39 protein-coding genes (1 of these 39 running past the window's edge) are annotated in these 57671 nt (G+C 43.1%); 19 read left to right on the top strand and 20 right to left on the bottom strand.

The window, feature by feature from the left end; translation table 11 throughout:
- Positions 1-1690, top strand: partial view of a M14 family metallopeptidase gene (locus tag FQ608_RS02070; RefSeq protein WP_158856132.1) — the 3' portion only. It extends 872 nt beyond the left edge of the window; 1690 of the gene's 2562 nt are visible here — the last part of the coding sequence; the start codon falls outside the window, past its left edge; it ends in the stop codon at positions 1688-1690.
- Positions 1691-1876: 186 nt separating this feature from the next.
- On the opposite strand, the gene FQ608_RS02065 is transcribed toward FQ608_RS02070, so the two are convergent.
- The 4 genes from FQ608_RS02065 to FQ608_RS02050 form a co-directional block, all read right to left on the bottom strand.
- On the bottom strand, positions 1877-2449 hold the full coding sequence (locus FQ608_RS02065) for a RidA family protein (protein ID WP_158856131.1): 573 nt from the start codon (positions 2447-2449) through the stop codon (positions 1877-1879).
- 149 nt (positions 2450-2598) lie between these two features.
- Positions 2599-4212, bottom strand: coding sequence for an aminotransferase class V-fold PLP-dependent enzyme (locus tag FQ608_RS02060; protein ID WP_158856130.1), 1614 nt, complete (start codon positions 4210-4212; stop codon positions 2599-2601).
- A 5-nt stretch (positions 4213-4217) separates the two neighbouring features.
- Positions 4218-5477 carry an amidohydrolase/deacetylase family metallohydrolase gene (locus tag FQ608_RS02055; RefSeq protein WP_234364010.1) on the bottom strand — a complete coding sequence of 420 codons (1260 nt, stop codon included), beginning with the start codon at positions 5475-5477 and terminating at the stop codon, positions 4218-4220.
- Positions 5474-6772 (bottom strand): amidohydrolase/deacetylase family metallohydrolase, encoded by a 1299-nt coding sequence (locus FQ608_RS02050; RefSeq protein WP_158856129.1) that lies wholly within the window; start codon positions 6770-6772, stop codon positions 5474-5476. Before FQ608_RS02050 ends, FQ608_RS02055 begins: the two co-directional genes overlap by 4 nt.
- A gap of 273 nt (positions 6773-7045) precedes the next feature.
- Between FQ608_RS02050 and FQ608_RS02045 the strand changes: the two genes are divergently transcribed.
- The 4 genes from FQ608_RS02045 to FQ608_RS02030 all read left to right on the top strand — a co-directional run bounded on the left by FQ608_RS02045 (position 7046) and on the right by FQ608_RS02030 (position 16897).
- Positions 7046-8314: an Nramp family divalent metal transporter gene (locus tag FQ608_RS02045; protein WP_158856128.1), complete on the top strand. Its 1269-nt coding sequence runs from the start codon at positions 7046-7048 to the stop codon at positions 8312-8314.
- A 495-nt stretch (positions 8315-8809) separates the two neighbouring features.
- Complete coding sequence (locus FQ608_RS02040; protein ID WP_158856127.1) at positions 8810-11866, top strand: SusC/RagA family TonB-linked outer membrane protein; 3057 nt, start codon at positions 8810-8812, stop codon at positions 11864-11866.
- A 15-nt stretch (positions 11867-11881) separates the two neighbouring features.
- Positions 11882-13495 carry a SusD/RagB family nutrient-binding outer membrane lipoprotein gene (locus FQ608_RS02035; protein WP_158856126.1) on the top strand — a complete coding sequence of 538 codons (1614 nt, stop codon included), beginning with the start codon at positions 11882-11884 and terminating at the stop codon, positions 13493-13495.
- Positions 13496-13579: 84 nt separating this feature from the next.
- Positions 13580-16897, top strand: a complete 3318-nt coding sequence (locus tag FQ608_RS02030) for a VCBS repeat-containing protein (protein ID WP_158856125.1) — start codon at positions 13580-13582, stop codon at positions 16895-16897.
- 234 nt (positions 16898-17131) lie between these two features.
- On the opposite strand, the gene FQ608_RS02025 is transcribed toward FQ608_RS02030, so the two are convergent.
- From FQ608_RS02025 to FQ608_RS02005, 5 genes are all read right to left on the bottom strand, one after another.
- Complete coding sequence (locus tag FQ608_RS02025) at positions 17132-18733, bottom strand: SusD/RagB family nutrient-binding outer membrane lipoprotein (protein ID WP_158856124.1); 1602 nt, start codon at positions 18731-18733, stop codon at positions 17132-17134.
- Positions 18734-18735: 2 nt separating this feature from the next.
- Positions 18736-21795: a SusC/RagA family TonB-linked outer membrane protein gene (locus tag FQ608_RS02020; protein ID WP_158856123.1), complete on the bottom strand. Its 3060-nt coding sequence runs from the start codon at positions 21793-21795 to the stop codon at positions 18736-18738.
- Between the two features lie 457 nt (positions 21796-22252).
- Positions 22253-23341: a bile acid:sodium symporter family protein gene (locus FQ608_RS02015; RefSeq protein ID WP_394351617.1), complete on the bottom strand. Its 1089-nt coding sequence runs from the start codon at positions 23339-23341 to the stop codon at positions 22253-22255.
- Positions 23342-23359: 18 nt separating this feature from the next.
- Positions 23360-24454, bottom strand: a complete 1095-nt coding sequence (locus tag FQ608_RS02010) for a bile acid:sodium symporter family protein (RefSeq protein ID WP_199856288.1) — start codon at positions 24452-24454, stop codon at positions 23360-23362.
- Between the two features lie 42 nt (positions 24455-24496).
- Positions 24497-24958 carry a RidA family protein gene (locus FQ608_RS02005; RefSeq protein ID WP_158856122.1) on the bottom strand — a complete coding sequence of 154 codons (462 nt, stop codon included), beginning with the start codon at positions 24956-24958 and terminating at the stop codon, positions 24497-24499.
- A 291-nt stretch (positions 24959-25249) separates the two neighbouring features.
- Here FQ608_RS02005 and FQ608_RS02000 point away from each other — a divergent pair, with 291 nt between their 5' ends.
- Together FQ608_RS02000 and FQ608_RS01995 are read left to right on the top strand one after the other, a co-directional pair.
- Positions 25250-26179, top strand: a complete 930-nt coding sequence (locus tag FQ608_RS02000) for an SMP-30/gluconolactonase/LRE family protein (protein WP_199856287.1) — start codon at positions 25250-25252, stop codon at positions 26177-26179.
- 187 nt (positions 26180-26366) lie between these two features.
- On the top strand, positions 26367-27374 hold the full coding sequence (locus tag FQ608_RS01995) for a response regulator (protein ID WP_234364009.1): 1008 nt from the start codon (positions 26367-26369) through the stop codon (positions 27372-27374).
- A gap of 101 nt (positions 27375-27475) precedes the next feature.
- Here FQ608_RS01995 and FQ608_RS01990 read toward each other — a convergent pair whose 3' ends face one another.
- The 3 genes from FQ608_RS01990 to FQ608_RS01980 all read right to left on the bottom strand — a co-directional run bounded on the left by FQ608_RS01990 (position 27476) and on the right by FQ608_RS01980 (position 32360).
- A complete protein-coding gene (locus tag FQ608_RS01990) occupies positions 27476-30556 on the bottom strand; it encodes an efflux RND transporter permease subunit (RefSeq protein ID WP_158856121.1) in 3081 nt (1026 codons plus the stop codon).
- Positions 30556-31641, bottom strand: coding sequence for an efflux RND transporter periplasmic adaptor subunit (locus tag FQ608_RS01985; protein ID WP_158856120.1), 1086 nt, complete (start codon positions 31639-31641; stop codon positions 30556-30558). The genes FQ608_RS01990 and FQ608_RS01985 overlap by 1 nt, the downstream gene beginning before the upstream one ends.
- Before the next feature lie 212 nt (positions 31642-31853).
- The gene (locus FQ608_RS01980) at positions 31854-32360 is read right to left on the bottom strand and encodes a septal ring lytic transglycosylase RlpA family protein (protein WP_158856119.1); all 507 of its coding nucleotides are present in this window, start codon (positions 32358-32360) and stop codon (positions 31854-31856) included.
- 247 nt (positions 32361-32607) lie between these two features.
- Between FQ608_RS01980 and FQ608_RS01975 the strand changes: the two genes are divergently transcribed.
- Entirely contained in the window at positions 32608-33837 is a 1230-nt protein-coding gene (locus FQ608_RS01975) for a metallophosphoesterase family protein (RefSeq protein WP_158856118.1), read from the top strand.
- Positions 33834-36869 carry an AAA family ATPase gene (locus tag FQ608_RS01970; protein WP_158856117.1) on the top strand — a complete coding sequence of 1012 codons (3036 nt, stop codon included), beginning with the start codon at positions 33834-33836 and terminating at the stop codon, positions 36867-36869. The genes FQ608_RS01975 and FQ608_RS01970 overlap by 4 nt, the downstream gene beginning before the upstream one ends.
- Before the next feature lie 131 nt (positions 36870-37000).
- Here FQ608_RS01970 and FQ608_RS01965 read toward each other — a convergent pair whose 3' ends face one another.
- The 5 genes from FQ608_RS01965 to FQ608_RS01945 all read right to left on the bottom strand — a co-directional run bounded on the left by FQ608_RS01965 (position 37001) and on the right by FQ608_RS01945 (position 44187).
- A complete protein-coding gene (locus FQ608_RS01965) occupies positions 37001-37279 on the bottom strand; it encodes a patatin-like phospholipase family protein (RefSeq protein WP_158856116.1) in 279 nt (92 codons plus the stop codon).
- Between the two features lie 295 nt (positions 37280-37574).
- Positions 37575-39821, bottom strand: a complete 2247-nt coding sequence (gene katG / locus FQ608_RS01960; RefSeq protein ID WP_158856115.1) for a catalase/peroxidase HPI — start codon at positions 39819-39821, stop codon at positions 37575-37577.
- Between the two features lie 482 nt (positions 39822-40303).
- Positions 40304-41638, bottom strand: a complete 1335-nt coding sequence (locus FQ608_RS01955) for a dicarboxylate/amino acid:cation symporter (protein WP_158856114.1) — start codon at positions 41636-41638, stop codon at positions 40304-40306.
- A 23-nt stretch (positions 41639-41661) separates the two neighbouring features.
- Positions 41662-42738, bottom strand: a complete 1077-nt coding sequence (gene aroC, locus FQ608_RS01950; RefSeq protein ID WP_158856113.1) for a chorismate synthase — start codon at positions 42736-42738, stop codon at positions 41662-41664.
- 3 nt (positions 42739-42741) lie between these two features.
- Positions 42742-44187: a BatD family protein gene (locus FQ608_RS01945; RefSeq protein WP_158856112.1), complete on the bottom strand. Its 1446-nt coding sequence runs from the start codon at positions 44185-44187 to the stop codon at positions 42742-42744.
- 127 nt (positions 44188-44314) lie between these two features.
- On the opposite strand from FQ608_RS01945, the gene FQ608_RS01940 reads away from it, so the two are divergent.
- Positions 44315-44506, top strand: a complete 192-nt coding sequence (locus tag FQ608_RS01940) for a hypothetical protein (RefSeq protein WP_158856111.1) — start codon at positions 44315-44317, stop codon at positions 44504-44506.
- Between the two features lie 21 nt (positions 44507-44527).
- On the opposite strand, the gene queG is transcribed toward FQ608_RS01940, so the two are convergent.
- Both queG and ruvB read right to left on the bottom strand, forming a co-directional pair.
- Complete coding sequence (queG, locus tag FQ608_RS01935; protein ID WP_158856110.1) at positions 44528-45472, bottom strand: tRNA epoxyqueuosine(34) reductase QueG; 945 nt, start codon at positions 45470-45472, stop codon at positions 44528-44530.
- Positions 45473-45500: 28 nt separating this feature from the next.
- On the bottom strand, positions 45501-46535 hold the full coding sequence (gene ruvB, locus FQ608_RS01930; RefSeq protein ID WP_158856109.1) for a Holliday junction branch migration DNA helicase RuvB: 1035 nt from the start codon (positions 46533-46535) through the stop codon (positions 45501-45503).
- A gap of 181 nt (positions 46536-46716) precedes the next feature.
- Between ruvB and FQ608_RS01925 the strand changes: the two genes are divergently transcribed.
- The 7 genes from FQ608_RS01925 to FQ608_RS01895 all read left to right on the top strand — a co-directional run bounded on the left by FQ608_RS01925 (position 46717) and on the right by FQ608_RS01895 (position 55686).
- The gene (locus FQ608_RS01925; RefSeq protein ID WP_158856108.1) at positions 46717-47796 is read left to right on the top strand and encodes an FAD:protein FMN transferase; all 1080 of its coding nucleotides are present in this window, start codon (positions 46717-46719) and stop codon (positions 47794-47796) included.
- Between the two features lie 18 nt (positions 47797-47814).
- On the top strand, positions 47815-48543 hold the full coding sequence (locus tag FQ608_RS01920) for a ZIP family metal transporter (protein ID WP_158856107.1): 729 nt from the start codon (positions 47815-47817) through the stop codon (positions 48541-48543).
- A gap of 415 nt (positions 48544-48958) precedes the next feature.
- A complete protein-coding gene (locus tag FQ608_RS01915; RefSeq protein WP_158856106.1) occupies positions 48959-49222 on the top strand; it encodes a DUF4212 domain-containing protein in 264 nt (87 codons plus the stop codon).
- Between the two features lie 21 nt (positions 49223-49243).
- The gene (locus FQ608_RS01910; protein WP_158856105.1) at positions 49244-50929 is read left to right on the top strand and encodes a sodium:solute symporter family protein; all 1686 of its coding nucleotides are present in this window, start codon (positions 49244-49246) and stop codon (positions 50927-50929) included.
- Between the two features lie 150 nt (positions 50930-51079).
- On the top strand, positions 51080-52975 hold the full coding sequence (gene acs / locus FQ608_RS01905; protein WP_158856104.1) for an acetate--CoA ligase: 1896 nt from the start codon (positions 51080-51082) through the stop codon (positions 52973-52975).
- 84 nt (positions 52976-53059) lie between these two features.
- Positions 53060-55006, top strand: coding sequence for a DUF294 nucleotidyltransferase-like domain-containing protein (locus FQ608_RS01900; RefSeq protein WP_158856103.1), 1947 nt, complete (start codon positions 53060-53062; stop codon positions 55004-55006).
- 2 nt (positions 55007-55008) lie between these two features.
- A complete protein-coding gene (locus FQ608_RS01895) occupies positions 55009-55686 on the top strand; it encodes a 3'-5' exonuclease (protein WP_158856102.1) in 678 nt (225 codons plus the stop codon).
- A gap of 23 nt (positions 55687-55709) precedes the next feature.
- Here the strand turns inward: FQ608_RS01895 and FQ608_RS01890 are convergent, their stop codons facing one another.
- A complete protein-coding gene (locus tag FQ608_RS01890; RefSeq protein ID WP_158856101.1) occupies positions 55710-56948 on the bottom strand; it encodes a DUF4403 family protein in 1239 nt (412 codons plus the stop codon).
- On the opposite strand from FQ608_RS01890, the gene FQ608_RS01885 reads away from it, so the two are divergent.
- Positions 56947-57141, top strand: coding sequence for a hypothetical protein (locus FQ608_RS01885; protein WP_158856100.1), 195 nt, complete (start codon positions 56947-56949; stop codon positions 57139-57141). The genes FQ608_RS01890 and FQ608_RS01885 overlap by 2 nt on opposite strands.
- A 109-nt stretch (positions 57142-57250) precedes the next feature.
- On the top strand, positions 57251-57589 hold the full coding sequence (gene ytxJ, locus FQ608_RS01880) for a bacillithiol system redox-active protein YtxJ (RefSeq protein ID WP_158856099.1): 339 nt from the start codon (positions 57251-57253) through the stop codon (positions 57587-57589).
- Positions 57590-57671 lie beyond the last annotated feature (82 nt).

The raw sequence follows: 57671 nt of genomic DNA, 5'->3' as shown, positions 1-57671 counted from the left end.
TGAGATTGGATCACTTTACTACAGCCAAGAGAGTTTTGATGATTTTTATTACGGGAAAGGTTCAACTTATCCGGATGTTCAGGGTGCAGTGGGGATCCTTTTTGAGCAAGCATCTTCCCGAGGGCATTTGCAGGAGAATCAATATGGTAGTATTAGTTTTCCCTTTACGATTCGCAATCAGGTAAGGACGGCTCTTTCCTCTTTCGAAGCAGCCAAGGATATGCGTGTGGAGTTAAACCAATATATGGCTGACTTTTATATGGAATCTATTTCTGAATCCGATGAGGATACAAATAAAGCGTATATTTTTGGGACGAAAGATGATTATGCTAGGTCATATCATTTGGCTGATATGATCCTCCAGCATGATATCAAACTTTATAGCTTAAAAGAGGATGTCGTACTTAACGGCGTGCCGTTTGAGGCAGATAGATCATTCATTGTTCCTCTTAACCAGCCCCAATATCGGTTTATCAAATCGATGTTTGAGACGAGAACAACCTTTCAGGATAGCTTGTTTTACGACGTTTCAGCATGGAATCTACCTATGGCATTTAATATGGATTATTTGGCATTGAGTAGTCGTATACTAAACCTAGCGGATGTTATAGAAGTGCCTAAGGGGAGCCCTATGAACCAGGGGAAAGTAATTGGATCTTCGGGTGCGATCAGCTATGCCTTTGAATGGGCAGAATATTATGCTCCCAAAGCCCTTTATTTTCTTATGGACAAAGGATATCAACTGCGGGTGGCTCACGAGCCTTTTCAAAATGACCTAGGCGTAAACTTCGGAAGAGGATCTATCTTAGTCGATAAGGGAAATAGTGGTGCTTCGGATGAAGTTTTTTACATCGATTTACAGGAGGCAGCAAATGCCTCCAGTATCACTATACATGCCCTCACCACGGGATATACTACAGGTGTGAATCTTGGTTCTCCCAGTATCAGTTTGTTAAAGAAACCGACTATAGCGCTGATGGTGGACAAGGGGGTGGCTGGAAATGAAGCGGGCGAAATTTGGCATTTGTTCGACCAACGGATAGATGTTCCCATTACGCTTCTGCCAACAGATCGGTTTACCGGAGCAGGCTTGGAGCGGTATTCGGTGATTGTTTTTCCGAGTGGATCATATGCTGCCCTGGGAAAAGAAGGTGCGGATAAATTAAAAGCTTGGGTTCAAAATGGAGGGACGCTAATTGCAAGGGGTAATGCGATGTACTGGCTGGCCCAACAAGAGTTGGCTCCTTTTTCCTTTGTCAGTTCCGAACAGCAGGACTCGACAGTCACCCAAAGGGATTATTCCAACCTAATCAGAGACCGCGGCGCCAGGGTGACTGGAGGTGCGATTTTTAAAGGTAGGCTGGACATTACCCACCCCTTGGGGTACGGATATGCGGTTCCTGAGATCTTTGTTTTTAAAAGTGGCAACCAATTTTTAACACCATCCAAAAACCCTTACGCAAATCCCTTAGTCTACACCGATGATCCGTTGGCAAGTGGCTATATCCATCCGACCAACTTGGAAAAACTGCGAAGTACAGGGATTATTCAGGTAGCGGCACTGGGCAGTGGAAGAATTATCGGGTTCGTGGATAACCCAAATTTTAGGGCCTTTTGGTTTGGAACCAACAAGCTGTTTTTGAATGCGGTATTCTTTGGGCAGACAATCGATGCCAATTCTGCCAGATAGGGGTATCTTATTCCTATTTCGGGACTAATCGTAACGGTAAAGCAATTGAATCAGGTTCGCTTTAAAACCTACAATCTCAGTCCTGTAACCTGAATAAGATTGAAGGCATAAAAAAGAGCTGCAGAATAATTCCGCAGCTCTTCTTATGGCATCAATCTGTGGGACAGTTTATCCCCCCATTCGAAATCAATCCTCCACTTCTACCACCATATCTATTTCTACGGCTATATTGTTCGGTAAAGAACTCATTCCAATCGCTGCTCGCGCATGCTTTCCTTTTTCACCAAACACCTCTACCATCAGATCGGAGAATCCATTGATTACCTGGGAGTGCTGTTTGAAGGAAGGATGAGCGTTTACCATTCCCTGTGCTTGAATGATGTTTTTTACTTTGTTTAAGTCACCAATTTCAGCCTTTAGGGAAGAGAGAAGTGAAATGCCTGTAAAACGTGCGGCCTCATATCCAGCCTCAAGTTCCAAGTCTTCCCCTAGTCGGCCGATTACTTGAGTTCCATCCGGCTTGTCGGGACCGTGACCTGCCATATATATCAGATTACCCACCCGCTTCGCCTTTAAATAATTGGCAGTGGGAGGATTGGGAAGCACCAATTTGATTCCCAATTCTTCGATGCGTTTTTCGGCATCGATACCGTCATTGGTGGAAGTGGTGACTTGGGCTTCGGCAGTCTCGGTTTTTTTACTGGTGCAATTCAGCATCAATAGCAGTGACAAGCTTCCTAAAAACAGGAGTTTTTTCATGGATCTAACGTTTAGATTAGTGGTTGAATGTGTATAATTAATGGCAGCAAAGATGGAAATTATTTTTAAGTTTTTGGCTTAAGATAAGTCCCCGGCAAATAGCTCATCTCTAAAACAAGAGGAGCTTGCCTTTTACTTCGTTTTTTAAATTAAGTCGCTAGAGGTGGACCGTCGGGTATTAATATGGGTTTTCTATCGGGACTGTACGTTACCCGCTTTGCCGTAAAGGTGGCAGTTTGATATTCTCCCAAATGAATATTTCCCGTAAGGGTATCACCTTGAAGTTTTCCGCCAAACATGTACTGCACCTGCTTACCGGGTTCCCGATATGTGCTGTGAAGTTTTACCTCATTGCCTTCAATCGTACCTAGGATATCCTGACTTGTATAGTCACTTTCATGCCTCCCCATCAACCAGTTTTCATCCTGTTCCAAATACCATTTATGGGTAGATGTGCTGCTGAAAAACTGGATTTCCACCAACCAACGACCTGCCAAGCTTCCAGACGGCGCAGCCATTGGTTTCTTAGGTTGTCTCTTTTTACTTAGTACCTCCACCAAGCGGTCAGCTACGATGGGTACTTCGCCGGCAACCATCTGACTGGGAGTTATCGTGATTAGCGTATTGTTTTCCCCGTTGTCACGACCTCCAACAGCAATACGGGGTTTATTTCTGCCCAAGTATTCAGCCATTTCCGGTCCGGTAATATGTAGGGAGTTTGGGTCCCACATCACCTGTAGGGTTGGGGCACGGTTGTTTAATTCATCTGCTGCTGGCAGCTGGACATTGGCAGTCACACCTTTTACTTTTGTAACCTTTGCTGAAATTTGTTCTAACCAATTTTCCCAATTTTTCCACTCCTGTTCATGGTCTCTGGTAACCCAAGCTTCCACAGCGGCCAACATGCCCATCATTTCTTCTTTTCCCACTTTGTTGTCTCTTCCCGGTCCATGGTGGGGGGAGCTTGCTTGCCAAGCAGACATGAGGATGTCTTTTTGACCCAACAGAATACCTGCGCACTGAGGACCACAGATGGCCTTGCCTCCGGAATAAGCGACCATGGTTGCTCCTTTTTCCAGGTGTACATTTGGAATCGTAAGGTCTTCTGCCGCCGCATCTACCAAAACCGGAATATTTTTAGGTTTGGCAATTCCTGCGATCACCTCCAGCGAGAGAGGCTGTCCAGTTGCCGACTGCCTGCCTGTTGTGATATAAATCATGGCTGTTTTTGATGAAATGGCAGCTTCCAATTCCTCAGGTGTACTTACTTCCATAATGGTCACCCCGATGTTTCGTATAGAAGCATCGTAGACATTTCGGGAATAGCGGGGTATGATCACCTCATTTTTATGCACTAGGGATAGATCTGGAATTCGTAGCAAAATCTCGGGATTACCCCCACTGACACAGGCGGCGGTGGCGTGTTTCATCGCAGCGGCACACCCTGCTGTGATGATTCCCCATTCTGCTTTCGTGATATCCGCCAGACGCTGTCCGATACCATGTGCCATTTCATCATATTGGATAAAATTACCAGCAGCGGCTTTCATCGCTGTCAACACTTCCGGTCGTTCACGAGACCCGCCTATAATGGTGAAGGTACCCCGGCAGTTGATAATAGTGTCTACCCCAATAGATCCGTAAATGTCTTCATCCAAAGAGATGGGACCTACACTTTTGGCCTGAGCGGCATTTCCAATAGAAAGGAAGCTGCCACCTATGGGCAACATGGCCAAATTCTTAATTACATGTCTTCTATCCATTTTATTTAGTGGTTGTTATATGGGGAAGCTGACAGCCCATTTAAGTCATAGACGATTCGTCCTGCCCTGATGGTTAATTCAGCCTCCAAAAGTTGATTTCCTTGTATATGTTGTCCTGCCGAGTCTACAAACCCGAATTCTCCTTTACGTATTCTAAATATAGCAATATCTGCTTCAGTTCCCACGCTGAGGTGTCCCAGATCTTCCCGTTTTAGGGCTTGTGCCGTCTTCCAGGAGGCTTGGGTGAGTACTGCCTCAAGGGACATTCCCATGGCCATAAATTTAGACAAAACATTGGAAAAATTCTTCATGCCGGAGTTCATGCTGAACCGATGCAAATCTGTACCAAAAGTATCTGGCGTCAAACCTTGCTGAATGGCAGGGATAGCTTGATTAAACCAAAACCCCGCTCCTCCATGGCTCACATCGAAGAGAATACCCCGATCTTTGGCTGCTTTGACTTCTGGCAGTAGTTTTCCTTGGCTATCAATAATGGGCTCCCTGTCGCGGATATTTTCATAGGTATGGCTTAATATATCCCCCGGACGCATTCGTTTTAACTGGTCTGCGAGGGAATATTCCGGTAAATGGCACTCTACCAAAAGAGGTACGTTAGCCAAGCTACCAGCATTCAAGGCACGGTCAAAAGGAGTCCAATCCTTTCCCTCATAGTGGCCTATTTTTACGCCTACCAAATGCTGCGGGTGTTTAGCTATAGTCTGCGCAGTGATTTCCGGATTCATATCCGTGATATCCTCTTGGGCTGGATTACCTTGCATGCCTCCCCCGGCAATATTAAGAAATGCCAAAATCCGGGTTTGGGAAACATCGATTACCGTCTTTTTGAAGTCTTCAAAATTCCTCCACCCCGAGGTTCCAGCGTCTACTACTGTGGTGACTCCTGACCGAAATGTGAAGTCGTCCGGCGATACACTGGAACTTCCACCGGCAAAGGTTCTGGGCTTTTCACCCACATAAACATGGGTGTGGGGATCTATCAGTCCGGGGCTTATGATTAATCCCTGAACATCAATTACACGCTTCCCCTCTTTATGAAGGATTTTTTCGGCTATTTTAGAGACTTTTCCATCCCGTATGGCAATGTCCATGGGTTGGTTTATTCCATTTTTAGCATCTATTAGATGTCCGTTGACAAGGATGATGTCATGATCCTGAGCTATTAATGGCGTTCCCAACACTAATCCTAAAATCAGGAATAATAGAAAACGATGCACCATATGGAACTGCCCCTCCGATTTATTCATTTTTTGCTAATCTCTGTTTCCCAATGGGGGGCACTGATGCCGTTCAGGTCCCACATGATTCTCCCTGCCCTGATAGTTAGTTCGGCTTCCAGCTTTTGAGTCCCTTCAATCTTTGTGCGTCGGATATCCTGAAATCCGAAATTCCCCTCTCTCAAGCTGAAAACTGCAATATCCGCTTCCGTACCCACGCTCAAATGCCCCAAATCTTCGCGTGAAATAACCTGTGCAGGTTTCCAAGTAGACCGCAGAATCACGTCAGAAAGTGACATGCCCATATTCATAAATTTAGAAAGCAGGTTGGTCATGTCTTTAAAGGCACCATTCATGCTGTCTTTGTGCAAGTCAGAACTGATTACATCCGGCAGAAAACCCTGCTGCAGAGAAGGTATAGCTTGTCTAAAAGAGAATGCACCACCACCATGGCCAACATCAAAAATAATTCCCCGTTTTTGGGCTTCGAAAATAAAGGGGTTTACCTGTAGGTCTTCATTTACCACTGTTTCCCGGTTTGCAGGTCCATAGGAGTAGGTGTGGGTGAATATATCTCCCGGTCGCAGGTGCTTCATAAACAGGGCCTCGATGGAATTTGGGGGCTGATGTTCTCCAAAATCTACCATTACGGGAACATTGGCCAGATTGCCCGCTTCCACAGCAAGATCAACTTGGGTAAATCCTCCCCAATAGTGAGCTGATTTTATACCTACCAATAGTTCAGGAAATAGTCTGGTAATCATGTTGGCCGTCATAGTGGGGTTCATGTCTGACACATCCTGTTCCTCAAAGCGGCCATACATCCCGGTCCCTACAATATTTAGGAAGGCCAAAATTCGTGTTTGAGAGCGGTCAATAGTCTGCTGCTTAAACAACCTAAAATTTCGCCATCCGGCGGATCCGGCATCCACTACTGTAGTGACACCCGAACGAAAGGTAAATCCATCCGGGGGTAAGCTCGTATGTCCGTCAGCTATATAGGACTGGGGTTCGGTTCCGTGGAAGACATGTACATGCATGTCTATCAATCCAGGGGTAACGTACAATCCGCTGACATCAATGATTTGCTTGGCTTGGTTACTAGGAATATTGGCTGCGACCTGATGTATTTTCCTGTTGGATATGGCAATGTCCATGACGGCATCGATGCCATTTTTGGGATCAATGACATGTCCACCTTTAAGTAGAATATCAATTTCTTGGGCATAAAGAAATGAGGGAAGACTGCCAAAGAGAATAACTAAACCAATTAAAGTGAGTCGGATGACACCTTTTTTAAAAGAATGGAGGCTGGCTTTTCGCATGGGGAATTTGTAGTTGAAGATTTCTCGTTATTTGATAGATCATACCCTTTGGATAGGTACAATACTCGCTCAATTTATTTCATAAATGGGATGGATAGGGTGAAGGAATTATTTATTAAATATTACATAAAAATTTATTTTTGCAAAGCATTATTTTATAAGTTTAGGATTAAGAGTTACGATAGGGTTTAATTGTTGTCTGCCAGCCAATAATTCACTGAATCAATTACCGATAAACCAAAACCCATAGCCATAAAGGAGGCTTTTCTTATCATGGACAAACAGAAGAATTCATTTTTGCAAAGCATATGGGCATGGATGCTCAGCATAGGCCCCGGAATATTTTGTATTGGCTATACAGTTGGTACAGGTAGTGTGACATCAATGGCTAAGGCTGGGAGCCAATTTGGAATGCAGCTGCTTTGGGTATTGTTTTTAAGCTGTCTTTTCGCATGGGTCCTGATGGAAGCTTATGGGAGGTACGCCATAGTTACAGGACAAACCTCCATATATAGTTTTAAAACGAAGATTAGAGGAGGAAAGACCCTCGCCATTATTGTAGTGACAGGGATTGTAATCGCCCAGTGGAATTCGCTTACGGGCATACTTGGACTAAGTGCCAGTGCCCTTTATGAGGTAGCTGTACTTTTTGTCCCTTCCCTTCCTTCGGAAAGTTATTGGGCTGTTTTGGGCATCGCAATTACCCTGATAGTCACCATGTATGCGTTGTTGTGGGTGGGCCAATATTCCTTTTTTGAAAAAGTTTTGATCGTATTTGTCACCCTGATGGGCATCTCCTTCATTATTTCCATGTTTGTGGTTTTGCCGGACCCTATGGATATAGTAGGTGGTTTGAAGCCGACAATACCAGCTGTACCGGGTGGAAAACTTTTGGTGGCAGCATTTGTGGGTACAACCATGGCGGCCCCGACATTTGTCGTTAGACCTTTGTTGTTGAGAGGAAAGGGTTGGACGAAGGCCCATACAAAAGAACAATCCAACGATGCGCTTTTCTCGGCCGTTTTAATGTTTGTTATCAACCTTTCGATTATGGCAGCGGCAGCAGGATCTCTTTTTGTGGAGGGCAAAACTATAGAGCGGGTGCTGGATATGGTATATACCTTGGAACCCATTGCAGGGAAGTTTGCCGTGGCACTCTTTATGACAGGGGCACTGAGTGCAGGGCTTTCTTCCATTTTTCCAATATTGATGGTTGCACCTTTATTAATTGCCGATTATAAAGAAGGGGTTTTGGATACTACCTCGAAGCGGTTTAAAATCCTTACCGGAATAGCCTGTGTGTTTGGACTCACTGTGCCAATTTTGGGAGCCAACCCCATTTTGGCTCAGATTATGACCCAGGTGGCTGCTGTTTTTATTTTACCAGTCGTGATTGGATGTATTTTATACCTTATTAATAGGAGGGATTTGATGGGAGAACACAAGGCTGGGTTACTCCTGAACATCGGACTTTCGGCTGCTTTTGTTTTTTCAATTATTATCTCCTATACGGGATTTTTGGCATTGAAGGAATTACTTTGATTTAACTAGGTATTTTATTTAAATTTAAACCTAAATCAATATTTTCATATTAGCTGCAAAAATTCAATCGTAAAACGTTGTTTAATATATTTCAAATACAAAAAAATGTCGTATGAAACGAATTCATTTTTAAAAGTAAGCCGCTCAAAATTAACACCTCTTGAAAGAAAAGATAAATCGAAGAAATATTTAAATGGTTTATCCATTGTTTGGAATATAATTTATTCGTAATATTCGAGTAATAATAAATTTGCCTAGCCCGAAATAAACACCTATCAACCTATCCATCTCCATATTTTAGTACCTACAAACTAAACCTTCCGGTATAATCTACCGAAATAAATAATTTAGGCTATAATCAAAAAAAGAAAGGACAATTATGTGACGATATTTAGGAAAGAGATTTCGGTCGAAAAAAATTTAGCGTAATAAATAAACTATTAGTGGAAGTATAAAGTGCTGTCAACAATTATAATTTAATCAATAACTAAACTTATGAAAAAAAGTCTACTTGCTTTTCTTCTGTTGCTTTTTACTGGCGTTTTTGCCTTTGCACAGGAGAGGACAGTCACTGGTACAGTGACTGATTCGGACGCTGATGCCCCACTTCCTGGGGTAAGCGTATTGGTAAAAGGAACAAATACGGGTACAATTACGGACATTGATGGTCAGTACAGTATCTCTGTTCCATCCTCCGCAACCACGTTGGTTTTCTCCTATCTGGGATATGGACGACAGGAATTAGTAATCGGTAATTCAAACGTACTTAACGTTGCTTTAAATGCAGAAGAATCTGCCTTATCTGAAGTCGTCGTTACTGCATTTGGATTGGAAAGGGAAAAGAAATCATTGACTTACACGGTACAGGATGTTGGTACCCGTGAGTTGACTGAAGCCCGTGAATTGAACGTGATGAATTCTCTTTCCGGTAAAGTCGCCGGCTTATCCATAAATAGAGGAGGTTCCGGTGTTGGCTCTGCAACACGTGTAGTATTGCGTGGTAATAGGTCCATTAGTGGAGATTCCCAACCCCTGTATATAGTTGATGGTGTTCCGGCACGTGGAATCGAGAACCTGAACCCGGATGATATTGAAAGTATCAACGTGTTGAAAGGTCCAAATGCTGCGGCTTTGTACGGAAGCCGAGCAAACAATGGAGCGATTGTAGTGAATACGAAAAGAGGTAAGCAGGGATTTAATGTAAGCTTGAATACTTCTTATATGTTTGATCAGCCCATTCTGTTGACTAACTACCAAGATGTATACGGTCAGGGAAGCGGGGGAGTTTATTCTCCGGCATCTGAGTTTTCTTGGGGTCCCCGAATGGATGGTCAACAAGTAGCCCAATGGTCCATGGCCCCTGGAAAAGAGGGAACGACTTATCCATATTCTCCCCAGCCTAACAATATTCTGGATTTCTTCCAAACCGGACATAATATGGCTACAACATTATCCGTGAGTGGTGGTACAGAAAGAAGTCAAACCTATTTCTCCTATACCTATGCGGATGCTGCTGGTGTTGTGCCGGATAACGATTTAAAGCGACATAGTATCAACCTTCGTTTAACTAATAAATTAGCGGATAATTTGTCGTTGGATTCTAAGATAAATTATATCCGACAGGACATTTCCCAATCATTACCTCAGGATGAAAATTATGCCAATCCAGCGAGGCATATTTATAGATTACCAAGGAATATCCGGACAGAGGATATATCACAGTATGAATATGTGAATTCCGCTGGACTACTAAGACAGAATTATTTTAATCCAGGATCAAACGGTGGTGCCAACCCATATTGGTCAAACAATCGAAATCTTCGTACAAATACTTCTGATCGGATCATTGCATTCACCTCTTTAAGCTATGAGTTAGCTGAAGGGTTAAGTATCCTGGCAAGAGCAGCGATGGACCGTTCATTTGGCGGCAGCACCAACACGGAATACAATGATTCTTACATTATTGCCCAAAATGGACGTTTTTCAGTTGGTACATCAGAAGCAATGGAGATTAACACTGACTTTTTAATATCCTACGAAAAGACACTTAGTCAAGATTGGTTTTTTAATGTTAACGTTGGTGGTAACGCAAGGAAAGACCGAAATACTGGGTTAAGTTCTAATACAGGCAATCAGTTGGTAGTTCCTAATTTCTTTGCACTGGGTAATACGCAGCAGGTAGTTTCTAGTTATAATATTGGTAGCCCAAGGGATGTAAATTCATTATATGCATTTGGACAGTTTGCCTGGAAAAATGCTGTATTCTTGGATATTACAGCCAGAAATGATTGGAGTTCTACCCTACCAAGAGACAATTGGTCGTTCTTCTATCCATCTGTAGGATTGAACGCTGTAATCTCCGACTTGGTTGAAATGCCAACTTGGTTTACTTTTGCCAAACTTAGGGGTTCTTTTGCCGAAGTGGGTAACGACACAAGTCCTTTCCAATTGCAGCGTCAAGCGGCCTTTGCAGCTGGAGGACGGGCAGGATATTTATCCTTAAGTACAACTCTTCCAAATGCTAATCTTCTTCCAGAAACTACCCAATCCATAGAACTTGGTGCTGATATGAGATTTGTTGACAATAAGGTGGGATTGGATTTCACTTACTATAAAACAAATTCATTTAACCAGCTATTTACAGTAGGCCTTCCTGTAGGTTCTGGAGCTTCCCAGTTTTTCACAAACGGGGGAAATGTGCAGAATGAAGGTATCGAAGCGGTAATTACATTGACTCCAGTACGTAAAGCTGATTTTGAATGGACGATCACTTCGAATTTTGCAAGAAATATTTCTTTAGTTAAAGAAATTAATGACGAGCGCCCAAGTGTAGAAATCGGCTCTTCTTTCTTAACCCGCTTTCGAATTGAAGAAGGGTCCCAATTTGGAGAGGTTTATTCCAGGGGTTACCTCAGGGACGATCAAGGACGGGTAATCATTGGCGAAAACGGTATTCCAAGAACGACTCCTGGATTTACTGTCCGTGTTGCGAATTACAACCCAATTTGGTTGGGAGGTATTCAAAACTCATTTAACTACAAAAACTTCCGTGCGAACTTTACCATCGATTTCCGTCAGGGAGGAAGCATCACTTCCTTTACCAATGCCATCATTTATGCTGATGGGTTGACAGAAGAGACCTTGCCAGGACGGGAAGGGGGATTGATCTTCGGTCAAAACTTTATGGAACATGAAACTGCAGTTTTGGAAACAGGTGAACCTAATGATATTCAAATAACAGCGGAACAATTCTGGGTAAATATGGGTGGTAGAAATGCACCTATTGGTGAAGTGTTTACTGTTTCTGCGACTAACATACGAATGAGAGAAGCTGTTGTAGGATATACTATTCCTGCCAAAAAGCTGGAAGGTTTTCCAATCAACAGCGTAAGTATCAACTTCGTTGCCAGGAATTTGTTTTTCTTCCTTAACGAAGCAGGAAACCTTGATCCAGACGTGACAGTTGGTACAGGCTCCAATTCAGGAGGCAGAGAGTCTTTTGCTCCACCAACAGCAAGATCCTTCGGTTTTAATCTTAATCTTGGATTTTAAAAAATTGTAATGACTATGAAAATATTTAAAAATATTATTGGATTTTCTATCGCTGCCTTTGTCTTTGGAGGTTGTACAGAGAATTTTGAAGAGCTCAACACGAAGCCTGATGTGATCCTTGCGGATAACCTGGATATTGGTCTTTTGGGTCAGGCATTTGCCAATGGCCAGATGCGGGCGATGACTGGTGCACCAGGTGGTGGAGCAGGAAACTATCAGACAGGTCAAAATCTGTTTGCTGACATTTATGCGCAGTATTTCGCAAATACAGCCACCAATTTCGATTCAGATAGGCATATTCAAGTGGGTGGCTGGACAAACGGTAGTTGGAATTATTTCTACGGACAGGCGGCACCGATAATTAAGTTTGTTGAAGATTTTACTGCGACAAATAATTTACCGTTGGAAAATGCCTTTGCAAAAGTATTGAAGGTTCAGGCCTATCACAGGTACACGGATTATTATGGGCCGGTAATCTATTCAAATTTTGGAAATGGAGAAACCGTTGTCCCTTATGATACCCAAGAATCCATATACAAAAACTTCTTTCAAGAACTGGATGCGGCTGTAGCTGTACTTAAGGCAAATAGGGGTGGATCTGCTTTCACAGCTCATGATCAAGTATTTAGCGGAAGCGTGGATAAATGGTTGACTTATGCAAACTCTCTTCGGTTGAGACTTGCACTTCGCGTAAAGTATGTGGAGCCAGCTTTAGCGAAATCCGAAGCTGAAAAGGCTGTTGCTGATGGAGTGATGTTGACCAACGACGAGAGTGCGGCTATTAATACGACTATCAATTCACGGCATCCACTATGGACGATAACGGATTGGAATGAATTCCGTATGAGTGCTTTAATGGAGAGTTTATTGAAGGGATATGAAGACCCTCGGCTTGAAGTTTATTTCCGGACAACGGATGATTTTAGAACCGGTGATACAAGTGTGCCCTATAGGGGTCTTAGAAATGGTCTTCCCAGGGCAGATCTTGATCAAGGAGCTTTGAGTAGAGGCTTTTCCGATGTGGGTGAAAGGTGGTTGAATCTTGGAAGGGGAGGGTCTCCAGCTGGCCCTCCATTGAGAATGCTACCAGCTGCTGAGGTATATTTTAACAGAGCCGAAGGGGCTTTGGAAGGATGGGCAATGGGTGGTACTGCCAAAGATCTTTATGAAAAAGGAATCGAAATGTCAATGACAGAAGAAAGGATTGGTGCTTCTGCCGAACAAGTGCAGGCCTATATTTCGAGTACAAATACTCCCGCACCTGTAACTTATTCGAGAACCGAATGGAATTTGCCTGCCTCGTCAGATATACCTGTAGCTTTTTTGACTACTGGTACCAAAGAGAAGCAGTTGGAGCAAATTGCTACCCAAAAATGGCTCGCTCTCTATCCTGATGGTTGGGAGGCCTGGGCTGAATTACGAAGAAACAGATACCCGAAGTTTTATCCTCGGGTTGCTTCCGATAACGTTGATGTTCCTCGTGATGTAGTTATGCCTAGACTCATTTTTGTAGAAGGAGAATACAACAATAACAGAGCAGCTGTCGAAGCAGCAGAGGAATTTCCAGAACTTACTTCAAGAGGTGGTAATAAGAACTCCACCAAACTCTGGTGGGATGCCAAGCCTTAAACTGGCCTACTTCTAAAATAAATGCAAAGGAAAGTGCCATTTTTTAATGGCACTTTTTTTACTTTATAGCTTAATTGCCTTTCTATGATTTCCCAATATACAATGCGTCTTCTCTTTCTTTTTTTAATTCTCACAAGTCTGACAGCCTGCCAAAAGGAAGATCCCAATGCCTTATTTACTGAGATGTCCTCCAAACGTACGGGTGTTAATTTCAGGAACCTGGTTCGTGAGTCGGAAGAGTTTAACGTATTGACATACGGTTATTTCTATCAGGGGGGTGGAGTCGCTGTAGGGGATATCAACAACGACGGTCTTCCTGACCTGTATTTTACGGGTAATATGATGGCAAGTAAGCTGTATTTGAATAAAGGTAATTTAGAATTTGAAGACATCACCGAGTCCGCTGGAGCTGCTGCTGCGGGGCTTTGGAATACGGGCGTGACCATGGCCGATGTAAATGGTGACGGCTTATTGGACATCTATATCTGCAGATCCGCAGCCAACGACCCCGAACGACGGAGAAATGTCCTGTTAATCAATAACGGTGACCTAACCTTTACCGATAAAGCAAAGGAATTTGGACTGGATGATCCGGGGTATTCCACCCAGGCTACCTTTTTTGACTACGATAGAGATGGCGACTTAGATATGTTTTTGTTAAACCATTCTACCCAAGAATATGCCGGTTTTAGCCGAATCGACGGCAATTTTAAGCAACGGAAAGGAGAGTTTTTAGGGGACAAGCTATATCGCAATGATAACGGGAAATTTGTGGACGTTTCCGATGAAAGCGGCATCATTGGTAATGTTTTGGGCTTTGGGCTAGCCGTGACCGTCACCGACGTAAATCAGGACGGATGGCCGGATATCTATGTCAGTAATGATTATAATGAAGAAGACTACCTGTATATCAATCAACAGGATGGTACTTTTCAGGAATCGGTAAAACAATATATGGGTCATGTTTCCTTGTTCTCCATGGGTGCGGATGCTGCCGATCTGAATAATGATGGACTTCCTGATATCATCACCATGGACATGATGCCTGAATATACCTTCAACCAAAAGGCAATCTTGGGTCCTGAGAATTATGATAAATACAGGGAATTACTGGCTAAGGGATTTTATCCGCAGACTATGCGCAATATGCTGCACCTGAATCAGGGAAATGGTTATTTCAGTGAAATAGGACAGTATGCGGGTATTTCCCAGACAGACTGGAGTTGGTCGGTACTTGCAGCGGATTTCGACAACGACGGCTGGAAGGACCTTTTTGTAGCCAACGGTTATGCGCGCAATTACCTGGACATGGATTTTCTAAATTATATGGTCAGCGAGCGTATCCGCTCCACGCCGGGGAGTGCCGGAAAGGAAGACGCATTGATTGAACTGATTGAAAAGATGCCTCCCATCTATGTGGAAAATTACCTGTACCATAATAACGGTGACCTGACATTTACAAATAGGGCGAATGAATGGGGGATTAAAGGCATGACCGTTTCCAATGCAGCTGCTTATGCCGATTTGGATGGAGATGGGGATTTGGATCTAATTGTTTGCCATACCAATGATCCAGTTAGCATCTACCGAAATAATAGTGAGCGGCTTTTTGACCGTCATTTCCTCAAAGTTAAATTTAAGGGGGAGGGTATGAATACTTCCGGTATTGGTGCTCGGGTTCAGCTTTATGCAGGTGACCGTATATTTCATCAAGAATTGATGCCCGTGCGTGGATACCAATCAGCCGTGGACCATGAGCTGGTCTTTGGGCTCGGAGATCATTTTAAGTTGGATAGCCTGGAAGTCTGGTGGCCGGACGGGAGATTTCAGCAGCTATCCAATCCGGTAGTGGACACGCTACTGGTGTTGGACCAACGGGAATCAGTGATATACGACCAACACCCAATCGCACAATCGAACAGATTTAATCCAGTGCCTGATGCCTTGGGAATAGATTTTATGCACCAGGAAAGCACCTTTCTTGACTTTATACAAGATCGGTTAATGCCAAACACCATGTCTGCACTTGGCCCAAAAATCACATTGGGAGATATCAACGGGGATGGGCTGGAAGATATTTATATAGGTGGAGGCAAAGACCAGCCTGGACACCTTTATCAGCAGCTGTCCAATGGAACTTTTCAACTGATGTCACAGCCTGCCTTTGAAGCTGATAAATCACAAGTGGATACTGATGCGGCTTTTGTGGATGTGTCAGGTAATGGTTTCCTGGACCTTTATGTAGTAAGTGGTGGCAGTGATTTTCCTGCGGGAGATGAAGGCTATCAGGATAGACTCTATATGAATGATGGCAAGGGAAATTTCACCAAAAATGAGACAGCGTTGCCCGAAATGCGGGTTAGTGGAAGTGTCGTTCAGGTGGCAGATTTGGATAATGACGGATTTCCAGACCTCTTCGTAGGTGGCAGATATATTCCGGGTAGCTTTCCCAACGCAGCGAGGAGCTATCTCCTGATGAATCTGGGTGATGCTACATTTGCTGACATCACCGAGAATTTTTGTCCAACTCTTTTAAATCCCGGGTTACTGTCCGATGCCAAACTCGTGCACCTAAACGGAGATGATTGGGTTGATTTAGTAATCACGGGAGAATGGATGGCTCCCCAGGTCTACCTGAATCAGGAGGGAAAGTCTTTGGAGTTAAAAGCAAATGCGTTTCCCCAAGGATCATCAGGCTGGTGGAAACATATTACTGTAGCTGATTTGGACGGGGATAATAATTTGGATTTAGTGATGGGTAATCAGGGTGAAAACAACACCTTTAGGGCCAGACCTGACCAGCCCATGCGGCTTATTTCCAAAGATTTCGATGGGAATGGATCTATAGATCCGATATTCACCCACTATATGGCAGATACAAACGCGTTTGCGTATAGCCGGGATGAATTGGTGGGTCAGCTTCCGACATTTAGGGGGAAATTTTCGGATTACCGAACTTTTGCCAAGACACCTGTTGACCAGTTTTTCACTCCAGAGCAGATTGGGGGAGCGGATACGCTAACTACAAAGACACTGAAATCCGGTTATTTTAAAAACGACGGAAATGCCAACTTCAGCTTTAATCCCTTTCCCCAAGAAGCGCAGTATTCTCCTTTATATGCGACTGCGGTATATGATGTTAATGGGGACGGTCATCCTGATTTGCTCACTGGGGGAAACCTGACAAAAGCCAGGGTAAGCAGTGGGCAACAGGATGCAAATTATGGCTTTGTTTTCTTGGGGGATGGGAAAGGAAATTTTGCAGTTAAACCTTCTTTGTCTTCGGGCATCAAAATCCGGGGAGATGTTCGGGATATTCATCCCCTCACGGTCGGGGGAAAAACCTATGTGATATATTCACTGAATAATGATAGGCTACAAGTTTATGCACTTAACCCATAGTTTTCGTAACACGTTAAAAAATTAATAATTTTAAGGTTTTGGAGATTTTCTTTTTTGATTCGATCAGATCATTAGTCATAGAGTAGATGACCAAATCCATTACTCTATTTTGGCTTTTATTCCTTTGCTAGGTGAATGCTATTACAAGCGTCTTTAACGCAAAAAGCTGGAAAAAAAAACAGAGGTTTCGATTTGTTTCGAAACCTCTGTATAAAGCTTAATTTAACGGAAAAATTAATTTCCTCCGTCCCACCAGGTTCTTGTTAACCAATCATCTCCTCCCATCCGGGAAACAGCATTACTCAAAGATTCGGGGTTTACTCCACCTTCTCCAACTGGATAGGGCTGTCTTCGCGGAATTTGGCCGGAAGCGAAGTTTCCGGGGAAATTAACCGGAGTCAACTCAGGGTATCCCGTTCGCTTCCAATTATTCCAAGCCTCCACATAATTAGCGAATAGGCTATTTGTAGCCCATATTTGCTCATTGATCATTTTCAAAGAAGCTTCTGTAGTAGTTACATCCAAGGGGTTAGCGGTTGTGTAATTTGTTGCTTCACTGGAAGAAACGGTCCTACCACCAAATTTCCCTATAGAAGTAAAAGCTGCTTCAACTCCATTTTTGTAAAAGTTGGCTGCTGAACCTGTTGTAAAACCCCGTACAACGGCATCAGCTAACAACAGTTGTACCTCAGCATACGTAAAAGTGAATATTGGAGCATCTCTGTCTCTGTATATGGCTGTCGGTCTTGAGTAGGCACCAATTGCTGCTGCATCACCCCCGGAACCCGTTGGCCCAGGAAAATCAGGATGATTTGAAATATCAAATTGACCACCTGCAATGTCATAGCCGTTAGGCAAACCAATTTGAACTGCGGGATCACTGTTTCCTACAATCACGCCATTCCTATTGGCCGCTAAGCCAGCAGGTGGCACCTCCGCTACGATACTTAACCTCGGATCATTCGTACTTTTCAAATAGTCGATCATTTCCTTAGACCACCTTACTTCGTAAATATCGTCAACAACGTTCAAGGCATTGGCGTTAGAATTGGCGTATCCATTGGCCTGGTCAGAAGGCACCAACGCATCATCGTCCGGTGAGGAAAAAACGCCACCTGCTACGGCTTTTTGCACCCAGGCTTGCGCCGCCGAAGGGTCGACCTTAACAAGACGCAAGGCCATTTTCAGCATGACGGAGTATCCGTATTTTCTCCATTTCGATATATCACCACCGTACATCACATCATTCCTAATTGGGTCTCCAGCGGGATTTAATGCATTAATCGATGCCTCCAAATCATTCAGCATGGCTATATATGCCTCTGATTGGTTATCATATTTAGGCTGGGTAATTCCCTCTTCCGCTTGAAGGCCCTCTGAATAAGGAATATCCCCATAAACGTCAGACACAAAAGACAATGTGCTCACTTTGAAAATTCCACCAACAGCATTTAAGTTGTTAAGATCTTTCCTTCTGGCGAGACTTTGCATCTGATTGAGTCTGGACGCTACTGTATATCCATTATTCCAAACTCCCTGAATATAAGAGTTGGTACTACCGGAGATTACATATTTATCAGCGTTTGAATAATAATTGGCTCCGCCTGTGGACGTAGAAGCCAACGCCTGAATCCACATACTTTGGAATAAAATCGGTCCCGAATAACCTGTATGCATATCTCCATATCCGAAGGTGGCTATAGGCAAAATAAGATTTGGATCAAAAACCTCTGCACCGGGCCTGTTAGGATCTGTATTGAGCTCTTCAAATCTATCATCACAGGATGTGACCACAAATAAGCTGCTTAGTAGAAATAAGCTTATATATTTTTTCATAATTAGTGCAATTTGAAATTTAAATTAAAACCAATAGATTGAGTAGGTGGCAAGCTGGTACCTTCAATACCCAAGTAATTAATATTGGCGCCAAATGTTGTCTCAGGATCAATATTCTCTGCCTTTCTCATTAAGATCGCTAGATTTCTCCCTACAACTGATGCGGTCAATCCTTTGAATACAGGAACTGAATTAAACCAGGTTTCGGGGAAAGTGTACCCAAAAGTTAGCTGACGAAGCTTGATAAAATCACCATCCACTACACTTGTCTTAGTCACATTCTGCGCAAGTGCTTGATAATAATTTTGAGCCGGGGCCGTGATTTCATTTGTGGTCACACCGCCCTCTCTTCCAACAAGCGTATTTTGATGCAATCCTCTGAAGTGTGAATAGAACTCTGTAGCGGACAGCACTTTGTTTCCGAAGCTGTAATCAATCAGAAAAGAAAAGGAAATTCCCTTGTACATAAATTCGTTGTTCCAACCACCATAGTGCGTAGGAAGCACCGAACCCCAATTTTTAAGTTCGCCCCTTACCGGAAGGCCTGCATCATTCACGACTATATTTCCATTGGCATCGTATTCATAATCAAACGCCCTTATTTGAGGACCGGGAAGACCAGGAACATAGGCTGTAACTGCATTTCCCAAGGTAGCTCTGTTTTGTCCGAGATTGATCGGATTGTTATCCAGATTAGTACTCAACACTTCATTTTTCACGTTGGTGAAATTTAAAGAAGTTCTCCAGGTAAAGTCTGCGGTCTGAATAGGTGTTCCAGAAACCATCAGTTCTAATCCTGTATTGTTTGTAGATCCGGTTGCCACTACCGCGCTATTAAATCCAGTAGCTATACTGTAACTAGCATTCATGATTTCATTATTTGTCGTTTTCGAGAAATACGCCACATCAAAGGTCAGCCGATTGTTAAAGAAGACTAGGTCTAAACCCAATTCAATTTCATCTGTAGTAAATGGCTTCAAGAACAGGTTCGGTAAACCTAGCGGAGAAGAACCCGCTGACACTCCATTGAAGGAATTCGCAGAATTGTAATAGAACTGTGTTTGATAAGCCGCAAATGGCTCACCGCTCGTCACCGCATAGGATGCTCTAAGCTTTCCGAAATCCAAGGCAGGGATATTCAAAAACTTATCAAACAGGAACGCACCGGTAACCGATGGAGAAAATATACTGTTGTTATCCACAGGCAATGTACTGTACATATCGTACCTACCTGTAGTCGTTAAGGTAAGAAAATCCTTATATTCAAATCCCATGGAATAAAAGCCTGAATGTACTTCCCGCTCATTAAACCCATAGGATCGATTGAATATTTCCACGTTAAAAGGTGAATACAATCCAGGAATCACAAATCTTGAACCGCTTACGCCAACTTCTTCGTATCTATTATTTCTGAATGTTCCACCAACAAGTGCATCAAGTGAGATGTCATCGTTCAAACTTACATCGGCCCCGAAGAGTGCATCAACATTTAATTCTGATCTCGTCGATAAACCTCTGCCATTTAAGTTACCCTTTAGATCTGGCGAGTAGGCAATTCCAGTAGGCTCTACTACGAAAAAGTCATCATTGGAGACATCATTTCCAACCCGAAGCATGGCATAGACTTTTGGAGTAAAGCTATATGTCGCTGACAAAGCAGAAATGTTTCTTTTCCTGCCCCTATCATTAATCCCCTTGTTTGCCATAAAATAGGGGTTTGTTACGTATATGTCGTCGCTGAAAACAATTTCGTTTCCGCTTTCATCATAGCCAGGAGCGAAGATACTTGGGGCTACATTGGGTGCCAAGAACATAAAGTTATTGGGGTTTCTCGGACCATCACTCAAATTTGGAATATTCGTGCTTTGTTGGTCAATATAATTGATCATGGCCGACACATTGAGTTTATCTGTAATATTCTGATCAACATTTAAGTTGATACTTAACCGGTCATTCCCACTACTAGGCACGATTGAGTTAGATTTTAGGTTAGAAATGGATAATCTAAAAGCCCCGTCTTCGCCAAGTCCCTTAGAGACTGATACCGCATTAGTTATATTAGTTCCTGTCCTATAGAAATCCAGATAATTTTCACCTGAGGGAGTATAAGGATATTGATTCCCATCATATCCGATTACTGTACCGCCCATTCTCTCACCCCACGCAAATCTTCCTGTTGTGCGGGCTTCCGCTTCGTTCTGAGGTCTTTGACCACCTACACCTTGTCCATATTCGTTTTGGAAGTTATTAAAATCCATCGGCCGATCCGTCATGACATTGACATTGTAAGACAGCGACCAATCTCCGCCTTTTTTCGCACCTTTGGTGGTAACCAAAATAACGCCATTTGACGCTCTGGCACCATAAAGGGCAGACGCCGCTTGTCCTTTAAGAACAGTCATCGATTCAATATCATCAGGGCTAAGATTGCCTATACCATCCCCATTGTCCGATCCACCCCATTCGCCCGCTGAACCTCGCTGCGTATTATCCATGGGTACCCCATTAATTACGAAAAGCGGTGATCCTGAACCTGAAATACTGGGAAGACCCCGAAGCACAATATTGGCAGATCCCTGAGGTCCTCCGTTGGTACCTTTTACCACAAGGCCTGCAACTTGTCCTACCAAAGAGTTTGCTACGTTTGGTTCCCGAGCCTTGTCCATAACATCACTGCTGACCGTGGTAATAGCATACCCAAGTTTTCTCTTTTCTTTGGTCAAACCCAAAGCGGTTACCACCACTTCACCCAATTCACTTGCGTCTTCAGCGAGTGTCACGTCAAGTTGGCTGCGATTTCCTACCGTGAACTCCTGACTTGAAAATCCGATGAAGGAAAATACTAAAATGGTGTTATCATTGACACTGATGGAATACTTTCCGTCCATGTCCGTGGCTGTTCCTGTTTGATTTGTCCTATCCAAGACAGAAACACCTGGAATCGGCGTACCATCCACTTCAGACACGACAGTACCTGTCAGGATGCGAGTTTGGGCGTTGACTTGGATGCTCATAAAAAGCATGAAAATCAACCCACACGAGATTGATAAAATTTTTATCATAATTAGGATATTTAGTTTAGAAATAAAATACTTTGAAGGTTTGCCGGACTATCGACTTGAAATTTTTACTAAAATCGAACTTTGTGGATCATTTACATTTAAGGTTAATTTTTAAATATTTAATTTAGCGAAAATATCATATGGCAACTACCTATTCGCATAAAAAGGTCAATGACATTGAAAAGCTAAACTTAGATATTTCTGATTTCTTTATGAAAGGAATCTACTATTTTTTTAAAAAAACCTTAATTCTTTAGTGATATTATTAATAAAGTTAATAGATGAAATATAAAATTTAAGTGACGGCTTGTTGGAATTGCGTTATCAAGGCAATAATTTGGTAAAACAAGCAATTTTAACTTTAGAAAGGAATTGAAGTCTATCCATTATATAGGGTTGGGCTGAATCGTTTGAATGAGGCTGTATACTGGATTACGCAAACTATGGATTTACTCACTTACTCCTTAGGTTTTGGCGGATTTTTATGCCAGAAAGAAGCCAGAATGGATCCGGTAATATTCTGAAGTACGCTGAAAACTGCCGGTGCCAGTCCTACTGTAGCCAGTTTGCCCATCTCTTTTGCCAAACCTCCGGCCATACCTCCATTTTGCAGCCCAACCTCCAAAGCAATGGTTCGGCTATCGCGCTCATCAAGCCCAAAAACCCTCGCGGCCCAGTAGCCTAAATTGTAACCAAGAAGGTTGTGAAATAAGACGATAATTAACAGGAGTCCACCGATATCAAGTAAATTGTCCCGACCAGATGCAGTGATTAAAACGATGACTAAGGCAATCACAATCATGGAAGCCGTTGGCATCAATTTTTGCAGCCAATATGCTTTGTCCTGAAGGACACGGTTAAAAAGTAGGCCTGCTGCAATGGGAAAAATAACCAGCTTGAATATGCTCCACATCATATCCCATACATTGATTTCGATATAGGATCCAGCCAGCCAACCCATCAGCAAGGGTGTGGTCAGTGGAGCAAGCAGCGTAGATAATGCAGTGATTGTAATGGATAGCGCTAAATTTGCCCGGGCCAGAAAACTGATTACATTCGATGCCACTCCACTTGGTGAGCAACCTACCAAAATTATTCCAGCGGCAATTTCGGTGGGAAGCCCACTCCATTGGGCGATCAGCAGGCCAGATAGCGGCATAAAGGTAAGCTGGCATCCCAATCCAACCAATACACCCTTGGGCATTTTTACTACTCCGGAGAAATCTTGGATGGTCATGGAGCTTCCCATTCCGAACATGACAAACTGTAATAGAGGGATGATAAGTTGACTGAGCGGATAACCCCTAAATTCAGTGAATGGCTGGGGATAAAGAAGGGCCACAGTGGCAGCGACAAAGATCATTAACGTATAGAGGTATCCTTTCAATAAGGGGTGCAGAGAAAAACCTAGACCCAAAAGTGTCAAGAATGCCAACAAGGAAGCTCCCGCAATTGAATTGGCACCAACCCAAAATAAATATGTCGCCAATACCAGTCCCAGTGATGAAATTGCAACTAGCGAAATGGAAATTCTCCGGATATTCAAAGATAAGCTATATGAAGATTATTCGGGTATATCATCTTTGGGAGGTTTGCGGTGCCAGTAGGATGCCAGCACTGAGCCGGTGATATTCATCAACGGTCCAAATACGGCAGCTGCTAATCCCACAGTGGCTATTTTACCCATTTCTTTTGCCAGACCGGAGGCCAAACCACCATTTTGCATCCCAACTTCAAGCGCAATTGTCCTACAGTCTCCTTCCCTTAATCGGAAAAGCCTACTTATCCAATATCCCAAATTATATCCCATAAGATTGTGAATCAAAACGAGTATAATTAACAAACCTCCGATATCCAAGAGGCTGTCCCTGCCTGCTGCCGTGATGATGGTAATGATGATTCCAATCCCAATCATGGATACCAGCGGCATGGCATCATCGAGCCATTTGGCTTTGCCACTGAGAAAGCGATTAAACAACAAGCCTCCTCCTATTGGAAAAATGACCATTTTTACTATGCTCCACATCATATCCCAGACATCTATTTGGATAAAGGTACCAGCTAACAGCTTCATTAATAAAGGTGTAGTAAATGGTGCCAAGATGGTAGCCACTGCTGTGATGGTGATGGATAAAGCCAAATTCGCTTTTGCTAAATAGGCCATTACATTAGAAGCAAGGCCGGAAGGAGAGCAGCCGATAAGTATGATGCCGGCAGCTATCTCAGGAGCGAAGCCACTAAAGCTGGCTAGGGTAAAGCCCAATAAAGGCATTATGGTTATTTGAGCACCTAAGCCGATAAAAACACCTTTGGGCATTTTTGCAACCCCTACAAAATCATTGACCGACATCGATGTGCCCATGCCAAACATGATGATCTGAATCAAGGGAGTAATAAGGTTGCTGTATGCATATCCGTCATATTCGGTAAGATGGTGTGGATAAAACATGGCCGCTGTAACTCCTGCGAAAATCATCGCAGTGTATGTGTACCCTTTGAGTCGATGAAAACCCCTAAACCCGATGCCAAGAAGTATAAAAAACCCGATTAACAAGGGCCCCGAGGAGGGTGTATTTCCCATGAAGATCAGTGTAAGAGCAATTAATAGAATAACAAATGCTGCGACTATAAATCCTTGGAATAATTTTTCTTGCTTCAAGTGGCCGGAGGTTTAGGGGTCTATTATAAAGAATTTCTAACGTTAAATATAGGCAATACAGTCCATTTCTACCAAGGAATCGCCAGGTACGCCGCCATATGTGGCTACTGTGGTTCTTACTGGTGGCTTTTTGCCGAAGCGTCCGCGAAAGACTTCATTCATTCCCGCATAATCATTCAAGTCGTGCAAAAACACACTAACTTTTAAGACTTTTTCCATGGAAGATCCTGCTTTTACCAGTTCCTTTTCCAATTCTTTTAGGACGTGGTCTGTATGGGCTTTGATGTCGCCGTCAAAATGGGCTCCTTTTCCTGCAATAAAAACCATATTTCCCAATTTGGTAGCCCCAGAAAACAGGGGGACATCCTGCTCCTCTACTATATTAAAAACTTCTTTCTCCAGTGCGGCATCGGTGTTGGCGTTCGCTACCGCGCTAATTCCGGCAAATCCGGCGAGGGACGCAAATAGTTTTTTGAGGGTTGATCTTCTTTCTATTTTTTTCATGATAGGTGAATTATACAAGATTAATTAAAAACCATTGAATTTATGGTATTATTATTATTTCTGCAAATGCTTTTCCTTTAGCGATGACTTCTATTTATTGCAAACTCAAAATTATAGTTTAAACCCGGATTGAAAATTACCTTCCGGTCTTATTTTTCCACTTTTCTCCAAAATATCTTTCAAATGGCAGCAAATTTGGAATATTGGTTGTATTTTTAAGAAGTTGTGAAATTTTAATAAATCGCTTACTGATAACAAATGTGGTATAGGGCGCAAATTAATTCATCATCTATGAAAATTAAATACTTTATAGTGCCAATCTATCTGATGATTGCCTGTAACTCCCCAAGTAAGCAAAACCTGAATAATGAAATGGAAAATCGAGAACAGGAAGTTTTTTATCAAGCCAAACCCTTTACGACCGGAGGGGAGTTTACTTCCGGAATTGAGGGTCCGGCGGTGGACGATTTCGGTAACCTATATGTAGTCAATGTTTTTAGAGAAGGCACCATCGGAAAAGTTACCCCCAAAGGCGAAGTTTCCCTATTCATTGAGTTGCCCGTCGGGAGTACAGGAAATGGGATTCGATTTAACAGTAATGGGGAGATGTTGATTGCAGACTATACGGGACACAATGTACTGCAGGTAGACATGAATACCCTTGAAATCAACGTCTATGCGCATCACCCTGAACTGAATCAGCCTAATGATATTGCCATTATGGACAATGATATTGTATTTGCCTCTGATCCAAGCTGGAAAAACGGTACTGGAAATTTGTGGCGTGTCGATGTTTCCGGAGAATTTGTGCTGCTGGAGTCCAGCATGGGGACTACGAATGGAGTTGAAGTAAGTCCCGACAATAAAACCCTTTATGTCAATGAATCGGTACAACGGAATGTATGGGCTTATGACCTTTCCCCTAAAGGCGAAATAAGCAATAAACGCCTCCTTATTCAATTTGAGGATTTTGGGATGGATGGTATGCGGTGTGATACTGCCGGAAACCTTTATATTACCCGGCATGGAAAGGGAACAGTAGCAAAAATTTCTCCTGACGGTGAATTGCTTCAAGAGATAGTTATGTCTGGAAGCAAACCTTCCAATATCGCCTTTGGAGGCATAGATGGTAAAACCGCCTACGTAACTCTTCAGGACAATGGAAATATCGATTCGTTTCGGATAGAGTTTCCTGGAAGGGCTTTTAGGAAAAAGGGGTAGTAGGAGGGCACCAAACGTAAGTTGATGAAGCTATTGGTTTATCCCATGAACATCAACAATTTTCCGCATATGTATAATTTCTAAGTGTATTTGACTATATTTCTTAATTAATTAATTTAAAAATTTAAAATTAAGGAAAGGTTTTATGGAGTGTACTGTCCTTTTTTTATAAATAATGTGTAGTTGAATGAATAAGGCAATGGTTTCTTACCGAGTGTTGGTTGTGGAGGATAATGAGGGAGACCTTTTTTTAATTGAGGAGTATTTACGTGAGGGATTGGAGGATCCGGAGATTTATACGGCAACAAGCTTCCGACAGGCAAAAGATCAATTATCGATAAATAGAGGGTATGATCTAATCCTGTTGGACCTGACCTTACCGGATAAATATGGGAAAGAACTTATTCAGGAAATAGCTCAATTAGCCGAAGATACTTGTCTTATAGTGTTGACCGGATATAATAATGAAGCCTTTGGGATTGAGAGTTTGGCACACGGGGTAGCCGATTATTTGATTAAAGACGAAATTACACCAAGTATCCTACATAAAAGCATCGTCTATAGTCTAGGCCGTAAACAGGCCTCCGAGCGACTTATGGATTCTGAAAAGCGATACAAGGACCTTTTTCACCTTAGTCCCATTCCCATGTATTTGTATTGCTGCGACAGCTACAACTTTTTGGATGTGAATCAGGCGGCTATTAATCACTACGGCTATAGCAGGGAGGAATTTCTTTCTATGCGATTGCCGGATATCCGGCCCAGAGAAGATTACAAAACCTGGGAAGAACTCATAAAAAAGCTTGAGGAGGGGATGCCTTTTCCAGATTCTGTGGTTGTTAGGCACCTTAAAAAAAATGGGGATATAATAACGGTAGAAATTAAAGGGAACTATATCGATTTTTTGGGAAAAAAGGCCCAAGTAATATTGGCCCATGACATCACCAAACAGGTGAAATATATCGAAACGGTAGAAGATCAAAATACCCGCCTTCAAGAAATTGCATGGATGCAGTCTCATGTCGTACGGTCCCCCCTCTCCCGCCTAATGGGGCTGGTTCAATCCATGGATACTTTAGAAGAAGATCTAGGGAAGGACGCTCTTAACAAAATGATCTTAGACTCGGCATGCGAACTCGACCAAATCATCCATCAAATTGTACAGAAAGCGGAAAGAATAAACTTGGATAAATAAAATAATTTTTTTCTAGATATACTGTGCAATCTAATACTAATTTGTTCTTCAAAAAGAAACTACTTATCTTCTGGAAGACTATTTTATTCAGGTTTAGGTAGCTATCTCATGCTTTTGCTCGTTGCCAGTTTTTCTGTCAAAATTTGGTTTGAACGACCTCCCCGAACTGTAAACCAATAGGCCAACGGCACAAAAAACAGGGCAGTGAACGTCCCAATAGTCAAACCGCCAATCACGCTGTAAACGAGAGGTCTTTGCAAATCAGCCCCCAATCCCGCACTGAAGATCACAGGTAACAGGGCCAAAATCGTAGTCACCGAGGTCATTATTATTGGTTTCAACCGGATCTCACCAGCCTGATACAACGCTTTGTCCAATACCTGACGTGAACTTAAGCCTGAAATACGAGCGTATTGCCACCTGAGTCGGTTGATCGTGTCTATCTTCAGTATGGCATCGTTTACCATTATCCCGAGCATAACTACGAGACCGATGGCTGACATGACATTGAGTGATGTTCCGGTAAGCCAAAGCACCAAAAAAGATCCCCCAACCCCCAATGGCAGTGTTAAGATGACGATTAGTGGTTGAATAAAACTTTCGAACTGCGCTGCCAGAATAAAATATAGAAGAAGGACCGAGATCATAAGAATTCCAATCAATTGTCTGATGGTTTCCTGATCTTGGAAATACTGCCCTGTAAAATCTATGCTTAGATTACGTGATGATCCCCATTTCTGCAGTTCATTGTCGTGAATGGTCGGATTGCTTGCGGTCAGGAGTATGGACTGAAACACTCCACTGCGGTCGGCTGTTACGTATTTATAATGATTGTCATAGGCAGCCGTCACGAAGTTACTTAGCAAATATGGGGTTTGATCGACTCCATATACATAGTTGTTTCGCAGAAGTTGAAGGAAATCCGCCGGACTTTCCTTCAACTTAATGGGGGTGATCTCTCCAAAGCGCTTGATATCCGTGATTAGGTAGCTGCCAAAAAGCTTTTGGACTTGCTGCAAAAGTTGATCTACACTTACGCCATACAGTGCTAGCTTTTCTTGGTCGATCCGAAAAACCACTGAGGATTCTTTTTGTAGGCTTGGGCCTCTTTCCCATTCAGTCACGGGTAGTTCGCCCAACCATTGATCCATGCGCGGTTCATCTATGGGTCTTTTGCTAACCAAATCTTTCCAACGTACCTCATAATTAGGAAGATCCGAACTGAACAACTGATCGAAGGCATTTGGAGCGTCCTGAAGTTCGACCGTAGCCTGAGGAAATCGTTGTCTGAGGTACTTGGAGAGCCATTCTTCCTGACGGTCCTTCTGTTCCTGATCTGAAAACATTAGGTAAAGTGTTGCTTGCTGTATTGAGCTTTCTCCTTCAAACAATAAAAACTGACGAACACCAATGTCACTCTCGGCATGGTTGTAATTGCCGCCCATTTCATCCAATAAGGTCTGAATCCGGAGTTTATTTTCGGTAGCATGGATAGGTTCATTCCAGTCTACCTGAAGCATGACGTCAAATTTTTGAATAGGAGGCAAACCCGACACTGGTAAGATTTGACTTATTGACAATAATAATGGGATGAGTGCCAAAAGGACTAGTAGACTTATAGCCCGATTAGCAAATAGCTGTTTATATATTCCTTTGTAGCCCCTTAATAATAATAGAAAAAATCGGCTGTCCTCTTTTACCACCTCCCCTTCGCGATTGGCGAAGAATAGCTTATAGAGCAAAGGCAGCAAGATAAATGCAACTAGCAACGAAACTGACAAAATGGCTGCCACGGAAATTGCCTGATCATAGAATAAGGCACCGGAAATGCCACTTAAGAAAATCAAAGGTACAAATACGGCTAGGGTAGTCAAAACCGAGCTGATAAGGGCAGACATTACCTCATTTACCCCTGTGACACATGCTTCGAATATCCCAAGCCCTTCACGGCGTTTTCGGCTGATGTTGTCCAAGACTATGATGGAGTTATCTATCAGCATACCCAATCCTAGTGCAAGCCCGCTAAGTGAAATGACATTGATGGAAATATTAAAAAAATAAAATACGAGAAAACTGATGATTAGCGATGAGGGAAGACTAATACCGATAATGATCGGCATCCTAAAATTACCCATAAATAAAAACAGCACTCCAAATGCAAAGATTCCTCCAAAAAGCAAGCTGGTTTGGAGATTGCTTATCCCGGCATTGAGTAACATTGATTGGTCTTGGGTCAACTCAAAGTCTACCTGGGGATAGTCTCCTTTGAAGTTTTCCACGGCATCATATACCAAAGGCATTAATTCATTCATTTTTGCAGCCGCCTGTTTGTGTACAGTCACTACGAGACTTTCATTCCCGTTGTAGAGGTGATACCCCATTGGTTTTGCCAATTCGTACCCGACTTGAGCAACTTTGGAAAGGGTGATAGCCGAACCTCCATCCTTTCGGACAGGCAATGCCATGATATCTTCGGGAGTATCCAAGCGGGTGGCCATTCGCAAGTAATACCGGAATTGACCATCTTCCACACTGATGCCCGGAAGCTCACTGTTGCCGGCTTGGATGGCGTCAATGATGTTCTGCTCGGTCATTCCCAGTCCGGCTAAAGCTGCCCGGTCCGGAGCCACAGCAATTAGACGCTCCTGTTTGCCATTTATATCCACGAGTGCTACGCCTTCCAATTGTTCAAGGCGCTTTTTTAGGACGTTGTCAACCAATAGGGAAACCTGTGCGTAATCGGTTCCTTCCTTGGGGATCACCTGTACCCGTACTATGGGGATGTCGTTGGTATTGATCCGTATTACTTGGGGGCGGGGTAAATCTTCAGGCAAGCTGTTCGTTAGCCTGTCAATCTTTTCATTCACATCGATATAGGCCAGCTCCATTTTGGTCTGAAAATCAAATGTAAGGCGGATGTTACCGACTTCACTGCCGGCTTTGCTTTCCATGTTCTCAAGCCCATTTAGGGTAAGCAGGCCTTCACGTATAGGGCGTAGTACATTCTGCTCAATTGATTCAGGGGAGGCGTTGGCATAGTTCACCTTCACTACGATCTGAGGCACATCAATAGGCGGCAAAAGGGAAATGGGTAAGGTGCGGAAAACAATTACACTGAATACAATCAGCGCAAGAAATGTCATTCCTACTGCGATGGGTCTGGCTAGTAAAAATCGTACCATTACATCCCCTCGGTTTGGATCTGAATAGGCGCCTGATGGGCGAGCTGCACATTATTACTGACGATGACTTGGGAATCAGCCTGAATGCCGTCGAGCACCTCCATTTCCTTGCCATTATCCTTTCCTACCTCTACATAGTTCCATATGGCTTGGTTATTCTCCACCGTGAAGACCACCGGTCTTCCGCTTCGGTAGACTACAGCCGGCTTGGGTACTACCAGGCTGTTGCTCTGCGGGGCTCTGATGACGGCTCGGGCATTCATGCCGGATAGAAGATTTCCCTGACGTTGTAGTTGAATGGTAACCTGAACCAGACCATTTTCGTCCACTTTTGGATTGATGCTGCTGACCGTTCCGGTGAGTTGCTCTGGTCCGCCGGAGACTGGGTAGATTTCTGCCTTTTGATTCTTTTTGATATAATTGATATCGGATTCGAGTACCTTGACTTTCATTTCCAATTGGCCAGTGCTTAGAATTTCGCAAATCTCGTCACCACTATTGACCATGCTTCCCTTTTTTATTTTTAGGTCTGCCACTGTACCTGAGATTGGGGCTTTGATAATGGATTTTTCCAAGTTTAACTGTGCCTCCCGGAGACTAATTTCAGCCGTGAGTACCCCGCTGGACGCTTTGAGACGGTCATCCCATTCCTCAACTTGGTTTGCATCCGGATTTTCAATGGCATAGATGGACGGATATCCCAATTTTTGGTTTTCAAATTCCGCCATTCTGGAGCGAAGCTCGATTTCGGCTTTCTCTAACTCAAACTTACTATCGGTAATATCCAAGCGGGCAATTACTTCTCCCGCTTTTACCTGTTGCCCTTCGCTAACCAACAATTCCAGCAGGTATCCCTGCCGTTCGACAATCACCATCACCTGGTCTGAGGCTTCGATTTTGCCAGTGGCATTGATGAGATAATCAAACGATTTGTTTTCTGAATGGGAAACCAACACCATAGTCGGTTGTACTTCATCCCGGAAAGACTCCATGGGGATTTCTTCTCCTTTTTCCTTCTCACCCGCACACCCCAAAAAAACACATGCAAAAATAAGCGGCAAATAGAGTTGCTTAACTACTTTCATACATACTCAATTTAAAGATTAGGTTACCTGCTGATTTCGAATGTAAAAATCAGGAAAACACCAAGCGCTGTCGTTGGGGGTATAAGTAACTAAAAAATTAAATGTTGAGCAACCTTGAACCTATTTTTTTTGAAAAATTAACAAATATTTAATCCATACTACAGGTTTTTTCTTGAAATACGGTATATATCTAGTACTTTATTCTAATAAAATTAAAATTTTAATTGCAGTATGGCCTGTTCTTTTTTATTTGCCTGAAAGGAATCATAATACAGTCGAAGACGTAAATCAAAAGGCACTGTTTCATAATAATCACGAAGATTCGCAATGGCCTGATGGCTTAGAACTTCCAGAGTTACATCCACAATCCCATCGCCTACCATCGCTAACTGTTCTGCCGAACCCCGGGAAAGGTCAATAGCCCGCTTGGAACTTTTGGGCAGTCTGTCATTGACACGGACGATGACCTGGTATCCGTTGTTAAGATTTGTGACTTTTAATAATGTCCCAAAGGGTAGGTGCTTGTGGGCAGCGGTATAATTCCACATATCATAAACTTCCCCGCTTGCTGTTTTGCGCTTGTGAAATGCCTTGCCGTAAAAACTGGCAACACCCGATTGTATCACTAATAAAGAATCTGGAGCTGTGAAAGGTGACTGACCAAATGCCCATGAAAAAGGTAGAAAGCTAACAATCAGAATGATAAGTATTTTATTCATAATTGCACCTTTAAGCAACTTCTATGCCAATAAGAATAGAGATTTTTTTGCAAACGTATTGTGAATCAAGACCCTGTGAAAGGCGCTGCTCCTCCGCTGTTAGAATTGATCCAATAAAATAAGTCTTCTCAGCAAGCAGCAGTTGGTAAATAAACAAAATCCTTATGAAAGATAAAAATTAGGTTAGTCTTGCACTCCAAGATAGAAGGTTCTAATTTTAATCATTTAAGTGAACACAATTAATCTTATGGTTAAAATTCTACATACGGCAGATTGGCATCTTGGAAAAAGACTGCAGGAATTTCCTAGAATTGCAGAGCAAAAAGAAGTGTTGGAGGAAATGATTCAAATAGCTGACAGGGAGGAAGTAGATATAGTACTCTTGGCAGGGGACATTTTTGACAGCTTCAATCCCAGCCATGAAGCTGTAGAGTTGTTTTATAAAACGCTGCGTCGCCTTTCGAACAACGGAACCCGGCCGGTTGTAGCGATCGCCGGTAACCACGACAGTACCCAGTTTGTAGAGGCACCAGATCCCTTGGCTAGGGAATTTGGTATCATATTATACAGTAAGTTTGACACCCATGTCGTTTGTGGAGAGCTTAATGGAGGATGGGCCATTACCCAATCCGCACCCGGTTTTATCGAATTGACAGGACCGGGATTTTCATATCCCATCCGGATTATATTGGCTCCTTATGCCAACGAAGTTTTGCTGAAAACATATTTGGGACAAGTTGACAGAGAATCGACCTTTCGTGAGCTTGTGGCGGATAAATGGAAGCATATAGCTGATACCTTCTGCGATAACAAAGGTGTTAATCTCTTCATAGGCCATTTCTTTTTTGTCAAAGAAGGGGAAAAGCCGGAGCCGGAACCCGAAAGTGAAAGACCCATTCTACATGTGGGTGGTACTCAAGCTTTGTTTACCCACAACATCCCTTCTCAAATCCAATATGCCGCCCTTGGCCACTTACACCGATTCCATGCTGTCGGTCAGGAACCCTGTCCCGCCCTATACGCAAGTTCACCCTTGTCCTACTCATTTAGCGAGGCGGATCAACAAAAGCAGGTCGTCATCGTAGATGCTGAACCAGGCAAGCCAGTATCATATCGCCCAATAGGATTGACCAAAGGTAGACCGCTCTACCGGAAAACGTTTATGGAGCTGCAAACAGCTCTCGACTGGCTGGAAAGCAATCCATACTGTTTTGTTGAGTTGACCTATGTGACAGATTATTCTATCGATGCATCCACCAGGAGAGCCCTCATGAAAGCCCACGACGGTATAGTCAATCTAATTCCATTGATAAAAAGCGGTATCAATGAGCCGAATCTTGGTCTCAAGGTGGAGGATTTGGAGAAAGATATGGTGAGTCTTTTCCAGATGTACTACCAAAGTGAAAAGAAGCAGGAACCCAATGACAGCCTAATCAGCCTATTTAAGGAAGTTATCAGCCAAAACCAAGACACATGATACCAGTCAAACTGGAAATTCAAGGATTGTATTCATATAAGGATACGCAGGTAATCGATTTTGAGCAATTGACAGCAGCGGGTCTTTTTGGCATATTTGGTGCTGTGGGTAGCGGTAAATCCTCTATTCTGGAAGCTATTATGTTGGCACTATATGGGAGCACGGAGCGTCTGTCCGACCGGGGCGAAAAAAACAGCATGCTGAACTTGCAGCGCGATCATTTACTGATAAATTTTGAGTTTAAGGGGGGAAAAAACAATGTCCAGACCTATTTGGCCCGCTATTCCGCCAAAAGAAACAAGAAAAATTTTGATGATGTAAAGCCCGCTGAACATACATTTTACGAACTCATAGACGGCACTCCGGTTCCCTTGGATCAGCGTGGTGAGGCCATCGTTGGTATGAAAAAAGAGCACTTCAAACAAACGGTAATCATTCCACAGGGAAAGTTCAGGGACTTTATCGACCTAACCCCTGGCCCCAGGGCCGATATGATGAAGGAACTTTTTGGATTGGAACGTTTTGATCTTGCCCCTAAAACAGGTGTACTTTTAAAGGCAGTACGTGAGGATAAAATCAGACTGGAAACGCAGTTAAATGCCTTTTCGGACCTTAGTCCCGCAGCTTTGGAGCAAAAGATCGCTTCGTTGAAAGACCTAAAAATGTTAGTTGACGACGCCCGACATAATCTCGAAAAGACAGAAGCATCGTACAGAAGACAGGAAGGAATCCAAAAAAGTTATAAAAAGCTCCTCGAATACAAGCAGGAATGGCAAAAATTGGAGAAGCGGTTACCTGAAATAGAAGAAAAGAAAAATACGCTTCAGGAGGTTGTAATAGCCAAAACCTATCTACGGCCTTTATGGGAAAGTATTTTAGAGGAAAATAAGGAACTGGAAAAGTACCGGGTAAGTGCCATTGATTGTGCCCGCTTTCGGGAAAACTTCGAAAAGGATATTAAGGTGCTCGAAGAAGATGAAAAATCTCTCAGGGAAAAATCGGAAAATCGGCCTGAACGGGAGACCAAAATCAGGGATTTAACTAAAGTACTGGAAATCCAAAAATTGCAGAATGAGTTAGACCAAGCTGAAAAATCTCTGGAAACCTTACAACCAGAGCTGGAAACATTGTCTACAGCCCAACAATACCTTGATGTGAGGATCAAGGAGCTCGAAAATGAGACCGATAACCTCGTGGTCTCCGGAAGCATAGAATTGGCCGAAAGAAAGAGTGATGTAAAGGACTGGCTTCAATGGCAGAATCAGCTAAAGCAGATTGAAACAGATAAGCAAAAGTATGAATCTGCCATAAAAAATATTCAAGACACCATTCAAGGATTTTTACAAAAGTTACCAGATGACGAAATTGATTTTGATGCATGGAAGCATGCTCAAAAGGAGCTTATTCAGCATTTGGAAATCGCTCGGGAGCACTTAATGCAGCGTCAGGGATTGGGAGCACATGTTCATTTGCTAATTTCGGGAGAAGCCTGTCCACTTTGCGGGTCCGAGGATCATCCAGACCCGCTTGAACTTCAGGCAGAAGTAGATGAACTGGGGAAATGCACATCTCAAATCAAGGAGGCTAAGCTTCTAATGGAACAGATCAACTCTATTTCTGAAACTTTGGGTGAGCAAAAAATCAGGTTGGAGCATCAACAAAGCATGCTTGCAGATAAAGCGAAGGAGTCGCTTCGGGTTAAAGACAATTTGGAGGCCCTTCTAAGTAAGATGACTGGCTTGGGTATAAGTTCACTGGGAGCATTGGAAAGCCATATAGCAAGTAGTGAAAAGGCGGTACTGGAAAAGGAACGAATGCTCAACGAGATTAAAACTTTACGAAAAAAATCGGAACAAAATAAGGTTTCACATGAAAAGGCCCATAAAAAGCAACAGGAATTCAGTCAGCAAACCCTGAGCTTAAGTACCTCCATTACCACCAAAGTTGAAGAAATCAAAGATCCAGTTTTTTGTAAACCTTTCTACGATAAAGATCCGGAAGTGATTCAATCTACGGTTCAAAAGGTAAAACGTGACATCGAAGAGACGGCTTTCAAGCTCGATAGCAAGCGGAAAGTTTTGCAGGAAACACGGACGAAACAGGCAACCAACTTGGCAAATCTCGGCCATTTCACCGAGTTGAGAGATAAAACTGTGGAGAAAATCAAGGGGTTGGAGAGTGAATTCACTGTGTCGATGGAAAAGTACGGATTTAACGACAGAAACGTATTGGTAGACCTCTTTGGCAGTTCTTTGGACACGGAGGTATTGGACAGGGAAATTCGACAATTTGAAGATAGGTGCTTGTTGGTTAAAAATAATATAGAAGAATTGATTCTAGAGCCCGGAGTAAAGGAGTTCGACCTGAATGCTTTTGATCAAATGGCGTCAACACTCGATACAGAGAAACAATTACTCAATCAAAAGCAACAGGAATACACCCTATTGGAGCAACAAATCTTTGAGGATACCGAAAAGCTGAAGCAAAAGGCAGAGATTGAAAAGACTTTTGAAAAGCTAAGTCAACGGGAATCCAGTCTTAGAGAGCTGAATATCTTGTTTCAAGGAAGTGGGTTTGTCAAGTATGTGAGCGGAATCTATCTCAAAGAGCTTTGCAATACGGCCAATATGCGTTTTAGAAAACTGACAAAAAACAGCTTAAGTCTGGAGATTGATGATGCCAATACGTTCTGGGTAATCGATTATTTAAATGGGGGGAAGAAGCGTTTGCTGAAGACACTATCCGGAGGTCAGACCTTTCAGGCATCGCTCTGTCTGGCACTTGCTTTGGCAGAAAAGGTTAAAGCGCTCAATCAGGCTGACCAAAGCTTCTTTTTTCTTGATGAAGGCTTTGGAGCATTGGACAGAAACTCATTAAGAGTGGTCTTTGAGACCCTTAAATCCCTCCGGCAGGAGAACCGGATCGTAGGTATTATAAGCCATGTGGAGGAACTGCAGCAGGAAATCGAGGTGTATGCCAAAGTCGTTCTGGATTCTGAATTGGGAAGTCAAGTCAGTTATTCTTATAGGTAATGGAAGAGGATGCAAAAAGCAGTTGTACTTCTTGAAAGAAGTGAATTAAGAAGAACTTTATTGTATCCAAAGGTAACGTCAAGCGACGATTTATATAGAGTGATTTTCTAAAGTTCGTATCAAGAAATATTCTATTGATCTGCCTCGTACTTGTCCAAGGCTTTTTCAAAGGAAATGGTGAAGTCCATTAAAGAAAAAACATCAATTCTATCCAGATGACAGATCCATTCCTTAAATTCCGGCAAGTTCCCTTTGGCATAAATCCCTCTAATAAGTGCTCCCTTGGAGCAGCCGGCAATCGAGGCAATATGGTAATCACGAGCCTCAAGTGCTTCAATCACTCCAATATGAGCCAGTCCCCTCGCTCCTCTTGAGGACAAAGCCAAAGCTACCTGCTTATATGAGTCCATGGCGTATTTACAGGGTTGAAAAGCTTAGCAAATTAAATATTTTTACACCTTTGTGCCATTCATTCTGCAAAAGGTGACAAACCGGACGATCAATTGAAATGCTACTGACCTATCCTGTACGGCAACATGTAGGAAAAATCCTTAGCTTCTAAAGATAAGCGTATTAAATCAAAAGGCTAGAGTTGGTGGACATAAAGAAGTAAAAGTACTTAGGGAAAAAAACTGTTTAATAGTTTCAATAAAAAGGGGGCTGAAAATAGCCCCCTTTTTAAATATTAAATATGAATTTGAGAAATTATGCGAGATCAAATCGATCAAGGTTCATAACCTTACTCCATGCAGCTACGAAGTCATGTACGAACTTTTCCGCACCATCCGCGCAGGCATATACTTCAGAGACCGCTCTCAATTCGGAATTCGATCCAAAGATCAAATCTACCCGTGTCCCAGTCCATTTCACTTCGCCAGTAGAACGATTACGTCCCTCGAACACATTATCCTGATCCGAAACCGCCTTCCAGGTCGTACCCATATCGAGTAAGTTGACGAAGAAATCATTGGTCAGTACTTCCGGACGCTTGGTAAATACACCATGTCGGGAGTGTCCAAAATTGGTGTTTAATACCCGCATACCTCCAACAAGAACTGTCATCTCAGGTGCTGTTAGATTAAGCAATTGTGCTTTGTCCACCAACATTTCTTCAGCAGAAGCTCTGTGCTTAGGCTTGAAATAGTTTCGGAATGCATCCGCACCCGGCTCAAGAGCGGCGAACGAATCCACGTCAGTTTGCTCTTGGGTAGCATCGGTCCTTCCTGGAGTGAAAGGAACAGTCACTTCTACACCGCCTTTTTTAGCAGCTTGCTCTACACCAACACCACCTGCAAGTACAATGAGGTCAGCTAGGGAGACTTGCTTTCCAGTTGTTTGGGCGTTGTTGAATTCGTTTTTTATTGCCGTTAATGCATCCAACACATTTGCCAACAATCCAGGATGGTTAACTTCCCAATCTTTCTGTGGGGCAAGGGCAATGCGTGCTCCGTTTGCTCCACCACGCTTGTCAGACCCGCGGAAGGTAGAGGCAGATGCCCAAGCGGTAGAGACAAGTTGTGCTATAGATATTCCAGAAGCAGCAATTTTATCCTTTAGAGCACTTATATCCTGATCATCTATTTGAGCGTAGTTAGCAGCTGTAATTGGATCTTGCCAAATCAGCTCTTCCTGAGGTACCTCTGGTCCCAAATATCGTGATACTGGTCCCATGTCCCTGTGGGTAAGTTTGAACCACGCACGGGCAAATGCATCTGCAAACTCATCAGGGTTCTCCAGAAAATGTCTGGATACTTTCTCATAAGCTGGATCTGCCTTCAATGCAATATCTGTTGTCAACATAAACGGGGCATGACTTTTCGAAGGGTCATGGGCGTCTGGAATCGTACCTGCACCGCCATTATTTACGGGTTTCCACTGATGGGCTCCACCGGGACTTTTAGTCAATTCCCACTCAAATCCAAATAGGTTTTCAAAAAAATTGTTACCCCATTTGGTAGGTGTTGTCGTCCAAGTGCCTTCAAGACCACTTGTGATCGTATCCCCTGCATTTCCAGTGCCGTAGCTGTTTTTCCAGCCAAGGCCCATCTCTTCAATGCTTGCTCCTTCTGGTTCTACACCCACATATTCTTTTGGGTCGGCTGCTCCGTGGGTTTTACCGAAGGTATGTCCGCCTGCTATAAGTGCTACTGTTTCATAGTCATTCATCGCCATACGGCCAAATGTTTCCCGAATGTCGTGTGCTGCACCAATTGGATCTGGTTCGCCTTTTGGACCTTCTGGGTTTACATAGATAAGCCCCATATGGGATGCACCGAGGGGTTGCTCCAAAATGCGCTCCTCGCCACTATATCTTTTGTCATCCCCCATCCATTCGCCTTCAGATCCCCAATAGACATCCTCAGCAGGTTCCCACACATCGGCACGTCCGCCTCCAAAACCAAAGGTTTTAAAACCCATTGATTCCAAAGCTACATTTCCTGTAAGTATCAAAAGATCAGCCCAAGAAAGTTTTTTGCCATATTTCTGCTTTATGGGCCACAGTAACAAACGCGCTTTATCCAAGTTTGCGTTGTCCGGCCAGCTATTAAGTGGAGCAAAGCGCTGCGTACCGAATCCTCCTCCACCACGACCATCGGAAATCCGGTAGGTGCCGGCACTGTGCCAAGCCATGCGGACCATCAAAGGGCCGTAGTGTCCGAAATCTGCAGGCCACCAATCTTGAGACGTTGTCAACGTCTCTTCGATATCCCTTTTTACGGCCGCCAAGTCAAGACTTTTAAATTCCTCCGCATAGTTGAACGAACTATCCAATGGATTGGACAGGGTGGAGTGTTGCCGAAGAATATTCAACTTCAGTTGATTTGGCCACCAGTCACGGTTTCTTGTGCCGGAGCCAGCGGTTTTATGTAATGCACCTCCGGAGAAAGGACACTTGCTTTCACCTTTGTTTACGTCCGATATGATTGAATCTGAACCATTGTTATTTTCCATACTATTTTTTATTTATGTGTTCTTTGTTTCTAACTGCTAAATTACTAAAATTACTTCGTAACTAATTTTTTTTTCGATAGATAAAATCTATGGGTGTTGCTTTCTATCAAACTCCGAAAATCTGCCATTTGATGTCCCGTTATATAGAGAAATCTCGAATCGCACATAAAGGCCAACTTCAAAAATTACTTGTTTTCGATCGCTTATGACAATTGACTTTTATGGTTTGATACAATCATGAATTTTAGTTGTGAAATTAGACGATGACTTCAAGGCTGTTTTATTATGTATTCTGATCAAAAATTGCCCAAACCGGATGGATTTGATAAATATCAGTTTAAAGATAACAAAAAATACTACTAGCTCCCAATTGGGTGCTAGGAATTTTGTGAGACAAATTGATTACCAACGTATGAAAAAATGAACGAAAAAGCTTTATGCTGTATTATTGGAAGATACCTTTTTTGAAGATATTCCTAAATTCACTCTTCCACATTCGCTGTAAGGGGATTGGATTGACGGATCAGGCCATCAGGCAGTTCCCCTTCTGTAGAAGCCACTACTGTACAGACCATGGCATCTCCCGTGACATTGACTACAGTTCGGAACATGTCCAAAATCCGGTCAGGGGCCAAAATAAGAGCTATGCCCGCAGCAGGGACATCGATTGATTCTAGTACAATGATCAACATGATTATTCCTGCCCCAGGTACTCCGGCTGTACCAATAGAAGCCAAGGTGGCCGTCAGGACAATCATCAATTGCTGCGTCAAAGTAAGATCAAGTCCTAAGGCTTGGGCGATAAATACAGCAGCTACTCCTTGATAAAGACTAGTTCCGTCCATATTGATTGTAGCTCCTAAAGGAAGTACGAAGCTGCTTACTTCCTCGGAAACACCCAGTTCCTCCTCTACCTGCTTCATGGTCACAGGTAGGGTAGCGGAGCTGGAGCTGGTAGAAAACGCCAATAACTGGGCAGGGCGAAGTGCTTTGAAAAAATCCAGATATTTTACCTTTGTGAAAAGCTTTAATATCAATGGGTAAACTAATAAAATCATCATCAATAACCCAAAGACAACGACCAAACTATATTTTAATAAAGCCATCAAGAGAGATATTGCAGAATCCGGATTGTCTCCCGTGATTTCTACTATCAGCGAAGCCATAAGTGCGAATACACCATATGGGGCAATCAGCATGATGAATCCGACGATCTTGATGATCACATCGTTTAGCCCGTCAAAAAATGCGATGACAGGCTGTGCCTTGCTTTTTGGAATCTGGAGTAGAGCTATTCCCATAATAATGGCAAAAAACACCACCTGTAGCATGCTGCCGTTGTTGGTTGTGGCCAAAAAGATATTTTCAGGCACTATATCAACAAGCGGCTGTAGAGGACTTTGATCCCGTAGGGATTCAACTGCACTTGTCCTTGATTCCACATTACTGTCATAGAGAGCCATTAAGTTGTCCCTTGTATCCAACGGTAGGCTTTTTCCAGGCTTGAAAACATTTACAAGAATCAACCCGAAGGTTACAGAAATAACCGTAGTAATCATGTAAGCGGTGATCGTTTTACCACCAATTCGGCCTAGTTTGGTTACATCCCCCAAGTTGGAAACACCGACAATAAGAGAGGCCAATACCAGTGGGACAGCTATCATCTTCAGTGCATTGATAAAGATTGTCCCGATGGGCTTGATGTAGTCAATAATAAAATCCGGAGCGAAGCCAAATTTGACAACAACAAGCCCCAAAACGAGGCCCAAAACCAAACCAATGATGATTTGGGTGTGCAGGGGTAATTTTCTTTTCATGTGTCAGTGGTTGTTTGGTGGAATTATAATTTACTAAGTCGGTTGAGCAATAGAAAATCTGCCAGAACCAACGCACACATAGCCTCCACAATGGGTACGGCTCGGGGCACTACACAGGGATCGTGTCTCCCTTTTCCGGAAACCGTTGTTGATTCTCCAGCCTCATTGACGCTTTCCTGATCCTGCATGATGGTGGCAACTGGCTTGAAAGCTACCCTAAAATAAATATCTTCACCATTGGAAATACCTCCCTGAATACCTCCTGAATAGTTGGTCCTTGTACGGATGCGGTCTCCCTCCATATAGAAAGCATCGTTATGTTCCGATCCCCTCATACGTACGCCTTCAAAACCACTTCCATATTCGAATCCTTTCACGGCATTGATACTCAGCATTGCATGTCCGAGTGCGGCATGTAGCCTGTCAAACACAGGCTCTCCCAACCCTGGAGGAACGCCTTGGGCTACACAGGAGACAATTCCCCCTACAGTATCCCTGTCTTTTCGAACTTGATCGATGAATTCGATCATCTTTTCGGCTACCTCCGGATCCGGACATCGCACGATGTTTTTCTCCGACTCTGCAAAATCCAATTGGGAATAATGCTTTTCCAGCTTAATATCTCCAGCCTGGCTGACATACGCATTTACTTCAATACCAAACGCCTTAAGCATTAGCTTGGCTACAGCTCCCGCCGCCACTCGGGCAGCCGTTTCCCTGGCACTGCTTCTTCCTCCACCCCGGTAGTCTCTTACCCCATATTTCTCTTGGTAAGTATAGTCTGCATGGGAAGGCCGAAATTTATCAGCTATATGGGTGTAGTCTTTACTTTTCTGATCGGTGTTGAGGATAATGATGGAGATGGGTGTTCCGGTACTTACGCCCTCAAATACACCCGAAAGTATTTGGAATTCATCCTCTTCTTTACGCTGGGTAGTAATTTTGGATTGTCCCGGTTTTCTGCGTTGCAGCTCGAGTCGGATAAACGCTTCATCAATTAATACTCCTGCCGGACATCCGTCAATGATCACACCGAGACCCTTCCCATGGGATTCTCCAAAGGTGGTTATGTTAAATGCTCTTCCAAATGAATTACGCATGAATTATTGCTTCTTAATTATCAAAATACCTAATAAAATTACCGCTCCCAATAGAAGCAGGTTTATGATGGCCGAAAAGTAGTACTTATATTTTTGGTTTAAAAGGGTATTGTCGGCAACATCTATCAAATCGTAGATCCCTCCTAGCCGGGAGGATGAAATGGCCTGGTTTATTTTGTTTTCACCTGTGACATTTACCGTCAAGGTAGGCCGTAGGGTGTCATAGGCTGCCAACGTTGGATTAAAGTAGATCCATTCGAAGTGATCCTTCAAAGCTACTTCCTCGGATTGATTGAGGGTGATGAAATACCCAAACTCTTTCATGCCTGTTACCTTTCCCCGATTTTTATTGATCTGAATTTTTTCATTGGGGTCAAAGGAATTTAACTTTTGCGAATTTAACTTTCTCGGTGCCCGTATTGAGCTGATGTTTCCTTCGCCACTAATCCCAAAGGTATAGGTAAATCCCTCTCCTGTCGTGATATCCTGCCCGCTTAAGGACTCCTTTAACTGATAATTCCCCACACTTACTTCATTTCTAAGGGGATGTGGAGGAAGAGGGTTTACTGCAATACTTTTGGGTTGGGAATAAAAGGTTTTAAAATCTTGGAGCCGATTGTTGCCGAAGAAACTTGGATTTTTTGCCACCCGGTATTTAATCATTTCCCAGCCTACCGAAGGGAAATCAACACTTCCCTCATTGAAAGGAAAGAAAGTAGCCTGGTAAACTCTAAACCGTGTCCAAGCCTTGCCGTTGATTTCCACCTTTTCGGGCTGAATGCTAGTGATGTTAAAATTTTCCTCCCAGGCGTTGGAGGGCTTGATCTGATTGATGATTCTTTCCAGTTGTTTCCCTGCCTCGTGAAAGTTAAACAGTGCTTGGTTACTTTCGGAAAAATAAAATGCGAGACTGACATTAAACCCTTCTCCTACGAATACCTCATCCTTGTCGACAGTAAGTGAAAAGAAGGCTTCATCATCCACCTCAACAAATTCAGGCTCCTCCCGACTTCCACTGAACAAATCATCGAACGGATCTATTGCCCTGCTGCTGCGACCGCTATTGGCCCTAGCGTCAACCACATTGATCGCTTTGCCACTTGAGGTGACGGATTTGCCATTGACCGCAATGGTAAAATTACCAAGCGTAAATTGACCTTTTCGGTTTGGTTTGTAGTATTGAATGATGCTGTTGGTACTACTCATCTGTCCATTGATGATGTTCATGGACGAACTCTGCGAAACCCCCTGTTTTTGAAAGCCAGTAATTTCGGGTAACGGATCGTAGGAACGGATTTTTTCCTCCGACACGGTAATTTTGATGGTAAAGGTTTCATTTAAGGCGATTTCACCCGGTCCCAATTCGATGGTAACCTCTTGGGCATAACCGACTCCGAAAATTAAAGTCAATAAGGATATAAAAAGGATGAAAACTTTCGTTAAATACATATATGATACTTTCAATGACAATTCTACAAATAAACCCGTATATTTAAAACGTAACTAAAGTAAATATGTAACGTATAATGACTTTAAATTATTTAATCTTATCTTAACCCAACTAAATTGATAACCTATGATAGAGTATGTTAAGACCATTTTATTAAAGGTGAGTTTTGACAAAAAACTTTTCGAGAAAGAGTTGCGCAAAGGGCTAAATCTATTAGTCCCCTCTGAATTGGAGGAATTTAGAGTTTGGTGTTACCGGACCTTTTCCAAGGTATATGAGCCCGTGTTAAACAAATATTTCATCAAACTTGCCGGATAATTTTCAACCCCTACCCCCTTTCTACGAGGGGGTTTCTTTTTTCAGAAAGTTTATATTTCGCATAAGACCTTTGTATTTCGCCCGCTTGACGGCTGATTTTTGAAACACTTTACCAAAGGTTTCCTCTGTTAATTCTTCCCAATCTTTTCTCGAAAACCCGTGAATTTCAGGGTGCGGCTTAAAATCAGGTTCCTGATGGGGCACTGAAAACCTATTCCAAGGACAAACATCCTGACAGATATCACATCCAAAGATCCAGTTGTCAAACTTCCCTTTCACTGAAGTAGGTAGCTCGTCTTTAAGCTCAATTGTGTAATACGAAATACATTTGGAACCATCCACCACTCCCGGCGCAACAATGGCATCCGTGGGACAGGCATCCAAGCACTTGGTGCATGTGCCGCAGTAGTCTTTAGTAGCCTGGGAATCTGGGGAAAGTTGCAGATCGATAATTAATTCGGCCAGAAAGAAAAAACTCCCCTGAGTTCGGTTGATCAACAGGCTATTTTTACCAATCCAGCCTAATCCCGAGCGCTGGGCCCACTGCCTTTCCATAACTGGGGCACTGTCCACAAAAGCTCTTCCGCCAATATCTCCAATTTCCTCACGGAGGAGCTCAAGAAATTTTTTTAACTTATCCTTAATTACAAAATGATAGTCTTTACCATAGGCATATTTCGCCAGCTTTAAGGCCTCTGGGCTTTGGTCCAACGATTTTTCCGGGAAGTAATTGTAAGCTAAACTAACGACAGATTTAGCTCCCTCCACGAGATTTCTGGGATCCAATCGCTTGTCAAAATAGTTGGCCAAGTATCCCATTTGTCCCTGATAGTTTCGGTTGAGCCATGTTTCCAGCCGGGGGGCTTCCTCTTCTAAAAACACAGCCTCTGAGATACCGCAAAAATCAAAGCCTAGTTGGGAAGAGATCGCTTTTACGGTGGCCGCATGTTTTTCTGGTAACGTCATGTAAATTTATCAGTAGGAGTAGCGAAACTTAGTCAAAGAGGGAACCGGTGTTTCCTCCTGTTTCCGGCCGTATTTTTAGGTGAATATAGGCCATTTCAGTGGCCTCCCTTCCCCGGCTGGTACGCTTAAGGTAGCCCTCCTGGATTAGAAAAGGTTCATAAACCTCCTCAATTGTTTCTGCCTCTTCCCCACAGGCTGTAGCGATGGTGGAAAGGCCTACCGGACCTCCCCGGAATTTCTGAATAATGGTCATCAGGATTCTATTATCCATTTCGTCCAGTCCATTTTCATCCACGTCAAGGGCTGCCAATGCTATTTTGGAGATGTGTAAATTAATAGTACCGTCCCCTTTTATTTCGGCAAAGTCACGGGTACGACGCAGGAGCATATTGGCTATCCGCGGAGTTCCCCTGCTGCGACGGGCGATTTCATAAGCAGCCTCTTCATTTATGGGTGTCCCCAAAATTCCCGCAGAGCGGACGACAATGTCTGTGAGAAGCTTTGCATCGTAATATTCCAAACGGGCATTTATTCCAAATCTTGCCCGGAGCGGTGAGGTTAGCAGGCCCGAACGGGTGGTAGCTCCTATCAGGGTGAATGGGTGCAGGGAAATCTGTACCGAACGGGCATTGGGACCGGAATCCAACATGATATCAATCCGAAAATCCTCCATGGCAGAATAGAGGTATTCCTCCACGATCGGATTGAGCCGGTGGATTTCGTCGATGAATAAAACATCTCCGTCATCCAGATTGGTCAATAGTCCCGCAAGATCTGAAGGTTTGTCCAAGACAGGACCCGAGGTAATCTTAATGCTGGATCCGAGTTCATTGGCGATGATGTTGCTGAGCGTAGTCTTACCAAGGCCCGGAGGCCCATGTAGCAGCACGTGGTCCAGGGACTCGCCCCGCCTTTTTGCGGCAAGCACATAGATTTTGATATTTTCTACGATTTTGCGCTGACCGGTGAAATCATCAAAACTCAGCGGACGCAAAGCCTTTTCTATTTCTTTGTCCGAGGGAGTCAGGTTTTCGTCATCTCCGCGCAAATAATCTTCTCTCATAGTTGGATGGAATTGCTGCCTAACGGCAAAGATAACAAAATCATTTGACCAAGAAGTTGGGTTGGCAAAAGATAAAACCATTTAGCTTTTTGGGAGGATTAATGGCTAAACACAACCTCAAACAGCCACATTTAAAAAAATTACATTTAACTTTCGGAAAATTTGTTTGATTAGCTGGTATATGCAAAAAAATGCCCTTAAAAATATCATCTATAGCATCGTTCTGCTGCTGTTGGTGTTTTTAGTTTACCTTTATCGAAAAGATCAGCCCATTACTTCGGACAATCCTGATTCCGATGTATTTAAAATGGTGGTTTCCGGTCAGACTATGGGTACTTCCTATAGAATTGTTTATCTCGACCCCTCCGGTAGAGATTTCAAACAGCAAATTGACTCCTTGCTAGAGGTATTTAATCAATCCCTTTCCACTTATATTCCAGACTCAGAGATCAGCAGGTTTAACAAAGGTGATTCTTTGGTCTACGAATCCAAATTTTTCTTTCCGATTTTAGCAAAAAGTAAAGAGGTATACACGAATACGGATGGTGCCTTTGATCCGACTGTAGGGCCATTGGTAAATGTCTGGGGCTTTGGTCCGGGCGGTGCCTCTTTGGAAGATAGTGTGTCCATCCCAGATTTGCTCAGGCAAGTTGGCTTGGAAAAGGTGGAATTTGACAGCGTCCAAGTTCGAAAAAACACCCCGGGAATTTACCTGGATTTTAGTGCGATTGCGAAAGGATACGGGGTGGACGTAGTCGGCAGATTTCTGGAATCAAAGGAAATTGAACATTTTTTGGTTGAAATAGGGGGCGAGTTGATGGCGAAGGGGAGTAATGAAAATGGCGAACTCTGGCGGGTGGGTATCTCCAAACCTGATGAAGAGGGAGCCGCTAACGAGCTTTTCGGCATTATAGCACTAAACGCCAAGGGACTTGCTACATCGGGCAATTACCGGAATTTCTATATTGTTGACGGCAAAAAATATTCCCATACCATCAGTCCCTTTACGGGATATCCTGTAGTTCATGGCTTACTTGGCGCCACTGTCGTTGCGGATGATTGTATGACAGCAGATGCGTACGCTACCGCCATGATGGTAATGGGTACAGAAAAATCAATAGCCCTCCAAAAGGAAGTCGAAGGCTTGGAGATTTTTCTAATTTTCAGCGATGAAAACGGAATGATCAAATCCTATGTAAGTGAAGGGTTGAAACCCTACTTGTCCTATGCCGAACAGAACAAACCCAGTCTAGATCAATAATTAATGAATTAACCGACTATGTGGAATTTTCTTTTTCTCTTTTTAAGTGCCATGTCCGCTGGTTTGTTGGCTCTTTTAATTCCACGGTGGAATGAAAAGGAATTTAAGCTGGGGTTAATTTTTGCAGGGGCCTATTTGTTTTCGATTACCATTTTACATTTGTTGCCGGAACTTTTTGCCGACCACGATTCGGCCTATTATATGGGGTTATTCATCTTACTTGGCTTTTTGCTCCAACAAGTCCTGAATTTTATGTCTTCCGGTATAGAGCACGGTCACATCCACCAGCATTCAGGTGTCCAAAACAGTGTCTGGACGCTCATGATCGGCCTATTTCTGCATGCTTTTTTGGAAGGAACACTACTGTCAAAGCAACCCGAATTATTGAATCACCATCATGGAAGCGAAACCCTCTTGATCGGGATTATCCTCCATAAGATGCCTGAAACTTTTGCGCTGGTTGCGGTATTAATGACAAGGCTGGATAAGACGAAAACAGCCCTTTTGTTATTACTCTTTGCGCTTGCGTCTCCATTGGGCATGGTTTCCACTGACTGGTTGTATGGTCAGGAATTTATTGGGCAAGGGACGATAAATATGCTTTTTGGGTTAGTGGCCGGAGGATTTTTGCATATTTCTACGACAATCTTCTTCGAGAGTAGCCCACAGCACCGCTTTCAGCTGCACAAGCTGCTGATTATTCTTTTTGCCTCCGGCATGGCCATTTTATTGGAATATATCATTTGACATTTACTGCGTAGTCATAGCCTCAATCTGGATGCAGCTTGGATATTAAGTTTATAATTATTTAAGGACATCTTCAATTGTTTTTTTGAAAGCTAATAATTTGGTAAGCGGTAAAAATCCTCCTCTAAATTTTACGATATTTGACGGTCGGAAAAAGTTGCCATCAAGTGGTTGGTTGTAATAAAAGGAGTGTTTTCTAATTTACCGCACATTTATTTCAAAACATTTTGATTACTTTCATGCGCTCTATAAAATACGATTGGTTAATTGGCATATTTAACTTTATAGAGGAGCTTGACCTTGCCTCAACCCAAGGTGGACTAAAAGAATGATTTAATAGGATATTTATCGGTGCCAAGAACCGGATGTCCTTTGCTCAAATAAAAATTCGAAAATATTACCCAAAAGAATTCCCATGGAAAATCAAAAACAACGCATGAAGGACTATTGGCGAAGAAATATCAAAATTGTTTTGAGCCTGATAGCTGTCTGGTTTATTGTCTCTTTTGGCTTCGGTATCTTGTTGGTGGACCAACTGAATGTTTTCCGACTAGGCGGCTTCAAACTTGGTTTTTGGTTTGCCCAACAGGGATCCATATTCACCTTTGTTATCCTTATTTTTATCTACGTCGTTAAGATGAACCGACTGGACGAAGAATTTGATGTCAACGAAAAATAACCTCCAATTTACCCAAGTCATATGGAAATTTTAACCTGGACCTACATACTGGTAGGTTTGTCCTTTGCTTTATATATTGGTATTGCCATTTACACGCGCGCGTCCTCAACCAAGGAATTTTACACTGCAGGTGGTGGTGTTTCCCCCTTGGCCAACGGCATGGCCACCGCCGCGGATTGGATGTCTGCCGCTTCCTTTATTTCCATGGCAGGCATAATTGCTTTCAGCGGTTATGACGGGTCCGTTTACCTGATGGGGTGGACGGGTGGATACGTCCTATTGGCACTTCTTCTCGCCCCATACCTCCGTAAATTTGGGAAATTCACTGTCCCGGATTTTGTGGGAGACCGCTACTATTCCAACAAGGCCAAGGTAGTTGCCGTTTTTTGTGCTCTTTTTATCTCCTTTACCTACGTGGCCGGCCAGATGCGTGGAGTTGGGATTGTATTTTCCAGGTATCTGGAAGTTGATATCAATACTGGAGTGATTATCGGGATGGCTATTGTATTTTTCTATGCCGTATTGGGCGGGATGAAAGGTATTACCTATACCCAAGTTGCGCAGTATTGTGTGTTGATTTTTGCCTTTATGGTGCCAGCCATCTTCGTTTCAATGCAACTTACCGGAAACGTTATACCCCAGCTTGGCTTGGGGGGTACCGTGGAGGGCGGGGAATACCTGCTCGATAAACTGGACGGGGTATTGGGTGATTTAGGTTTTGAGGAATACACGTCGGGAAGAAAACCCATTGCGGACATCTTCGCCATTACCTTAGCACTGATGGTGGGAACTGCGGGACTTCCCCATGTTATTGTCCGGTTTTTCACTGTTCCAAGGGTTAAAGACGCCCGGCTTTCGGCAGGATATGCCTTGGTTTTTATTGCGATTCTATATACTACCGCGCCAGCGGTGGCCGCTTTCGGTATTTACAATGCGATAGACACTGTGGCTGGAAAATCTGTGGATCAGCTGCCGGAGTGGATATCCAACTGGCAAAAGACCAATTTGATAACGGTAGAAGATAAAAATAGAGATGGCATAGTGGATTATACGCCATATTCTGATACAAATGAATTAAATATCGATAAAGATATCATGGTGCTGGCAGCTCCGGAGATCGCTAAACTACCCAACTGGGTTGTTGGTCTAGTTGCTGCAGGGGGCATGGCTGCGGCACTTTCTACTGCGGCCGGATTGCTTCTGGTGATTTCCACATCGGTATCCAGAGATTTGTTCCGAACATTCGTGCCTTCCATGACAGAAAAGACGGAGTTGATTATTGCGAGGGTATCAGCTGCGGGTTCGGTGATGATTGCCGGTTATTTTGGAGTCAACCCCCCTGGCTTTGTGGCCGAGGTGGTTGCGTTTGCCTTTGGGTTGGCTGCTGCCTCTTTCTTTCCAGTCATTATTATGGGGATCTTTTCTACCCGCATGAACAAGGAAGGAGCTATTGCAGGCATGATTTCCGGGTTGATAGCGACTTTAGGGTATATTATCTTCTTTAAATTTATCAGTCCTGAGTTGAATACAGCGGATAATTGGTGGTTTGGGATTTCACCCGAGGGATTTGGGTCTATTGGAATGGCCATAAACTTTATTGTTTGTTATGTGGTTTCCAAAGCTACACCTCCCCCTCCGCAAAACGTGCAAGATATGATTCAGGAAATCCGGATACCACGCGGAGCTGGATCGGCCCATGACCATTAGCGTGGAAGTCTGCTATAAAAAAGTTAACTTTGAAAGTATATAATTAGATTTTCCGACGACTGAACCATGAAAATGGATGATATGGATAGGAAATCCAAAATAGAATACGGTTTTATTTGAAAATTGTTTTAACCTAAAATTGATCAAACGATGAGTGATAGAATTCATACCCTAAGTGGTTATTTTCATGAATACCAAAAAAGCGTAACTCAACCTGAAGAATTTTGGGCGAGGATAGCGGATTCATTTCATTGGAAAAAGCGCTGGGATAAAATTTTGGAATGGGATTTTGAAGGGCCGAACGTAAAATGGTTTCAAAATGCCAAACTCAACATCACCGAAAATATACTTGAAAGACACCTTTTTACTATTGGAGATAGACCTGCGATCATCTGGGAGCCCAATGATCCGGAAGAAGAAGGAAGAACCCTTACTTATTCAGACCTTTATAGGGAAGTATGTAAGTTCTCAAATGTACTCATCGAGCAGGGGGTTAAGAAGGGCGATAAGGTCATCATATATATGCCGATGGTACCGGAAGCTGCTATTGCTATGCTGGGATGCGCTAGGGTGGGTGCAGTACACTCTGTGGTTTTCGCCGGATTTTCCAGCAACGCCCTTTCGGACAGAATAGACGATTGCGGTGCGAAGCTGATCATCACCTCGGATGGTAATTTTAGGGGAAACAAAACAATCCCAGTTAAGGCAGTTGTTGACGAGGCCGTGGCAAGAACCAGTACCGTGGAATCGGTAATCGTATACCAGCGAACCAAACAGGAAGTGGTAATGAAAGAAGGGCTGGACCACTGGTGGCACGAGCTTATGGATGGTAAGGCTGAAACTCACCTTGCTGAAGAGATGGATGCCGAGGACATGCTCTTTATTCTGTATACCTCCGGGTCAACAGGGCAACCTAAGGGAGTGGTGCATACCTGTGGTGGCTATATGGTTTATACTAAATACAGTTTCGAAAATGTATTTCAATATTCTCCAGGTGACGTATATTGGTGTACGGCGGACATTGGTTGGATTACAGGACACTCGTATATAGTATATGGCCCCTTGCTAGCCGGAGCCACTTCAATTATGTTTGAAGGGGTGCCTACCTATCCACATCCGGGAAGATTCTGGGAGATAGTGGACAAATATAAAGTCAACCAATTTTACACTGCACCCACTGCTATCCGGGCCCTTCAGGCCTTTGGTACAGAGCCCATTGCTCCGTATTCTTTGGAATCACTAAAAGTACTTGGATCGGTAGGTGAGCCCATCAATGAGGAGGCTTGGCATTGGTATCATACGCATATCGGAAAAACCCGCTGTCCTATAGTCGATACTTGGTGGCAAACGGAAACTGGCGGCATAATGGTTTCTCCTTTAGCTGGCATTACACCGACAAAACCCGCATATGCCACTTTGCCGCTTCCCGGAATTCACCTTGCCATTATGGATACTGAAGGTAAAGAGCTGAGCGGAAATTCCGTCGAAGGAAATCTATGTGTCAAATTTCCCTGGCCAGGCATGCTCAGAACCACTTATGGAGACCATGATCGATGTAAACAAACCTACTTTGCCGCCTATAAGGGAATGTATTTTACCGGAGATGGCGTAAAGCGGGATCACGACGGGTACTATCGAATATTAGGCAGGGTTGACGATGTCATCAATGTATCCGGGCATAGAATGGGTACCGCGGAAGTGGAGAACGCAATCAACGAACACCCGCTGGTAATCGAGTCTGCCGTAGTGGGTTACCCACACGAAGTCAAAGGACAAGGTATATATGCCTATGTAATCTGCGACATGAAGAATCGGACAGAAGCAAACCTGATTGGCGAAATAAAGGATACGGTGACTAAGATCATCGGACCAATAGCTAAGCCGGACAAAATCCAGATCGTACCCGGATTGCCAAAAACCCGGTCTGGAAAAATCATGCGGCGTATCCTACGTAAAATTGCAGATGGATCCATGGACAGTTTGGGAGATACATCCACCCTTTTAGATCCGGATGTAGTTGACAAAATTATCGAAGGAAAGGTATAATTCTAGTATTTACCAAGTAACTTAGGAAGGCATTTACCTCAACTTTGAGGATTATGTCTTCCTGCATTTAATTTGCGCATCATCATGGCCAATGTCATTGTCAACCGCGTTAAAGAATTTTTAAAAAAATACCCCCCGTTCAATTTTTTGACGGACGATTTATTGGAATTGGTCGCCCGGGAAGTGGAGCTGATATATTATGAAAAGGGAGAATATTTGTTTGAAAAGGGTGAGCCTGCCAAGAAGCACTTTTTCGTGGTCAGGGAAGGAGCTATTCACTTAACCGAGGAATTAGCGGGTATTTCCCATACACGTGAGCACTGTGATGAAGGGGATGTATTTGGCGTACTTGCGTTGTTAGGTAAACGACCTTATATTCTGACAGCGCAGGCTGTAGAGGACAGTTTGCTTTACGCGATTCCTGTTCACGTCTTCGACGACATCATGCAAAAAAACAGTCGTGTAAGCATGTATTTCGCCGCGGGCTTTGCCTCCGGCCAAGTAGTGGTCCGTACGGATCTTTCCCAATCCCAAGAGGCTCGGAAATTATTCAACTCTCCTGCACAGGACAATGGTCTAATGATTTTTTCCGGACAGTCCCTTGTGAATTATTCCTATCCGGTGGTATCCTGTCAGCTTGGTGATACCGTGGCCATGGCTGTAAAAAAGATGAGCTCCCGTGGTGTGGGTTCGATAATTGTCTTGGATGGGGATGCCTTCCCGAAAGGCATCATTACCGATAAAGACCTAAGAAACCGGCTAATAGCAAAGGGAAAGCCTTACGAAACCAAGGTTGAAGAGATCATGAGCCATCCGGTGCGTACGACGCATACAAAGGCTGATTTTGCCCATATTTACCTGACCATGATCAAGCACCGACTTCATCACCTGTTGATTACAGAAGATGGAACTGATCAGAGTGAATTGGTAGGTATCATTTCAGATCATGACATTTTACTGTCGCAGGGAAATAGCCCCGCAGTAATCATCAATGCCCTACAAGGTACTTCTGATATTAAGGAAATCGCAAAATTGAGGGATCAATCCGAACGCTTGCTCGGCTATTATCTGGAAAATGAAATATCCATTGACTTTGTAGCGGGAATTATCACCGAAATAAACGATATCATTGTGCAGCGAGCCATTCAACTGGCCAAAAACAAGCACGATACTTCATTCAAAGAGGCATCCAAGGTAAAGTTCTGCTTTGTAGGTCTAGGTTCTGAAGGACGTGGGGAGCAGTTACTACGGACGGATCTGGACAACGCCATTATTTATGAGGATGTACCTGAGTCATTAAGTGATCAGGCCGCCAGTTATTTTCATCTCATTGCCAGAGATGTTATGGATATACTTTTCGCCTGCGGGTTTCAGGCCTGTCCTGGCGAAATGATGGCCAATAATCCCCAGTGGTGCCAGCCTATCTCCATTTGGAAAAGGTATTTCAGCGACTGGATCCGACAGCCGGACCAAGAATCCCTGATGATGGCAACCATCTTTTTTGATTATAGACCGGTTGCAGGTTTTCATCCTTTGGCGAATTCACTTACCGAGCATATTTATTCGGAAATAGAAAAGGAAAAAATATTCTTGAATTTTTTTGCCAAAAACGCATTACTTAACCCGCCTCCTTTAGGGTTTTTTAGAAATTTCATTGTCGAAAAATCCGGAGAGCAAAGGGATAAGTTCGATATCAAACTAAGGGCGATGATGCCGCTGGCCGACGCTGCCCGGTTACTTATGTTAAGCCACCGCGTTTTCGGTATTAACAATACTTTTAAGAGGTTTGAAAAATTGGCAGAACTGGAACCAACTAATCAGGAGTTGTACCTAGATGCGGGGAAGGCCTATGAAATTTTCATGCGCATCCGAGCATTGGAGGGCCTTAAAAACCAAACGTCGGGACGCTATATTCAGCCGGAAAGCTTGGGTAAGCTACAACGGCAATTGCTAAAAAATGCTTTTTTCCCCATAGATGAGTTGCAGAAAATCATCCGGGTTAGATTTCAATTGGATTATTTTGCTAGTTAGATATGAGATGGTGGAAACGCTTTACGAGCCCAGTAGTGCCGGTCAAGGATTTTGTGGCAGACTATGAGCGTAGCTTTAAATTTAAACTCAACAAGGAACGGAAAATTAACGATCTAACTCTCTTGGTACTTGATACCGAAACAACCGGCGTGGATATCAAAAAGGATTTCATACTGTCGTATGGGTCCATCAATGTACAAGGCAACAGTATTCTTGTAGGCAGTTCCAAAGAATTCTACCTCAAATCAAAAAGGTTATCCAAGGAGACCATTAAAGTTCATGAACTAGTCCCTAACCAAGAGACAATTAGTAGGGAGAAATTAATCCGAACTTTTTTAGAAGATGCCGGAAATCTGCCGATAGTAGGTCACCATATCGGTTTTGATTTAGCTTTGTTGGAAAAGGCCGGCAGGTCATTTGGTCTAAGAAAAATCAAAAATCCTGTAATAGACACAATGGAATTGGGAATCCGACTTGAGATTGGAAAACATGCTGATCCTAACCGGATCAATTTTTCCGAATATTCTCTCGACAGCATGTGCATTAGATATGGCATATTCCCCGATGACCGACATACGGCAGCTGGTGACGCCTTTCTCACAGCGCAGCTTTTGATAAAATTGCTAAAGAGGGCTCGAGAGTTGGGAATACTTACTATTGGTGAACTTTTAGACAACTAAACAAACGGGGTATGTCTAACGCATTATTGCTTCATTGTTACTTTTATATCTCCTGTCGACTTCAGATATAGGCGCACATCGTCGGGAGTTGTATAAATACCATCAACTGTCAAAGTGGGTTTTTCTAATGCAAAGCTGGCAAACTCAGTCTGCCAACTTCCCAAGGCATCCAGTTCCCTACTGGCCTCTTCTATGTAATCCCCTATTGGATATACCGCTTTCTTCCTGATGGCCTGGAGAATTTTGTTCTTTTTAAGCCATCTGGCACTATTTGTCAGAAAATTCTCAGTGTTGAGATCAAAGTCGATATTTTCAAACAGAATGGCTTCCTGCTCAGCGGAATAAACCGGGGTTCCGACCAAAAATAATTCTCCGACAAGATCCTTTCGGTTTGCTCGTTTGGCGATAAAATCCATTTTCACCAGAGCTCTATTTCCAAAAGACTGGGTTTCGATAGTAGTTGGTATGAGTCGGGTTTTATTGTCCAGCCTAAAGGCATTTCCCACCATTTCTTTAGTCAACAATTCATCCAATGCGGCATAAGTGATGATAAGGGGAAAGGTAATATCAAGGTTGTTGTCTGTGTTTTCATTCGGGAAGACCTTTGGGAGGGGAGGCTGCGTTCGTTCTGCAATAGATCCTGTTTGGCTAAAAACCTCACCTTCTATACCCAGATTCAAAACAAAGTGTTGGTCTTCCGTGAAATTTTGACTGACCCTTATTTTTTCAGGCATTGTCACAAGCGCCATTTTCCAATCATCATGGGAAATGTTAATCGGTTTTCCATAGGCGCTCCATGCTTTTTCCGCAAGGGATTTAAGATTGATATTAGAGAGACCCTCGGTTACCAATTGGTTCTCAATTATGGATTTCACATGCTTTTTGATGATTGGCTCCACGTCAATCTGATACCCCAACAAATCGTATTGTAGGGATTTTCCCCAGCTTTCAATTTCCAGTTCATCAATCTGAATCCCCCAATTTTCATCAATTCGGGGTTTAAAGCTGATTTGAGGAATAAGGGATTCTTTGAATGGCAGCGCAGCGGATACCGCCTGACCAAAAATCCTTTTTTCCAAAATCACCTTTCCATCCAAAAAGATTGGCAGCGAGACTCTCACATTTCCATTTTCAGCTGTTGAGAGTCTTAAGTTCCCCGTTTTGGTGATGTCCATATCAGAAAATAAGCCATTACCTAACTCAAGGCCTCTTCCTGTAAATAGTAGTTCCTTCAAATTTTCATTCAATTGTTTTTCTATCATGGACAGAGGTATAGCCATGGATAAATTAATCCGTGAAACTGCTTTTGGAAGCTCAGTTGTTTCTCCAATAAAGGTTGGTTTATCTGGATTGATTCGCTTACAGGAAAACAATAGTAAAGAGCAAATAGAAAATATAAATAAATTGCGTAGGGTCATATACAGGGAAAAGGTTACTGAGGTTATAACGAATTAAGTGCCAGATTGGGTTAATACACAAATTTAAATTTAATAAGTTGAACTTTATACGGATTGGACTTGGTTTTAAAGGGGAATTAGAATGACATTATTAAATTAATTTACTTATGAGCTGGAAAAAACTGGATTCAGTTTCCCAATTAGATCAAATCATCGAAGAGAGTAAGGAAAAATCAGTGTTGGTTTTTAAGCATTCGACCCGATGTTCAATTAGCAGTATGGCATGGAGCAGAATGGAAAGAAACTGGAAGGAAGAGGACAACGAAATAGTATCTCCCTACTTTTTGGACTTGATAGCATTTAGGTCTATTTCTGATGAGGTTGCTGTGCGGTTCTCTGTTCCACACGCATCCCCTCAAGTTATTTTAATCCGTAATGGAGAGGCTATTTATGACAACAGTCATATGGGCATCAGCTATCAGGATATAATGAACAAATCAAATTAATAAAGGGCTCGCTTTTTATTGATAAAGGGTTATTTTTTTAAACCCTTATTTTTACCATTTAATGTAATTTTTTTCCTCTCAA

Source organism: Lunatibacter salilacus (assembly GCF_009797935.1).
In the GTDB taxonomy this organism is placed as follows: domain Bacteria; phylum Bacteroidota; class Bacteroidia; order Cytophagales; family Cyclobacteriaceae; genus Lunatibacter; species Lunatibacter salilacus.
This window is presented reverse-complemented; position numbering and strand designations above follow the sequence as displayed.

Excerpts from the sequence above, each read along its gene's own strand:
- FQ608_RS02065 (WP_158856131.1), bottom strand. The coding sequence starts at position 2,449 with ATGAAAAAACTCCTGTTTTTAGGAAGCTTGTCACTGCTATTGATGCTG.
- FQ608_RS02060 (WP_158856130.1), bottom strand. The coding sequence starts at position 4,212 with ATGGATAGAAGACATGTAATTAAGAATTTGGCCATGTTGCCCATAGGT.
- FQ608_RS02055 (WP_234364010.1), bottom strand. The coding sequence starts at position 5,477 with ATGAATAAATCGGAGGGGCAGTTCCATATGGTGCATCGTTTTCTATTA.
- FQ608_RS02050 (WP_158856129.1), bottom strand. The coding sequence starts at position 6,772 with ATGCGAAAAGCCAGCCTCCATTCTTTTAAAAAAGGTGTCATCCGACTC.
- FQ608_RS02045 (WP_158856128.1), top strand. The coding sequence starts at position 7,046 with ATGGACAAACAGAAGAATTCATTTTTGCAAAGCATATGGGCATGGATG.
- FQ608_RS02040 (WP_158856127.1), top strand. The coding sequence starts at position 8,810 with ATGAAAAAAAGTCTACTTGCTTTTCTTCTGTTGCTTTTTACTGGCGTT.
- FQ608_RS02035 (WP_158856126.1), top strand. The coding sequence starts at position 11,882 with ATGAAAATATTTAAAAATATTATTGGATTTTCTATCGCTGCCTTTGTC.
- FQ608_RS02030 (WP_158856125.1), top strand. The coding sequence starts at position 13,580 with ATGATTTCCCAATATACAATGCGTCTTCTCTTTCTTTTTTTAATTCTC.
- FQ608_RS02025 (WP_158856124.1), bottom strand. The coding sequence starts at position 18,733 with ATGAAAAAATATATAAGCTTATTTCTACTAAGCAGCTTATTTGTGGTC.
- FQ608_RS02020 (WP_158856123.1), bottom strand. The coding sequence starts at position 21,795 with ATGATAAAAATTTTATCAATCTCGTGTGGGTTGATTTTCATGCTTTTT.
- FQ608_RS02005 (WP_158856122.1), bottom strand. The coding sequence starts at position 24,958 with ATGAAAAAAATAGAAAGAAGATCAACCCTCAAAAAACTATTTGCGTCC.
- FQ608_RS02000 (WP_199856287.1), top strand. The coding sequence starts at position 25,250 with ATGAAAATTAAATACTTTATAGTGCCAATCTATCTGATGATTGCCTGT.
- FQ608_RS01995 (WP_234364009.1), top strand. The coding sequence starts at position 26,367 with ATGAATAAGGCAATGGTTTCTTACCGAGTGTTGGTTGTGGAGGATAAT.
- FQ608_RS01990 (WP_158856121.1), bottom strand. The coding sequence starts at position 30,556 with ATGGTACGATTTTTACTAGCCAGACCCATCGCAGTAGGAATGACATTT.
- FQ608_RS01985 (WP_158856120.1), bottom strand. The coding sequence starts at position 31,641 with ATGAAAGTAGTTAAGCAACTCTATTTGCCGCTTATTTTTGCATGTGTT.
- FQ608_RS01980 (WP_158856119.1), bottom strand. The coding sequence starts at position 32,360 with ATGAATAAAATACTTATCATTCTGATTGTTAGCTTTCTACCTTTTTCA.
- FQ608_RS01975 (WP_158856118.1), top strand. The coding sequence starts at position 32,608 with ATGGTTAAAATTCTACATACGGCAGATTGGCATCTTGGAAAAAGACTG.
- FQ608_RS01970 (WP_158856117.1), top strand. The coding sequence starts at position 33,834 with ATGATACCAGTCAAACTGGAAATTCAAGGATTGTATTCATATAAGGAT.
- FQ608_RS01965 (WP_158856116.1), bottom strand. The coding sequence starts at position 37,279 with ATGGACTCATATAAGCAGGTAGCTTTGGCTTTGTCCTCAAGAGGAGCG.
- katG (WP_158856115.1), bottom strand. The coding sequence starts at position 39,821 with ATGGAAAATAACAATGGTTCAGATTCAATCATATCGGACGTAAACAAA.
- FQ608_RS01955 (WP_158856114.1), bottom strand. The coding sequence starts at position 41,638 with ATGAAAAGAAAATTACCCCTGCACACCCAAATCATCATTGGTTTGGTT.
- aroC (WP_158856113.1), bottom strand. The coding sequence starts at position 42,738 with ATGCGTAATTCATTTGGAAGAGCATTTAACATAACCACCTTTGGAGAA.
- FQ608_RS01945 (WP_158856112.1), bottom strand. The coding sequence starts at position 44,187 with ATGTATTTAACGAAAGTTTTCATCCTTTTTATATCCTTATTGACTTTA.
- FQ608_RS01940 (WP_158856111.1), top strand. The coding sequence starts at position 44,315 with ATGATAGAGTATGTTAAGACCATTTTATTAAAGGTGAGTTTTGACAAA.
- queG (WP_158856110.1), bottom strand. The coding sequence starts at position 45,472 with ATGACGTTACCAGAAAAACATGCGGCCACCGTAAAAGCGATCTCTTCC.
- ruvB (WP_158856109.1), bottom strand. The coding sequence starts at position 46,535 with ATGAGAGAAGATTATTTGCGCGGAGATGACGAAAACCTGACTCCCTCG.
- FQ608_RS01925 (WP_158856108.1), top strand. The coding sequence starts at position 46,717 with ATGCAAAAAAATGCCCTTAAAAATATCATCTATAGCATCGTTCTGCTG.
- FQ608_RS01920 (WP_158856107.1), top strand. The coding sequence starts at position 47,815 with ATGTGGAATTTTCTTTTTCTCTTTTTAAGTGCCATGTCCGCTGGTTTG.
- FQ608_RS01915 (WP_158856106.1), top strand. The coding sequence starts at position 48,959 with ATGGAAAATCAAAAACAACGCATGAAGGACTATTGGCGAAGAAATATC.
- FQ608_RS01910 (WP_158856105.1), top strand. The coding sequence starts at position 49,244 with ATGGAAATTTTAACCTGGACCTACATACTGGTAGGTTTGTCCTTTGCT.
- acs (WP_158856104.1), top strand. The coding sequence starts at position 51,080 with ATGAGTGATAGAATTCATACCCTAAGTGGTTATTTTCATGAATACCAA.
- FQ608_RS01900 (WP_158856103.1), top strand. The coding sequence starts at position 53,060 with ATGGCCAATGTCATTGTCAACCGCGTTAAAGAATTTTTAAAAAAATAC.
- FQ608_RS01895 (WP_158856102.1), top strand. The coding sequence starts at position 55,009 with ATGAGATGGTGGAAACGCTTTACGAGCCCAGTAGTGCCGGTCAAGGAT.
- FQ608_RS01885 (WP_158856100.1), top strand. The coding sequence starts at position 56,947 with ATGGACAGAGGTATAGCCATGGATAAATTAATCCGTGAAACTGCTTTT.
- FQ608_RS01890 (WP_158856101.1), bottom strand. The coding sequence starts at position 56,948 with ATGATAGAAAAACAATTGAATGAAAATTTGAAGGAACTACTATTTACA.
- ytxJ (WP_158856099.1), top strand. The coding sequence starts at position 57,251 with ATGAGCTGGAAAAAACTGGATTCAGTTTCCCAATTAGATCAAATCATC.